This window comes from Variovorax sp. 679 (assembly GCF_003952185.1).
In the GTDB taxonomy this organism is placed as follows: Bacteria; Pseudomonadota; Gammaproteobacteria; order Burkholderiales; family Burkholderiaceae_C; genus Variovorax.
In genome coordinates this window covers 110,656-166,452 of the sequence record NZ_RXFS01000001.1, presented here as the reverse complement: position 1 = coordinate 166,452, position 55,797 = coordinate 110,656, and the positions used below count along the sequence as shown (strand labels likewise).

Sequence of the window (55,797 nt, the reverse complement as noted above, 5' to 3'; positions counted from 1 at the left end):
TGCGGCCGGACTTCGCGATGGCGAAACCGGTTGATCGTGAATTGAAGACCAGCGAGATCCGCGTCTCGCCAGTATTGGGAGGCAGGCAGTGCCATGGAGGACCGGGGTGTGTGCGGAGGTCGGGCGTTTGCCTCGCGCGATGTGCAGCATGCCAGTGCCGCCGGCATCTGTGAAGCCTCGGCCGGGCGCGCACCCTCGCAGGACGCGCGTTGTTCAGGCGAAGGTACTCAGTTGGATGCGCGGGCCGCGGGCCATTGCCGTTCGCCACCCACCCTGGAGCCGGCAAATGCGTTGGAAGCTAAAAATTTACAAGGCGATGACAAGGCCCTTGCGGTACTTTGGCCCAAGTCCGTAGCCCTCTCCGGCATGGCGGTACATCCATCAGGCCTTCCATGATTCTGTCTACCTTGTTTCATCGTGCCTCGCCCGCGTCGTCGTCCGAGGCGCAGGGTTTCGATCCGGTGTCGCGGTCGCAAGCGGAGCAGCAACCCGCCAATCCGGTGCCGCAGTTCTATGACGAAGAACATCTGTACCTGCCGCGAAGCGCACCGCCCCATGCCGGCGGCGTGCCGGCCATAGTCGGCGACCTGCTGGATGCGCCCAGCAACGAAGCCCGCACGGCATTGGTGCGCAGCATGCTCCATGCGCTCGATTTCGACTGGCTGGGCTACGGCACGGTGGCGTACATGCGGGGCCACTGGTGGCCGCTGAGCTTCTTCACCGCCTACGCGAACCCCGAATGGACGAAGCGCTACTTCGCGCACAACCATTGCGGCGTCGACCTCCGGCAGCAGGGCGTGCCCGCGTCGAGCCTTCCGCTGGCGTGGGACGTGGCCCAGCTCGAGGCCCTGGCGGTGGAGACATCGGATGAGCTCAGCGAAGACCGGCAGCGGTTTCTCGATGACCTGTATGCCAGCGGCATCCGCAGCGGGCTGCTGTTTCGCCTGGCATCTCCCACGCACGTGAACCAGCACACGGTGATCAGCCTGCTGTCGCGCAGGCCCGGAAGCGACTGGATCAGCGACAGCGTGATCGGGCAGGGGCTGATCCTGGGCCTGGGCGTGCACGAGTACGTGTCGCGCCATACGCGCATCGTCGGCGCGCCGGGTGCGGGGCGCATCGAGATCTCGGCCACGCAGCAGGACATCCTGCAGCACCTGCTGCAGGGGCGCAGCGACAAGGAAATCGCCAACCGGCTGGACCTGTCGTCCCACACCGTGGACTACCACATGCGCCAGTTGCGCCGCCGCTTCGCCGCGCGCAACCGGGTGCAGCTGGTGAATGCCGTGCAGCAGGGCGACAGTGATTTCGGGGTGCTCAGCGAGATCTAGGTGCGGCGGCGGTGGTTGTTCGATCCGCGGGCCTGATTGATCGGGGCGACGGACCTACCGGGTACTTTCCTGATCACGCACGTGAAGGACGGTGCCGTCCTCCGAGAACTCGAGCAGCAGCGGTGCATCCAGCATCTGATACTTCTGCGCGAGCTGAAACAACGCATCCTTGAAGGATCCGCTGAATTTGCCGGCGCGCGCCTCGGGCGTGATCGTGTAGTCGCGAGTGCTGTCCCAGCGCACCTCGATGCCCACGGCGGAACCCCAATGCATGATCACGAGGCGCAAGGAGTCATCCTCGATGGGCCATTGAGCGCGGACGGCGTTGATTCTTCGCTCGGTGAGCCAGGCGGCTCCTGTGGTGGGCGCGCTGGATGCGGCAGTTGCGGGGAGAACTTCCTCCGGCCCCGGGAGCGCAACGCCTGCGGGCATGTCCCGCGAAATCCTTTCAACTTGCACGCCCGCCGTTGCGCCGGCGAGCGTTGCGGCAAGGCTCATGTGGATGCCTACCCAGATTGAAGGATGGAACAGGGCGTTTCTCATCGGCGAATTTGCGGGGCGGCAGGAGTTGGGCAGGTCGATCGAGAGCCGGCGGCACGCGGTCCAGCGCGGCGTGGCAAAAGTCAGTCCTTTATCTTATCTGGCTCGCTGTCCTCGACGTGGATGGGGGCAGTTCCTGCAGCTGCTTGCCTTCGATAAAAAAACGGACCTCAAGGGTCCGTTCGTGTCTGTCTTCGAGGTCCCGGCGCTGCCAGGAAAAACCTATTCGTCGGCTTCACCGTCCTCTTCGTCTTCCGATTCGGCTTCTTCAGCACGACGGACCGTCACGAAGTTGGTGGCGTCTTCCACGAACCCCATGACCTTTTCGTCGGGCGCCATTCCGCGCACTTCGGTCTGGATGCCATCGCCATTCTTGTAGTCGACTTGCACCAGTGCAAAGCAGGCCAGCGGCTCTTCCATTTCTCCTTCATCGCCGCCGTCGTACACAGCGACCCACCCTTCGGCGGGCATGATCTGAAGGATCTTCACATCTTCCATCGATTCACTCCAAGTTCAAAAAACGCCGCGCAGCATAGCCCATGGAAAGAGCGGTTCCGGAGAGCCGGTGAAGAAATCCCGCTGCTGCATGCGTGCAACGCTCCTGTTGCCGGATCGCGATGGCGGTGTTAGCCTTCGCGCCCCTGAAGATCAACCATCGCACTGCGGCCAGCAACCAGCCGCAGCAGAAACCCATGAAGCAGTTCCTGACCGCGCAAGACGCATCGATGACCCGCACCTTTGCGGCGGCTTCGCTGCGCGCTTTTGGCGCCGAATTGCTTTCCTAGATAGAGCCTTTGCACCCGGAGGCTCGGCCTCCTGAGTTTCACAAGACCCGGTAGGCCCCAAGCCACCGGGTTTTTTGTTTTCCGCCTGCTTCGCTGGAGATATGGACATGAGCACCGAACGAGAACTGCCTTTCGCCGCACGCGCTGCAAGCGCAGTGCTGTCCTTCGACTTCGCGGAGTGGTTCGTGTAGAGCCTCCTGGCCCTTGTGCGCCTGGAGGTCCATCCTTCAGGCAAGAGAAGAAAGCCTGTCGGGTGGTCCACCCGGCAGGCTTTTTTCTTTTGCCCGCATGGCGGGCACCCCGAGTCTGGCGCGCGCGCCGACAACCCGCCGGATGTTTCGCCTGGCCAGCGAATCGGATGGCTTTTCAACTCTCAAACTGGAGAAAACATGATGAACAAGGTTCATGTGAACGTCGGAACCATCGGTCACGTCGACCACGGCAAGACGACGCTGACGGCTGCTCTTACCTTCGTGCAGGCTGCACGCATCGGCGGCCGCGCTCTGTCCTATGGACAGATCGACAACGCGAAGGAAGAGCGCGAGCGCGGCATCACGATCAACACCTCGCACGTCGAGTACGAGTCGGACAGCCGCCACTACGCGCACATCGACTGCCCGGGACATGCCGACTACATCAAGAACATGATCACCGGCGCCTCGCAGATGGACGGCGCGATCCTGCTGGTGGACGGCACCGAAGGCGCGGCGCGGCAGACCATCGAGCATGTGCTGCTGGCGCGCCAGGTGAACGTCGGCCACATGGTGGTGTTCGTGAACAAGATGGACCTCGTCGCGGAAAGCGACCGCGCGGACATCGAGCAGCTGATCGAAATGGAGATAGGCGCGCTGCTGGCTGCGCACGGCTACCGCGATGCCCGCTTCGTCTTCGGCAGCGCGCTGAAGGCCCTGGCCGCCGCCGAACGCGGCGAACTCGAAGGCCCTGACGTGCAATGCATCGTCGAGCTCGTGGGCGCGTTGGACTCGTGCATTCCCGATCCGGTGCGCGACTACGGCGCGCCGTTCATGATGCCTGTCGAAGGCGTGCACACCATCACGGGCCGTGGCACCGTGGTCAGCGGCCGTGTCGAGCGCGGCGTGATCCGCGTCGGTGACAGCCTGGAGATCGTCGGGCTCAGTTCGGACGGCGACGAACAGGTCGTGGTGACCGGCGTGCAGTCCTTCCACAAGGACGTCGCCGAAGCGCGGGCCGGCATGAACGTCGGGCTGCTGCTGCGCGGGGTCAAGCGCGACGATGTCGTGCGAGGCCAGGTTGTGGTGAAGCCCGGTGCGCTGAAGCCGTACAGGACGGGACGCGCACAGATCTTCGTCCTGAGCAAGGACGAAGGTGGTCGCCACACGCCGTTCGGCTCGGGCTACCAGCCGCAGTTCTTCTTCGGCACGACCGACGTGACGGGTGTCATCCGCGTCGACACCGAGACCGGCATGGTCGAGCCGGGCGCACAGGCACAGATCAGCTTCGAGCTGAACAAGCCCGTGGCCATCGAGAACGGCATGCGGTTCGCGATGCGCGAAGGCGGCAGGACCGTCGGCGCCGGCATCGTGACCGAGGTGCTGGGCTGAAAGGCTGATGCAGCCCTTGCCCCTGTCGTCCGCTTGTCGGGCGGCAGGGGCTTTTTCTTGCCCTAGCCGAGCTGCTCGGCAAGCCCGACGATGATGCCTTCGGGCCCGCGAACATAGGCTAGCCGATACGACTCCCCGTACTGCATCCGGCCAATGAGTTCTGCGCCATGGGCTTGTATTCGCGCAACGACGGCATCGATGTTGTCGACGGCGAACATGACGCGACGAAGACCCAAGGCGTTCACTGGCGCATCCACGGGCCCGAACCTGATTGCATCCGGCGTGTGGAACTTGTCCAGCTCTATTCCCTGCCCATCGGGAGTCCGCAGCATTGCGAGTGTGGCCCGGACATCTCCCAGCCCGATGAGGCTTCCGATAGCGGCCCCTTCGACCGTGGTCTGGCCCTCGAGCGTGAGGCCCAGTTCGATGAAGAACGCCTTCACCGCTTCGAGATCGTCGACGACGATCAGCACGTTGTCCATTCGCTTGACTGTCATGTCCTTCGGTCCTTCCTGCAACGGGGATGCCGTTCAATTGCTTTGCATGCTCTGCAAGGGGTGTTCTGAAGGCATATGCCTTCTTGCGTATGCCTTTTCCCATCGAGGTGTTGAATGAACCCGGGAGAAGGGCACGTCCGGCATCGTAGACAGAAATCCGTCGCGAGAGAGGACGACGCTCATGAGCCTTCTCTCCCTCGTGGAGAGGGCGCCGGACCGGTAGCGGGCAATGCGAGATCGCCTCGGTCGTCCATCGGGTCGAGCAGGGCCTGTGCGTCGTCATGGCAGCGGTTGCCCGCAGCAGAACCGCGGATCGCATGACTTTGGTCATTTCAGGTTCGCGACCCTCCGCATCTAAGATGCCCGGACCATGGCCACTGCCACATCGTTGCCGTCGCATCTCGCTCCGCTGCGTAGCGAGGCCAGCGTTGCCATACCGGCGCGGGGCATCCTGGTGGTCGACGACCACGAGCTGGTGCGTCTGGGCCTGCGGGCGCTGCTGCTGGCGGAAACCGGCAGCGTGCCGGTGCACGAGGCCCGCTCTCTGGCCGATGCATTGCGCTTGTACGAGTTTCACCTCACGTCGCATCTCCTGGTGCTGCTCGATCTCGACCTGCCCGACTCCCAGGGGCTGGATACCCTGGTGCGCTTCAAGCGCGCCTTTCCCGCATCGCGTGTGGTCGTGCTCTCGGGCAAGGACAGCCATGCGTTGATGCATGGGGTGATGGCGCTCGGGGCGCAGGCTTTCCTGCCCAAGACCGGGCACCTGGGCGAGGTGCTGCGCTACGTGAGGGACAACGATCTGGTCGCTCTGCCGGCATCGTCGCCGTCCCCGGTTCCGGTCGCTGTCCGCGCCATGCCGGCAACGGCGACCGATGAGTTGCAGCCGCGGCTCAATGCGCGCCAGGTCGAGATCCTCGACTGGCTGCTGGCCGGCAAGTCGAACAAGGAGATCGCGCAGCTGTCGCACCTGACCGAGGGCACGATCAAGAACCATGTGTCCACGCTGTTGTTGCTGTTCGGCATGCGCTCGCGAGCCCAGCTCATCAGCAGCCTGAAGTGACCCCTCCGCGCCATGCGGCCTTCGACGTGGCGATGCCTGCGATGAACGACCTGCATCCGCCCGAGCTGGCCCAGCGGGTGCTGCGCGAGCAGGTGGCCACGGTCCATGCCAACGCGCCGGCAGCCTATCTTGCGGACTTCCTCACTGCGCAGTCGCTGGGCATCGGCCTTTTCCTGGCCACGTGGCGCTGGCAGGTGCTGCTGTGGATGGCGCTGCACCTGGCACTGACATTGCGACGCGCCTATCGGCGCTATCAGCGCAGCCCCGATGCGGCGGCCCATCCCGAGTACTGGGCGCGCTTCAATGCGCGCAACGTGCTGCTGCGCTCGTGCGTCTGGGGCCTTGCGCCCTGGCTGTGCGTTCCCGCGGGGCGGCACCTGGGTCTTTGGGTCATGGTCATCGTGATGATGATGGGCGGTTGCGCCGGCGGTGCGCTGTCGCTGGCCGTTCTCAAGCGCAACATTCCACGCTTCATCGTGCCCAGCATGGCGAGCCTGACATTGGCGCTGGCCTGGCGCGGCGACAGCACGCACCTGTTCCTGGCCAGCGGCTGCCTGCTGTACATGTGCGTGATGATCATGTTCGCGCTGCAGCATCACCGGCTGCTGACCGCCGCACTGACCATGCGTTTCGAGAAGGAAGCACTGGCCGAGCAGCTCAGCCACCAGATTGCCGCCACCCAGCGCGCCAGCGACGAGAAGACGCGCTTTCTCGCAGCCGCAAGCCACGACCTGCGCCAGCCCCTGCATGCCATTGCGTTGTTCGGCGCAGTCATCGAGAAGAAGCTCAAGGGCAGCGAAGACTGGGATCACGCGGCACGGTTGATGGATGCCGTCGGAACGCTCGGCGATTCGCTGGATACCCTGCTGGACATCTCGCGGCTGGATGCCGGCGAGGTGGCGCCGCAGATCCGGCCGGTGGAACTCAATCCGCTGTTCCTCTCGCTCAACAATGTGTTCGCAGCGCCGGCGGCCGATCGCGATCTGCAACTGCGGCTGCTTGCCACGCCTTGCTGGGTGCTGAGCGACCCGCAGCTGTTGCGGCGGCTGCTGTCCAATCTCGTGGACAACGCACTCAAGTACACGCCTCGTGGCGGTGTGGTGGTGGCCGCTCGTGCACGCGGGCCGCAGGTCTGGATCGACGTGTGCGATACCGGCATCGGCATCGCGGACGAGCACCTGAGCCGCATCTTCGACGAGTTCTATCAGATCGGTAATCCTGGGCGCGATCGGGCGAAGGGACTGGGCATCGGCCTGTCCATCGTGCAGCGGCTCTCACGCCTGCTGGCGCATCCGCTGCAGGTGCGTTCGCGCCTGTATCGCGGCAGTCGCTTTCGCCTGGTGCTTCCGGCGGTGACGGCTTCGGGTGTCGCGCCTCTCATTGCACGCCCGGGCGCTGCCTTGCCGTTGCCGCGGCGCGTGCTGGTCATCGATGATGAAGCCGCGATCCGCCAGGCCGTCACCGGGCTGCTGCAGGCCCATGGCGTGACCATCGACGCAGTGGCCAGCGAGGCCGAGGCCGACGCCGTGCTGGTGCAAGCCGCGCTCGAAAGTGTCCCCGTCGAAGTGCTGCTGTGCGACGTGCGGCTGGCCGACGGTGCCGACGGGCTGGCCGTGGCGCAGCGACTGCGCGCACGCTTCGGCCCCGGCCTGCAGGTGCTGCTGATCACCGGGGAGACCGCGCCGCAGCGACAGCAGCAGATGCTCGACTCCGGCTTGCAGGTGCTGCTCAAGCCGGTGGCTGCCGACAGGCTTCTGCAGGCCCTCGCATTGCTGGGAAGACACGATGCGACGCACGCTCGCATGCGCGCCTGAGCATCTTTTTTTCTGCGCTTTGCGATGACCTTCGACACTGGATTGCAGATGTAGCCGACCCTACCGTGGAGCCTTCCCGTTCACTCCACTTGAAACAAGGAAGGCCCATCATGAATACCCGTCGTACCGTTTCCCGTGCATTGCGCACACCCGCAGCGCTGCTGATGATGAACCTCGTGCTGGCGGCCTGTGGCGGCGGTGGAGGCGGAGGCGGGGGCTTCCCCGGCTTCGCTGTCGCTCCCGCACCAGCGCCCGCGCCTGCTTCGCAGGGAACGCCGGCACCAGCGCCCGCGCCGGAAGACACCACGCCCTCCATCACGACGCAGCCATCGGATACCACCATTGGCCAGGGCATGGCCGCCACGTTGAAGGTGCAGGCCGCGCGCGCCAAGACCTACCAGTGGCAGCGCAGCGTCGATGGCGGCGCCAACTGGACCGATGTCTCCGGCGCCACCGGTGACAGCTTCACCACAGGCGCCAGTCAGCTGGCCGACAGCGGGCAGCAGCTGCGCGTGCGAGTGACGGGCTCCGACAGCGGCGTGACCAGCCGTGCTGCCACGCTGACGGTCAAGCCCTGGGTCGCGAATGTGCTGGCGACCACGGGGGTGACCTACGGCAGTCCCTATCAACTCGTTCTGGATGCCAGCGGGGCGAACCTCTACGTGGCAATGGGCGGCAATGGCTCGGTCTACAGGATCGACACGGCCAGCGGCAGCGGCGTGGAAGTAACGCCGGGGACGACCATGAACACGCCGTATGGCCTGGCACTGGCAGCTGACGGCACCCTGTACGTGAGCGACCAGCATCGCATCAACAAGATCGCCGCCAACGCCACGACCTACAGCACCTGGGTGGGCGGCGGCACCAGCGGGTACGCCGACAGCCCGGCCGTTCCGATGTTCAGCAACCCTGCCAGCATTGCGCTCGACGGCGCAGGCAATCTGTTCGTGGCAGACCTGGGAAACAAGCGCGTGCGCAAGGTCGCGGCCGATGGCACCACGAGCACGCTCGCGGGCGACGGCACGCAGGCCAACCTGGACGGGGTCGGCACGGCCGCCCAGTTTGCCCGCCCGCAGGGCCTGGCGATCAGCCGCGATGGCCGCACGCTGTACGACACGGACACCGACAGCTTGTGCCTGCGCAAGATCGACGTGGCCAGCGCCACAGTGAGCACGCTGCTGGGCGATTGCGCCAACGGCGGCGTGATCGACGGAACGGCCGCCACGCCGGCCAAGCTCGGCTACTCCTACGGCGTGACGGTGGATGCGCATGACAACGTGTTCCTGACCCATGCCTGGGACGGCGTGGCGCGCGTGGTCACGCCTGCGGGCGAGATCAACACGTTGAGGGACAGCACCGGCGCGGCGCTGACGTTCAATTTTCCGATCGGCGTGGCGGTGGCCGGCGACGGGACCGTCTACGTGGGCGCATCCAACGGCAACAAGATCTTCAAGCTCACGCTGGCACCCTGAGCGGGGCTGAGGAGTCTTCGGCTCGCAGTACCCGTGCGAGCCGGAGATCCGGAATGCCCATCGGTCTACAGCTTGCAGCCCGAACGCACCCACTCATCGAGGTCTTCGGCCACTTCGACGAAGTCGGCGCGGGACATGCTGCCGTGGCCCACCAGGTACACAGCTGTCGGCCACTTGTCCGGAGTCACCACGATGGCACTGCCTCCGCCGTCATCGCCGATCGTCAACCAGCCGGGACAGTACTCCCGGGTTTCGTAGGTCTGGTTGCGTTCGAGAAGATCGGCGAGGGCGTAGAAATACGCGAGATCGCCGACGGGGGCGTCGTTGATTCTGGACAGCGTTGCCCGCAAGGGAAGTGAGATGGCGCAGCCGCTCCATTTCTCGACTGCCTGGAATATGTCTTCGGATGTCATGGTTACGTGCTTGTCCGGAAGGGGAAGCTTTGGCTGGGCGTTGCCCTAGCTGGGCCAGTAGGCGCAGCACGCACAGCACACCGAAAGCTTCTTCGCACCCCAGCGAGACCAGACAGGGCAAGCCTCGGTGGGAGCTTCCGGCGGCGTTGCGGCGGGCTGGGCTTGCGTGCTTGAGAGTATTCGAGCCGATTCGGCACACGCTTCGAAGCGTCGCATGGTGAGCAGGAGCCCGGTCACCATTCCGAGGCGGGCGATGGCTCTCTTTGCGAACTGCGAACACGAAGCTCTGCCCGTCTGCACCCGATGCGCGCAGCCAAAGCCTTTGTACGGCGAAATGAATCGCTGGTATCCGTCAATGGCAGCTATCGCGAGGAGCTTCATTTGCGAACTCGACCACGCTTGAATCTCAAGAACATTCCCAACGCCAGCGCTGCAGGAATGCCGCCGAGCATCAGTTGACCAACGGCCGCTGCCAATGCGGCCCCGGAAACGAAGAAAAGCCCCTGGGCTCCATCGACGATGTGGAGGAATCCATCGATCGTCCTGCTGGGAAAGAACCTCATCGATGTTCACCTTTCGGGTGGTGTCGGAAGAGCATGCGTCCTCACACGCGCGTCTTGCCGCAACTCAGGCAGCCTGCCGCTTGTCCCGCGCAGCCTTCGGCGCCTCGCTCCGCGCGAGCCACAGCCCGCTCGCCACGATCAACGCCCCGCCACCCAGTGTCCATGCATCGGGCGCAGCCTGCCAGAACACCCAGTCGAACACGAGCGCCCAGGCGAGGGCACTGTATTCGAAGGGGGCGATGGCAGCGGCCTGGCCGTGGCGGAAGGCCTCGGCGATGGCCAGCTGGCCCAGGAAGCCGCTGGCGGCCAAGCCCGCGAGCAGCCACGCGTGCTGGGACTGGACGGGCACCCATTGCGGCGCCGATGCCAGGCTGCCGCCCACAGCCATGCCGACCGTGGTCCAGAAGACCAGCGAAGCGCTCGACTCTGTGCGGCTGATGAGCCGGCCCAGCATGTTCGACAGCGCATAGCAGGCCGCGGCCACCAGGATCGCCAGCGCACCCGTCGAGAGGAATGCGCCTTGCTCTGGCCTCAGTGCGATCACGACGCCGATGAAGCCGAGCCCGATGGCGATCCAGTGCCGCGGCTGGACCGACTCGCCCAGCAGCGGCACGGCGATGAGCACCATCAGCAGCGGAGCGATGAAAGTGAGCGTGTAGGCCTCGGCCAGGCCCAGGGTCTTCAGGCCATGGACGAAGAGCACGAGCATCGTCATGTTCAGCGCGGTGCGCAGCAGGTGCAGTCGCCAACGCAGGCGGCGGTTGAAGACGCCGGCTGTCTCGCGCCGCCAGCCGATGTACAGGCACACCAGGGGCAGGGCGGTGAGGCCGCGCAGTGCCATCACCTGCACCGGCGGGTAATGCCCGGCAAGGGTCTTGAGCACCGCGTCCATGCAGGCGAAGAAGGCGCAGGCCAACAGCATCGCGGCGATGCCGCGCAGGGTTCCGGTCGATTGCATGAGTGGGTTGTCTCGCGGCAGTGGCCAAGAGGCCTTGTTCTTGAGTTCCTGGCTCACGGGCCATGAACGTCTGATCCTCCGCCACATTCTGCCTTCCGTTCGCGCTTACTGCTGCGTGCGCTCCATCGCTGCTCCCCGAGAGGCGGAAACCGGTTGCCCGAGGCCGCGTGTGGTCCCGACGCGATGACTCCGTCCGTTGGTCGGGAGCAGCTCATGAATGGCATCGAGGTCGGCTGCAGCGACGCTGCAAATCCGCATGCCCGCTCCTTTCGCAATTTGCATCGTGTCTGATGCAGTCCTCTGCACTCCCGTTCCAAGGGAGTCCGGCTATCCGGTCTTCAAGGCCCCGGCAAACTTGTACGCATTGAGGGTGATGCCGGACGGCATTGTCCTGGTGCTCACGAGCTCGAGGGAGCGCGGCGGCGTTCCCTCCGCGAAGAGGCGCTTCCCGGTGCCCAGCAGCACCGGATAGACGATCAGCATGACTTCATCCGCAAGCCCGTGTTCGAACAGCGTCGACGTCAGGGTGGAGCTGCCCCACAGGACCAGGTCCGGACCGGCCTGCGACTTGATGCGCCGAATGGACTCGACCACGTCCGGCCCGACACCTTCGAACGGGCCCCACTCGAGGCTTTGCGGACGGTGGGTCACGACATACTTGGTGGCCGCGTTCAAGGCGTCCGCCATCGGGCTGCCCGGCGCCTTGGGCCAGAAGCCCGACCACATGTCGTAGGTGCGACGGCCCAGCAGCAGATCGATGTGCCCGCCGTGCGCGGCAAAGACTGCGTCACGACCTTCGGGAGTCCGGTAGGGCATGGTCCAGTCTGCGTGGGGAAAACCGTCTTCACCGGAGGTCTGGATCACGCCGTCGAGCGACGTGTGCTCCATGATCTTGAGCTTTCTCATACAGGTCTCCGTGCCTGGGGTTGGAGGGGCTGAGGATGCCGGATCGCCAGGCTGCTTTTGCAATGAGCATCCGCAGTCGCGAGCCGGCATCGTATCGGCATTGGCTCAGCGCTCCAAGATGGCCGTCGCCTTCATGGCTCCTGCCTCGCGGCAAGCAGTTTCTCGACCCAGCTCTTCAGCGTATCCACCTCCACAGGCTTGTGCAGCACCGGAATCGAGCGGGCCGCGGCTTCGATCAGCCGCGCCGGGTCGGTGTCGCCGCTGACGAGCAGCGCCGGGATGGTCTCGTCGTTGTATTCCTCGTGCAGGCGGTCGATGGCCTGGATGCCGGTCTCGTGTTCGCGCAGGCGGTAGTCGCTCACGATGAGCTGCGGCTTGCCGGGCACATCGGCGATCCGTTCGACCATCTGGCCCCCGCCCGCGGCGGCCACGACGCGATGGCCCCAACTCTCCAGCAGCAGTTGCAGGCCCTCGCGGTTCTGCGCGTCGTCGTCGATCACCAGTATCAGCTGCCCCTTGGCAGGTTCGGCATCGAGGGCCTGTCGCCGTATTTCCGCTTGGGTCGCCTCAGGTGCGGCAGGGGACGGCGCGACGGACACGCGATGCGCCTCGACGTCCAGCAGGAAGACGGTGCCCCGTCCTTCGATCGATCGGAGCGCGAGCGAATGCCCCAGCAGCGCCACCGTGCGGCGCACGATGGACAGGCCGAGCCCGAGACCCTTGCTGCGGTCCCGCTCTGGGTTCTGCAGTTGATGGAACTCCCAGAAGATGCGCTCGTGCTCGCGCTGCGGAATCCCCGGGCCGGTGTCCCAGACCTCGACGCGGATGGCGCCGTTGCGCCTGCGGCATCCCACCAGCACGCGTCCGCTCGACGTGTGGGCGATGGCATTGCTGACGAGGTTGCGCAGGATGCGGTCCAGCAGCACGGGGTCCGAGTGAACGAGCGCCGCGCTGCGGCGCACCTTCAGGGCCAGGCCTTTCTGACGGGCCTGCGGCGTGTATTCCGCGCGGATCTGGTCCAGCAGGCGTTCGAGCTGGATGTTCTCGAGACGCGGATGTATCACTCCCGCGTCCAGCCGGGAGATGTTGAGCAGGGCATCGAACAGGTGGCCCATCGCCGCGCTCGCCCTGGTGATGTTCTCGACCAGATAGCGTCCATGCGTCGAGAGCCTCTCGTTCGCCAGCAGCCCGAGGAACAGGCTCATCGCATGGACCGGTTGCCGCAGGTCGTGGCTCGCCGCCGCGAGAAAGCGCGACTTCTCGAGGTCGCTGCGCTCGGCGGCTTCTTTCTCGCGGCGCACCTGCTTCAGCAGCGCGAGGTTTTCGTAGCTCAGCCGCAGTGCGTTCAGATGCGTCCTGTTCATCCGGTGGATGAAGGCGACGGTGGCCACCACATACGCGATGCCGCCCGTCACCAGCGCCAGGTTGACGGCCGAGGGTTGCACTGCCAGCGCGATGAAGGGAGGCGCGAATGTCGGCATCACGAATCCATAGACGGCCGACAGCACCATGTAGTTCGAATAGATGGCGCCGGTGCCGAGCCCGAACAGGACCACGATGAAGAAGAGCTGGTACTCGAGCGGGACGAAGAATGTCCAGTAGGCGAAGGGCAGGCCCCACAGCGTGCCCGAGGCGATGTTGCCGGTCACCATCTGCCGCAGCCATCGCGCGCCCGTGCCGGGGCGGTTGCGCACGCGGCGGTAGTGCAGCATGGCGGCGAGGCGGAAGGTCGCGACGAGCAGGGTGACCGCGAGCCATGCGATCACCTGCGTTCTCGGAACGACGGCAAGCATTGCATAGGAGACCACGCAGGCGGCAATGACCGAGCCGGCCAGGGCGAACGGAAAGCTGCGCAGCAGAACGCCGAGCTGCACGTCGAAGATCTGCTGGCTTTCGAGCGAGGACGACGGGTAGGAGGAGGGGTTGGCCATGCGTGGAGGTGGGGCCGGCTGGCGCCTATCTGGGGCGGCCCATCAACCCCGCGCGACGTGCCGCGATCACGGCCTGGGTGCGGCTGTCGACGTCCAGGGCTCCGAAGATGGCCGAGATGTGCGCCTTGACGGTTCGCTCGGTGGTGCTCAGGCGCGCCGCGATGTCCGCGTTGCGCAGCCCTTCGCACAGGAGATGCAGCACTTCGGTCTGGCGTGCGGACAGGCGGGACAGCGGCTCCACCCGGCCCGACAGCGCGGGCATGGCCGCAGCTCCGGCCGGAGAGGCGAGAACGACGCCGCGCTGCCCTTGCATCACGCGGCGCAATGCGTCCATGAGTTGCCTGCTGTCGGCCGACTTGTGCACGAAGCCGTGTGCGCCTTCGGCGAGCGCGGTTTCCATGTCCTGCGGATCTTCCGAGGCCGACAGCACGAGGATGCGCAGTCCGGCGCGGCTGCGCCGCAATGGCCCAAGGAGCGCGGCGCCCGCCAGATCCGGCAGATAGAAGTCCGTCATCACGACCTCCGGCGCCGACGGCATGGCCGCAAGCAAGGCCAATGCTTCCGCGCCGGTACCGGCCGTCTCGATCACCAGGCTGGCGTCTTCCTGACGCAGTGTGAGCGCCAGGCCCTCGCGGAACATCGCGTGATCGTCGATCAGCAGAACGGTGGGCATGGAGCGATCCGGGTTTGTTTTTCTGGAGCATTGGACTTTAGTTCAATGCGCGCCGTGGTCATGCTCCATAGGGTCGCCGCCCGTCCGGACTCTCCATGGCAAGGTCTTCATGTCGCGGCGGCAAGTGCGCCGACTTTCATCGCCTTCGTGAAGTAGCCAGCAGCCGGCACACCAAGCCGGACGAGCTAGCTGCAGATGTCGACCCATTGCGCCCCGGCCAGGTCGGCCAGGCGCGAGGGAGCGATTCGAAAGGCGTGGGTCGTGGAGCCCGCGCCTGGCACCACCTCCGGGTAGAGCTTCAGGCGCACGTCGAAATACACCGCGAGCGGCGTGCGCAACCCGAGGGGGCACACGCCTCCGACGGGATGCCCCGTCACCGCCTCTGCGTCATCGGGTCCGGCCATCCTGGTCTTGCCTCCGAAAACGTCCTTGCACTTGCGGTTGTCGAGCCGGGCATCGCCGCAGGTCACAGCAATGATCCACTCGTCGCCCCGGCGCAGCAGCAGCGTCTTCGCGACCTGTGCGGGAAGCACGCCCCACTCCTGCGAGATGACCGACGTGGTGTGCTCCCGCCCGAGCTCGACGATCGGGATGTCGGGGGCGTGTTCCTGAAGGAAGGTGCGAACGGATTCCAGGCTCATGGCGCGAATCGGAGAGTGGGACTTGCCGCGAGTCTCCCGGCGCGATGCGCACGCGTCTAGAACGATCGTGGCTGGCGTCAGCGGCGGTACAGCTTGGCGAACTCGCGCGGCGTCATGCCCAGTGCGGCGCGAAAGACGCGGCCCATGTGCGACTGGTCCGCAAACCCCGTCTGCAATGCGGCCTGCGCGGGATCGATGCCGGCGCGAAGGGCGTGGCGGACAAGGTCGAGCCTGCGCATCAGGAGGTAGCGGTAGGGCGAGGTGCCGAATCTGCGCCTGAACTGCGTGGCGAGTTCGAAGCGCGTGAGGCTCGTGATCGCCTCGAGTTCGCGGGAATGAACCACCCGGTCGGCATTGCTGCGAAGGAACTCGGCTGCGCGGTCGAGCGCCACGACATCGAGGCGCCCTTGAACCGTCTCGAGCCGGATGCCGAAGGCCAGACCGGAAAGGTGGTTGGCGAGCGAGGCGATCAGCGAGTCGGCGAACAGCGGCTCCAGCTCGGCTTCGAACGCACAAAGCAGATCGCGCGCCAGGCCCGGGTGGTAGACCACGGGCTCCCTGACGAAAGGCAGCGCCGCCTTGCGCGCGCCGGTGGCGGCGATCGCGTCCTGGACAGCCGCAGGACTCAGGTGCACGCATCTGTAGCTGAGGGGAACGTCCGAGCCGGGCCGGCCGTCGTGCGTTTCGTCCGGATGCAGGATAGAGACCTGCCCGGGCGCGCAACGATGAACGGAGCGCCGGTAGCTGAACTCCTGCACGCCCCCTTCCACGAGCGAGAGGGTGTAGGTGTCGTGGCTGTGGGCGCGATAGCCCGTCTCGTGCAATTGCGCGCGCATGCGGCCCACGCCCGCGACATGCTGTTCGTCGCGAATCCATCCGCATTCGCGTGCGTGAGGCTGCCTCGAAGATTGGAGGAGAGCAGCGGCCATGCCCGGTTATTGATCTGCCAGGGAGTCCGGCTTGCTGCTGCGTGCCACCTGCGGCGTATCGAAACGGTCGGGGGTCTGGGGCGAGCCAGTCAGGTCCGCGCGGGCGAACTGGAAGCAGTCCGTTCCGGCGGGAAGCACCACGCCCGTCTGCGCCGAACTGGTCCAGATGTGCGAGCCGATCGATACGGAGTCCGGGTCGTCGAATGCGCCCCGGGAGATCGCGCGGTACTCGGGCCAGCGCTCGAACGTGAGGGAGAGCGTGGAGCCGCACCTGGGGCAGAAGTGGACGTGCACCTGCTTCGAACTGCTTTCCGACCGGTGCGAGTACTGCGCCATCGGCTCGCCCGAGAACCGGACCGCGTCCATCGGATACATCGATTCAGCGTACGAGGTCGAACCCGTCATCCGCTGGCAGAACCTGCAGTGGCATTGCAGGGTGCGCATGGGTTCGCCCAGGGCGACGAAGCGCACCGAACCGCAGAGGCAGCCTCCATCACGTCGAATGGTCATCTTGAACTCCCATGAAATCGACCACGGCTCCCGAGCGTCACGTAGATCGCATCGCATTGCGGCCATCGTGGCTCGGTCATTTCGTGAAGTGGCGGGCGAACCCGTACGCAAGGAGCCCGGCCAGCACGGCCATGAAAATCTTGAAAGGGCGACTTGCGGGTTTATAGGCGCCAGCGCTCTTGAGAAACTGTTGCCAAAGACTGTCGGAAATTCTCATAGGCATGCTTCGTTGCGTTGAGCGGCCAGTAATGGCCGACCGATGCGGCCGTCCGGAGGATGCCACAGCACATCGCGATGGGGAAAGCCCGACAACTCCGATGCAACCGGCATGAGTTACGTCGTCCGGGAATGCCCCCGAAACCGGGTGCGGACGTCCAAAATGGCGAAGGCTCATCCAAAACCCATCCCGCCGCGTACACGCACCCACGGCACGCACATTCGACGTGCCCCCAAACGAGGAAACACGGACATGCCGCAGGACATCGCATTCGCCATCCGCTGGGTAGAAAAGGGCCTGGTGCCCGACACCGTGGTCCGCCAGGGCATCCGCCGTCTGCTCAAAGACCGCCTCGCCGAGCTGCACGCCGGCAACGCCCTGGCTGTGGCCGAGCTGACGCAGTCCTTCGTCTCCCGCATGGGCGCGGCCAACCTGGCGCCGCTGCCCGAGAAGGCCAACGAGCAGCACTACGAGGTTCCGGCCGCCTTCTTCGCCGAGGTGCTGGGCAACCATCGCAAGTACAGCAGCTGCTACTGGCCCGAGGGCACCCGCACGCTGGAAGAGGCCGAGTCCGCCGCGCTGGCCGCCACCTGCGAGCGCGCCGGGCTGGCCAACGGGCAGGACGTGCTGGAGCTGGGTTGCGGCTGGGGCTCGCTCACGCTGTGGATGGCCGAGCACTATCCGGGCATGCGGATCACGGCGCTGTCGAACTCGAACTCCCAGCGCGAGTACATCGAGGCGCAGGCGGCGCGGCGGGGGCTGGGCAATGTGCGGGTGCTGACGCGCGACATCAACGTCTTCGACACCGGCGAGCGCTTCGACCGCGTTGTGTCGGTCGAGATGTTCGAGCACCTGCGCAACTGGCCGCAGGCCTTCGCCAACGTGGCGCGCTGGCTCAAGCCCGGCGGGCGCTTCTTCATGCATGTGTTCGCGCATCGCGAGGCGCCGTACCCCTTCGAGGTGCGCGACCCCAGCGACTGGATGAGCAAGTATTTCTTCTCCGGCGGCATGATGCCCAGCGACGACCTGGCGCTGCACTGCCAGGATGACCTTCGCCTGCTGCGCCGCTGGCGCTGGGAGGGCATTCACTACCAGCGCACGGCCGAGGCCTGGCTGCGCAACATGGACGAGCGCCGCGACGCGCTGCGCCCGCTGTTCCAGGCCACCTACGGCGCCGATGCCAAGGTCTGGTGGACGCGCTGGCGGTTGTTCTTCATGTCGGTGGCCGAGCTGTTCGGCTTCGACGGCGGGCAGCGCTGGTGGGTGAGCCACTATCTCTTCGAGCGCCGCGCATGAGCGGCATGACGACGGTGGCGCTTGCCGGGCTGGGATGGACCATGTCGCTGGCGCTGCTGACGTGGGTGGCGAGCCTCGCGCGGCATGACGCGAGCCTGGTCGACCGCATGTGGTCGGCCTTCATCGCGGGCGCGGGCCTCGTGTATTTCGTGCTGCTGCCGGTGCAGACGACGCGCGGGCTGTGGATGGCCGTGCTCGGCACGGCGTGGGCGGTGCGGCTGTGCCTGTACGTCACCTGGCGCAACTGGGGCCATGGCGAAGATCGCCGCTACCAGGCGATCCGCGCGCGCAACCAGCCGAACTACGGCTTCAGGAGCCTGTATCTCGTGTTCGCGCTGCAGGCGGTGCTGGCATGGATCGTTTCGGCGCCCTTTCTCGCCGGCATGGCGGCGGCGCGCCCGCTGGGCCCGCTCGACGTGCCTGGCGCGGCGCTGGCGCTGTTCGGCATCTTCTTCGAGGCGATCGGCGACGCGCAGATGGCGCGCTTCAAGGCCGACCCGAAGAGCAAGGGCCAGGTGATGGACCGCGGCCTGTGGCGCTACACGCGGCACCCGAACTACTTCGGCGAGTGCTGTGCCTGGTGGGGCATCTGGCTCATGGCCATGGGCGGCGCGGGGTGGGGCGGTGCATGGAGCATCGTGTCGCCGCTGCTCATGACGGTGCTGCTGCTCAAGGTCTCGGGCGTGCGCATGCTCGAAGCCGACATCGGCGAGCGGCGGCCCGCTTATCGCGACTACATCGCACGCACCAACGCCTTTCTTCCGGGGCCGGTGAAAGGCAACCGCCGCGAGGCGTCGTGAAAAGACGCGGTCGGTGGCACCATCCGGGGCAGTGAAGCCTTCGTTGAAACCCCTGGTGATGCGCATCGTCCTCTGGAGCTCGGCAATCGTCGCGCTGGCCGTCCTCGCGGGCGTGCTGTACGAGCAGTTCGGCCGCTACCGCGCGGCGCGCGACTTTCCCGCGCCGGGGAAGATGGTCGACATCGGCGGCGGGCGACGGATCCAGCTCGACTGCCGGGGCTCGGGCTCGCCCACGGTCGTGTTCGAGTCGGGGCTGGGCATCGACGGCTCGCTGGGCTGGGCCGCGGTGCAGCCGGCCGTCGCGCAGCGCACGCGCGCCTGCTCGTACAGCCGCGCGGGGCTGATGTGGAGCGATGCTTCCGATGCGCCCCGCAGCGCGAAGCAGGTGGCGCAGGATCTTCACGAGGCGCTGGTCCGCGCCGGCGAGCGGGGGCCTTTCGTGCTGGTCGGCCAGTCGCTGGGTGGCCTCTACGCGACGACCTTCACGAGGTACTTCGGACCGGAGGTCGCGGGGCTTGTTCTTGTCGATCCCTCGCATCCGGACCAGGTCGCGCGCGTCGCGGCCTTCATGACGGAAACACGCTCGCTGCGCTCACGCATCGCCGTGTGGCTCGCGTGGTCGGGTCTGCTGCGCGCGGCGGTTCCGTCGCTGCCGCCGCAGGCGCCGAACCAGACGGCGCACGATGCGCAGGCGGTTCGCGCCTTCGCGCCGAAGTCGATGGTCACGCAGATGGCCGAGGGCGACGCGACCGACGCCGCGCTCGCCGAGGCCGGCGCCTTCCGCGACCTGGGCAGCCGCCCGCTGGTGGTGCTCACGGCGATGGCGCCGTACACCGGGGCGGAGCTGCGGGGAATGCAGATCACGCCGCAGCAGGGCGTCCAGGTGCAGGACATCTGGGAAAAGATGCACGAGGAGATGGCGGCGTGGTCGTCGCGAAGCAGCCATCGCCTGCTGCCCAAGGCCGGGCACGACATCCAGTTCGACGATCCGCAGGCGGTGATCGACGCCGTGCTGTCGGTCGTCGATGCGGTGCGCGCGGACGGCGGCGCCGGCCCGCGCTGAGCGCACCGTCCTGCCTGCCTGCCTGGCCTACCAGCGGATCCTCACGCCCACGCTGCCCTCGATGCCGTTGCTACGGGTGCGCACGTTGCCGCCCGATGACCACAGCTTGCCCAGCTCCGCGTAGATGCTCGCGCCCTGCGTGAGCTGCAGCGTGGCGCCCGCCGCCAGCTCGGTGCTCGTGCCGCCTGTGCGGGTGGCAATGTCGGAGTACCCCGCAGGGCCGATGAAGCGGGCGGTGTCGGTGCCGCTGCCGCTGCGGTAGACGTTGAAGCGCACGTACGGCTGCAGCAGCCCGGCGGAGGTGGCGATCTCGCCCTTCACGCGCACGCCCGCACGGGCCAGCCAGCCACTGTGGCTGTTCTGCCGCACCAGGGCGCCGGCGATGCTGCCGTCGTCGAGGCTGATGTGCTGGTGCACCAGCTGCAGCTGAGGCTCGATGGTCCAGCCCGGGGCGATGCCGAAGGACTGGCCCACCTCGATGGAGGCCAGCAGGCTGCTGCCCTTGCCGGAACTGCCGAAGCTCAGGGTGGGCGATGCCGTGTAGCGGTGGCGCCCGGCCTGCAGCACGCCGTCTACATACAGGCCGCTGTCGTTCTTCCAGGTGGCGTAGGCGCCGAGGTACTGGCTGCGCAGGTTGTTGGTGCCGGCCCCGTAGTTCACGATGCCGCGGGCGAAGCCGCTCACGCTCATGTCGCCTTCGAGTTCGCCGACGTAGATGCCGGCACGCCAGTGGGCATCGGCCCAGAGGTCGGTGCCGGCCTGGAAGCCCGTGAGGCGGCCCGTGCTGTTGGGGCTGACGGTGCCGGCCTGCGAGATGGTGCGGCTGGTGCTGAGGATGCGGGCCCAGGCCTGGCGGTAGCCTGGGTCGGTGACAGCAGGGCCAGCATCGTTGGTGCCCGGACGGCCGTCGTCACCCATGCGCGTGCGCAGGCTGCCCAGCATCGTGAGGTTGGCCTGGCGGAACTGCTCGGGCAGCGCGGCGTAGAGCGGCACTTCGGCGCGGTACGTGGGGATGGTCACGACGGCTCCACCGCTGCCACCGCCGCCGCTACTGCTGCTGCCTCCGCTGCCTCCGCTGCTGCCGCCGCCTGTCGCAGGGGGAACGACGACGGTGGCGGTCGAGCGCAGATACCAGTTCTCGCCCGCGCCGCTGGCGTCGGCTGCGTACAGCCGGTACTCGTAGGCGCCGGCGTCGACATGGCCGCCGGCCAGCGCGAAGGCGCTCTTCGTGGTCTGGGCGGTGGTCGTCGCGCCGTTGATCGCGCTGATGACCTCGATGCCGTTGCCGCTGGTCAGTGCGCCCAAGCCGCCGAGGTTGGTGACTTGCACGTTGGTCGTGCCGCTGGCGATGGCTGTGCTGCCGCTGAGCACCAGCCGGTCGCTCGCGCTGCTGCTGTTGCCGAGCGCCGTGCCCAGGCGCAGCGTGCCGCCGTTGCCCACCCACGGGCCGGTGACGGTGAGGGGGGTGCCGGGCGCGCTGCCCACCAGCGAGACGGTGCCGCCGTTGGTCATCGACGCGAGGGTCTGGTTGTTGCCGGCGAGGTCGAGCGTGGCGCCGGACGCGACGGTGAAGGCGCTGGCGCTGCTCAGGGTATTGGCCGCGCCCGCACGCAAGGTGCCCGTCGCGACGTTGGTGGCGCCTGTGTAGACGTTGGCGCCCGACAGCGTCAGCGTGCCCGCGCCGCTCTTCACCAGGCCGCCGACGCCCGAGATGGGGCCCGACCAGCCCATGTCGTGGCCGTTGGTGTCGAAGGTGCCGGTGCCGCCCAGCAGCAGGGCGTTGCCCGGGTTCAGGCCGCTGGCGCCCGCGATGATGCTGGCGGTGGCGCCGCTGTCGATGGCAACGGCGCCCGTCAGCACCGAGCCGGTGTTCAGCGTCAGGCTGTTGCTGCCGCCGGTGAACTCGACGGCCGAGGCGCGGGTGCTGCCGTCGCCGCCCAGTCCGCCCGAGATGCCGCCGCTGTTGGTGATGGCGAGATTGGCGCCCGTCACGCCGACGCCGCCGACCCCATTGGCGCCGCTCGCGCCCCCGTTGCTGCTGGCGCCGCCCGCGCCGCCGTTGCCGCCGGCGATGGAGCCGCTGTTGGTGAGCGTCGTGCCGGCGCCCGTCGCCTGCAGGCCGATGCCGCCGTCGCCGCCTGACCCTGGCGTGCCGGTGCCTCCCGCACCGCCGCCGGCCGCTCCGCCCGCGCCACCTGCGCCGGCCGTGACCGTGCCGGAGTTGATGACCGACACGGCGCTGCCCGTCAGCACGATGCCGTTGCCGCCGCCGCCACCGCCGCCGCCCGATGCGTTGCTGCGCGCCGGCAGCAGCTCGGAGCCGCCCGCGCCGCCGGCCCCGCCCGTGATGACGCCGCTGTTGGTGAAGGTGATGCCCGACGTCGTTGTATTCAGGAAGAACCCGACGCCGCCGCTGCCGCCGCCACCGCCCTGCGAGAAAGCATCGCCGCCCTTGCCGCCAGCGCCGCCGGCGGAAATCCCGGAGGCCGAGTAGTTGCCCGTCGGCCCGATGAGGATGGAGCCGTAGCCGCCGGCTCCGCCGCCGCCGGCCGCCCAGTAGCCATTGCCGCCCGCGCCGCCGGCGCCGCCCGTGTAGCTGGTGGAAGAGGAGGAGACGCCGCTGCCGATGGTCGAGCCCTGGAAGCCGCCTCCGCCCCCGCCGCCGTAGCCGTTTCCGTTGGTGAAGTCGCCGGTCTGCGACTGGCCCGCGCCGCCGCTGTCGCCCTGCATCGTGCCGGGGCCGACGAGGTTGGTGCCGGCCCCCGCTGCGCCGCCCGTGCCGGCGGTGGCGCCGCCGAAGGTGCCGATGTTGGCGTTGGCGCCAGCGGTGGGGCCGGCGTCGGTCGACGATCCGCCGGCGCCCCCGCTCGCATTCACCGACGTGTCGTTGAACCCGCCGGCGCCGCCGCTGCCGTTGCTGCCACCCGAGCCCGCATTCAGCGACGTGTCGCCGACGGGCTGGCCGCCGGCACCGCCCGCCGCGACTGCCGGCCCCGCGCCCAACAGCAGCACCGCGACGGCGAGAGCCCCGAGATCACCCGACCTTGCCGATCGCGCGTGGCCGCGCGATGTTTCGGGGGCGGCGACCCAGGTGCCGCGTGCTGGATTCCAGAGGGTCCGAAAAATCTTGTTCATGGCTTCAAGTTGTTCGTTCGTCACCTGAACGGGCAGGCTCCCGCGCGCGGACGCACTCTTTCCTGCGCCAGCGCATGCCGTCGTTTTCGATTTACAAGTCAAAAATGTAAGTACGCGTAGCGGCCGGCGATATGCCCGGAAGCGGGTACCTTGGTGGGGAGCGAATGGTGGGCAGGCAGGCGCGCGCAGCCCCTCCCGGGGCTGGCAAACGAGGCCCAAGGCGCTACAGGCTCGGCGCCTTCTCGCGCGGGCATACCCTGAACTGCGTCAGGAAGTAACCGGTGTTTCGCGCGAAATACAAAGACGGGGACCGGGCCGGCAGTGGAACTGCCTGGCCGGCCTTTGCGAGACGGCCTGGGAGACCACCGCGCCAGCGAAGACCGCCGGCCCGGTCATGGAGACCATGGCAGCCTTCGCGTGGAAGAAGACCCGACGATGCGCAGCACCGCGGGGCTCGTGCCGTCGCTCTGAATCACGATCGGGCCGTCGTGGTGCAGCAGCAGCGATTCGCCGCCGGCCACGAAGTGGTCGTCGAGGTCGCCGGGCTCGGTGAGCCACACGCGGCCGCTCGCCACCTCTAGGCGCGCGCCGGCGCGGTGGCGCAGCGTGTGCGCCGCGCCGACCGGCAGCGTCATCTGTGAAAGGGCGGATGCGCCTTGCCGCGCTCCGGGCGAAGAGGGGGTTGGGATGTGCGTGTTCATGGCCTCCAAGGTAGAGACCCGGCGTCATCGCGAACAGCCACAGGAAGGCGTCATCTGGTGTGGTACAGCTTGCGCCCGGGCTCATCTGTGCCAGTCGCCGCGGCGGTCATCTGTACCTGTCGGTTCGCGGTGCAGCGGTACAGAATGCAACATGCCCGAGCACGACCACGCCGAGATGCTGTACCTGCAGATCGCGGAGTCGATCGCCGTGCCGATCCGTGCCGGCACGCTCGCGCGGGGCGAGCGCGTTCCGTCGGTGCGCGAACTGGCGCGGCACCACAGCGTTTCGCTGGGCACGGTGGTGCAGGCCTACCGCATGCTGGAGGACGCGCGCCTGATCGTGGCCCGGCCGCGCTCGGGCTACTTCGTCGCGGCGCGCCCGCCGAGGCCGCCGGAGCCCGAAGCCTCCAACCCGCCCCCGGACTCGATGGCGGTGGACGTCAGTTCGCTCGCCGCGCGCGTGATGCAGCTGGCGCACGATCCGGGTTACGTCTCCTTCGGCGCCGTGTGCCCGAGCCCGGACCTGTTCGCCGAGGATCGCGTGCGCCGCGCCGCCAGCCGCGCCGTGCAGCGCCACCGCGCGACGCTCACCCAGTACATCATCGGCTCCGGTGACGAGAGCCTGCGCCGCGCGATCGCGCGTCACGCGCTGCGCATGGGCTGCCAGCTCGACGCGCGCGACGTCATCGTGACGAACAGTTGCCTCGAATCGATCGCGCTCTGCCTGCGGGCCGTGACGACGCCCGGCGACGTGGTCGCGCTCGAATCGCCGACGCTCTTCAGCTTTCTGGAGATCCTCGAGGACCTGCACCTGCGCGCGCTCGAGATACCGACGCATCCGCGCACCGGCATCTCGCTCGACGCGCTGCGGCTGGCCTTCGACACCCAGCCGGTGAAGGCCGTGCTCGCCGTGCCCACGCTCTCCAACCCGATGGGCGCGAGCATGCCCACGGCGGAGCGCAGGCGCCTCGCGCAGATGGTTGCCGAGCGCGGCATTCCGCTGATCGAGGACGTGATCTACAACGACCTCGCCGAGCAGGACGAGCAGCGCCGCGCCGTGCGCTCGTTCGACACGACGGGGCACGTGATGCTGTGCGGCTCCTTCTCCAAGACCATTGCGCCCGGGCTGCGGCTGGGCTGGGTCGACGCGGGGCGCTGGGGCACGAGGGTCGCGCGCATGAAGCAGGTGACCAGCGGCAGCCAGTCGGCGATGCTCGAGCGCGCGATGGCCGACCTGATGACGCAGCCGGGCATCGAGGCCAACTACCGGCAGATGCGCGCGACCATCGCGGCGCGCGTCGACGAGGTGCGGGGGCTGATCGCGCAGCACTTTCCGAAGGGCACGCGCGTCACCGATCCGCCGGGCGGGTTCATCCTGTGGGTCGAGTTGCCGCAACGCGTCGATTCGCTCGCGCTGTTCCAGGCCTGCCTTGCCGAGGGCATCGTCATTTCGCCGGGCACGATGTTCAGTGCCACGAACCACTTCCGCAATTGCATCCGGCTGGCGCTCGCCGGTCTCTGGGACGACGCGCACCGCCACGCGCTGCGGCGCGTGGGTGCACTGGCCGCGGCGATGGCGCGGGATTCAGCGGCGGGCTGAACTGCGCGCCGGGCGCTTCTTCTGCCCGTGCCCGAGGCTCTGCAGATAGGCGCAGAACATGTCGGCCATGGCATCTGAATAGGCTGCGATTTCCGCATCGGTCCGCGGGCTTTCCGAGAACTGCTTTCCCACCGAGCTGAAGGTGGTCGTGACCAGGTCGCCGGCCAGCTCGCGCGTGGTTTCGGAGGCGTCGGGCAGGGCCTCCTGCATGAAGGCCTGGATGGTGCGGCTGCCGGCGGCCCGTGCCTCGTGCGCCTCGGGCGCGTCGCGGTAGAGCGGGGCGGCGTCGCTGAGCGCCACGCGCATGCCGGCTTCCTCGCACTCCGAGCGGATGAAGGCGTGCACCAGCATGCGCAGCCGCTCCAGCGGCGGCCGCTGCGCGTCTTCGAGGATGTTGCACAGCATGTCGGTCGTCTGCCGCCACTCGTCGCTCTGCAGGCGAAAGAGGATCGACGCCTTGTTCGGAAAGTACTGGTAGACCGAGCCGACGCTGACGCCGGCCCTCTCGGCCACCCGCGTGGTGGTGAAGCGCTGCGCGCCTTCCTTCTCCAGAACCTGAAGGGCCGCTTCGAGGATGGTGGCGACGAGCCCGTTCGAGCGGGCCTGCTTGGGCTTTCTTCTAGAGGAGATTGGTGCGCTCTTTCGTTCGGCCATGGACGGGGTTCGCAACGCGAATAGGAAATGTGAATGTTTCTTCATATTATGAGCGCACCCTCACTCCAACACGAAGACCTCCTGTGACAACACTCACCACCACACCGCTGGCGCCCCTGCTGGAGCGCCTGTTCGACGAAGCCGCCGAAGCATCGCCCGCGATGAGCGCCGCGATCGCCGGCCTCTCCGGCGAAGAGCGCTCGCGCCTGATGCGCAGCAAGACCGGCTATCTCGATCTCTACGCACGGCTGAAGGACGTTCCGCTCCCCGTCTCGCGCGAGACCGGCGTGCTGCTCTACATGCTGGCGCGCGGCAGCGGCGCACGAACCGTCGTCGAGTTCGGAACCTCGTTCGGCATCTCGACCCTGCATCTGGCCGCGGCCCTGCGGGACAACGGCGGCGGCCGCCTCGTCACCACCGAGTTCGAGCCCTCCAAGGTGGCACGGGCCCGCCGCAACCTGACGGCCGGCGGCCTTGCCGACCTGGTCGAGATCCGCGAGGGAGATGCGCTGCAGACGCTCGGCGCCGAGCTCCCCGAATCCATCGACCTGCTGCTGCTCGACGGTGCCAAGGCGCTCTATCCCGAGATCCTCGCGCTGGTCGAGAGCCGTCTCAGGCCGGGGGCGTTCGTCGTCGCCGACAACGCTGACGACAGCCCGGAGTACCTGGCGCACGTGCGCTCGCCCGGCTCAGGCTACATGTCCGTGCCGTTCGGCGCGGATGTCGAGCTGTCCATGCGAATCGGCTGAAACCGGCCGCCGTGCCAGTCGCACTGGCCGTAAGCGTCTGACGTCAATCAACGCACTCAACGACCCTCGCCGGTCGGAGTGCGCTCGCCTGCGCGCTCCGGTCGACGGGGAACAGGAAACCTGGACGACACCATGACTCTTCGATCGACACAGTCGACAACCTCATCATCGACGCGCGATCCCGCGCAAGGCCGCCTGCTGCTGCTGACGGCCATCCTCTTCATTTCATATCTCTGCGTCGGCATGTCCCTGCCCGTCGTTCCGATCTTCGTGACCGGACAGCTCGGGCTGGGCAACGTGTGGGCCGGGCTCGGCGTCGGCATCGCCTTTCTCTCCACCGTCCTGAGCCGGGCGCATGCCGGCGCTCTTTCCGACCGCAACGGGGCGAAGTCCGCGGTGACGCGCGGGCTGGTCTTCTACGTGGCGGGTGCGTTGATCTCGCTGGTCGCGGGCCTCGCGTCGCAGTCGCCATGGACGGCCTTCCTCGTCCTGCTCGCGGGCCGGCTGCTGGTGGGCATCGGCGAAAGCCTGGTGGGGGTCGGCATCATCGGCTGGGGCATCGGCCTGGTCGGTCCCGTGCGCTCGGGGAAGGTCCTGGCGCTGGTGGGCGCCGCGATCTACGGCGCGCTGGCGGTCGGCGGGCCGATCGGCCTCGTGCTGCAGCAGCGCTTCGGATATGCCGGCGTCATGGGCGTCGGCGTGATCCTGCCCTGCCTCGGCATGCTGGCGATCTGGCGCATGGCAGGCGTGCCCGCGCACCCCGGCGCCGAGCGTCCGCCGTTCTGGCGCGTGATCGGGCAGGTCTGGCCGCACGGGACCATCGTCTGCCTGCAGGGCATCGGCTTCGCGGCGATCGGCGCGTTCTTCACCCTGCATTTCCTCGACCAGCACTGGCGCTACGCCGGACTCGGCCTGACGGCCTTCGGCGGCGGCTTCGTGCTGGTCCGCGTGCTCCTCGGCCATCTGCCGGACCGCGTGGGCGGTCTGCCCGTGGCCATCGGCTCGCTCGCCGTCGAGACCGTCGGCCAGGTGCTGATCTGGAGCGCTTCGGATCCGCTCGTCGCCCTTGTCGGCGCGTTCCTCACCGGGCTCGGCTGCTCGATGATCTTTCCGTCCATGGGGCGCGAGGTCGTGCATCTGGTGGAGCCGCATCTGCGCGGCACGGCACTGGGAGGGTTCTCGGCCTTCCAGGACGTCGCCTATGGCCTGACGGGCCCGCTGGCCGGGCTGCTCGCCGACAGGGCCGGGTACAGCGGCGTGTTCCTCGCCGGCGCGTGCGCGGCGGCGGCGGGGCTGGCGGTCGCGATCAGTCTTCGCCGGGCGCAGAAAGCTGCAGCGGGGCAGGTTCGGGCCGAGGGGTGATGCCGCCCGTCTCCGCGTCGAAGGCTGCCTGCAACGCGGCCGCCACCGTTTCGGGCTGCTGGCGCAGTTCCGCGATGTCGCGCTCCCCGACGCAGAGGCCGTCGAGCCGCACGTAGATGCGCGAGAAGTCGCCGCCCAGGGCACGCGCCACATCGCTCAGGCAGTCGGCGAGCGTGGCAAAGCCGCCGTCACGGTACGAACTGGGTGGTATCACCCCCCTGGACCGCGGCGCGCGCACGGAGTAGGCGTACGACGTCGCCTCCTGCCGAAGCTCCACCACAGGCTGCAGGCAGCGCTGGACTTCCCCTGTTCTCTTCATGGCCGCAGTCTAGGGCCTGTTCACACTATTTCCGGGGGCACCAACCCTGCGGGAAGAACAGCCAGGGCAGGTCACTCGGCGTTGCACTCCTGGCGTGTGCGCATGCACACGCGTCGTCGCGCGCCTTGATTGGCCCGCCCTGGCTATCCTTCGCGACCCCGGAAATAGTGTGAACAGGCCCTGGATGCGGCGCTGCCTCGTATCTAGCGGGTGCGCTGCTTGGCGACGAACTCCGGCGTCACCGTGCCCTGCTTGTTGCCGAACTGCGCGATGACGTAGTTGGCCAGTGCCGCGACCTCGGTGTCGGTGTAGGCCTTGCCGAAGGCCGGCATGTAGATCTCCCTGTCGTGCACGTGCATGCGCACGCCCTGCAGGATCATCTGCGTGACGTTGGAGCCGTCCGGATCGTTCACGCCGCGCGCTCCCAGCAGCGAGGCGTTGGCGGTCTGCTGGCCCTGTCCGTTCCATTGGTGGCAGCTCGCGCATGCGGCCGCGAAGAGCCGCAGGCCCTGTTCGTGGCCCTCGGCTGTGTTGGCCGCCGGCGCCGCCGCGCTCGCTGCCAGGGCCCATGGGGGCTTCGCATCGACCTCGATCGGGTCCTTGCCGGCCTTCGCGGGCACGGTGCGCAAATAGCTCACGAGCGCAGCGGCGTCCTCCGGCTTCAGGTACTGCAGGCTGTGCTCCACGGCCTCGCCCATCGGGCCCGAGGCGGAGCCGCGGCCATCGGCATGGCCGGTCGTCAGGTACGAGGCGATCTCGGCATCGCTCCACGCGCCGATGCCGTTCTTCGCGTCCGGCGTGATGTTGTAGGCGCGCCAGCCCTGCACGGTCTCTCCGGCGAGTTCGTTGCCCTTTTCCATCGCGAAGGCGAAGTTGCGCGGTGTGTGGCATTCGGCGCAGTGGCCCAGCGCGGTCGCGAGGTACTTGCCCTGGTTCCAGGCGAGCGGCTTCGACGCGTCGGCCTCGAAGCGGCTGCTCTTGAAGAAGGCCGCGTTCCAGAAGCCCATGGCCCAGCGCTGGTTGAACGGAAAGCCCAGCTCGGCCTCCCGGTTCGGCTGGATCACCTTGGGCAGGCTGAACAGGTACGCCTTGATCGCCAGCACGTCGTTGCGGCTCAGCGCGGTGTACGAGGTGTACGGGAAGGCCGGGTACAGGCGCTTGCCGTCGGCGCGCACGCCGTCGTGCAGCGCACGCACGAACTGGTCGTCGGTCCACTTGCCGATGCCCGTCTCGGGGTCGGCCGTGATGTTCGACGAGTAGATCGTGCCGAAGGGCAGCACGAAGGGCAGGCCGCCCGCGAAGGGCTGTCCCTTGCCGCCGGGCACCGTGTGGCATGCGATGCAGTCGGCCGTCTTGGCGAGGTATTCGCCGCGTACGAGCAATGCCGCATCGTTGGGCGCACCGGCCAGCGCCGGCGCTTCGCCTGCGGAGCCGTCGGTGCGGTTCAGGAAGAAGTAGAGCGCGGCGCCGATGACGACCAGCACCGCCAGGGTCTTGAAGAGCCGCTTCATGCCGTCCTCCCTTCATCGAGCCCTGCATCGGCGATCTTCTTCTTCAGAGCCTCCTTGTCCTGCGCCAGCAGCGCGCGGTTCACCGGCAGCGCGCGCAGGCGCACGCCCGTCGCGGCGAAGATCGCGTTGGCCAGCGCCGGTGCCGCAATGGCGGTACCGACCTCGCCGAGCCCGCCGGGCGCCTCGCCGCTCTTCACCATGTGCACTTCGATCGGCGGCGACTCGTTGATGCGCAGCGTGCGGTAGTCGTGGAAGTTGCTCTGCTCGATGGTGCCGTCGCGCAGCGTGATCTCGCTGTAGAGCGCTGCGCTCAGCCCGAACAGCAGCCCGCCCTGGATCTGCGCCTCGATGGAGCCGGCGTTCACCGCAATGCCGCAATCGAGCGCGACCACCGCGCGCCGCATGCGCACCTCGCCCTGCGGCGTGACCTCGGCCTCGACGATCGCGCACACGCGGCTGCCGAAGGCATCGCCCACGGCCACGCCGCGCCCCACGCGCGCCGGCAGCGAGCCCTGGCCCCAGCCGGCCTTGCTGGCTGCGAGGTCGAGCACGGCGAGCGTGCGCGGGTTCTTCTGCAGCATGGCGCGGCGGTAGGCCACCGGGTCTTTCTTCGCGCGGTGCGCCAGCTCGTCGATGAAGCTCTCCATCACGAAGAGGTTGTGCGTCGGGCCCACGCCGCGCCACCAGCCGACGTTGAGGCCCGGCGGCATGTCGTGTCGGACCCATTCGACCTTGAGATTCGGCAGGTCGTAGCAGGGCTCGGCCACGCACTCGATCAGGTCGCCGTCCATGCCGTCCTTGCCCATGAAGGCGGGCGCCCAGCGGCCCAGCACCGTGCCGCCCGAGATGCGGTCGCCGAACCACTGGATGCGGCCTTCGCCGTCGACCACGGCCGAGATCTCGTCGTGGTACATCGGGCGCACGATGTCGTGGCGGATGTCCTCCTCGCGCGTCCACACCACCTTGAGGGGGTAGGGCACCTGCTTCGCGAAGGCCACTGCCTGCTCGACCGAGTCGGTCTCCAGCCGCCGGCCGAAGCCGCCGCCCAGGTACTGGTTGTGCACCGTCACCTTGTCTTCGGCGAGGCCGGTGATCTTCGCGGCCACGCTAACGCAGCGCGCCGGCACCTGCGTGCCGACCCAGACGTCGCAGCCGTCGGGCCGCACGTGCACCGTGGTGTTGAGCGGCTCCATGGTCGCGTGGGCCAGCATCGGCAGGTCGTAGGTGGACTGCACCAGCGTGCCCTCGGGCCGCTTGCCGGCTTCCTTGCCGACGATGGCCTTGCCTTTCGCCAGCGCATCGGCGAGCCCTTCGCGCAACTGCTGCGTGGTGAGCGTGGCGTTGCGCCCCGGCGTCCATTGCACCTTCAGCGCATCGAGGCCGCGCTTCGCAGCCCAGAAATGCTCGCCGACCACGGCCACCGCGTCCTTGATGCGCAGCACGTCGATCACGCCGGGAATCGCCCGCGCGGCCTTGTCGTCCACCGAGGCCAGCACGCCGCCCAGCGTGGGGCTCGCCTTGACCGTCGCGACCTTCATGCCGGGCACGCGCACGTCGATGCCGAACTGCGTCGTGCCGTTGACCTTGGCGGCCGAATCGACGCGCCGCAGCGGCTGGCCGATGAGCCTGAAGTCCTTCGGCTCCTTCAGCGCCACCTTGGCCGGCATCGGCAGCTTCGCGGCGGCGCCCGCGAGCGGGCCGAAGCCGAGCTGCCGGCCCGAAGGCGAGTGGCTCACCACGCCGCGCGCGACCGTGCAGCTTTCCGGTTCTACCTTCCACTGCGCGGCGGCGGCACTCACCAGCAGCGTGCGCGCCACGGCGCCTGCTTCGCGCAGCACGCCGTAGGTGCCGCGCGTGCTGGTCGAGCCGCCGGTGATCTGGCCGCCGAGCAGCGGCATGCCGTAGAGCGCTTCGTTCGCCGGCGAGTGCTCCACGCGCACCTGGTCGAGATCGACGCCGAGCTCCTCGGCCAGCAGCATCGCGGAGCCGGTGTAGATCGCCTGGCCCATCTCGGCCATCGGCATCACCAGGCGCACGCCGCCGTCGGCGTCGATGCGGATGAAGGCATTCGGCGCGAAGGCCGGGTTGCCGTCGGCGAGCGCGGCGGCCGCGTCGCCGGGCTGCTGCCTGGGGCTGATCGCGGCGAAGGCCTTGCCGCCGCCGATCCAGGTGAAGGCCAGCGCGAGGCCGCCCGCCTGCAGGGCCGCGCGGCGGCTGATGGTGCCTGCGGCCGCGCTCACGATGCGCTCCTTGCCGGCATCACCGCCACCGACTGCAGCACCTCGGCCTTGCCCGTGGCTGCCTGCTTGATGGCCGCGCGGATGCGCGAGTAGGTGCAGCACCTGCAGACGTTGCCCGACATGGCCAGGTCGATGTCCGCGTCGCTGGGGTTGGGCGTGCGCTGTATCAGCGCCGCGGCCGACATGATCTGGCCCGACTGGCAGTAGCCGCACTGCACCACGTCGACGTCGAGCCATGCCTTCTGGATGCTCTTGCCGGCCGGTGTCTGTTCGATGGCTTCGATGGTGGTGACGGCCTTCTTGCCGATGGAGCCCACCGGCAGCACGCACGATCGAACGGGCTGGCCGTCGAGGTGAACGGTGCACGCGCCGCACTGCGCGATGCCGCAGCCGAACTTGGTGCCTGTGAGTCCGACGATGTCGCGCAATGCCCAGAGCAGGGGCATGTCGTCGGGCGCGTCGAGGGCAACGGACTTGCCGTTGATGTTGATGTCGATCATGGCCCCGCCTTCTTTGTATGTTTCGCCGTGGGTGGCAGCGAACCATAGCGCGACTTCGCGAAGCGCGCTTGGCGGGCAGGGAAGCGTTCAACCGGCGTGCGCGGTCTTCGCCGCAGGGCGCACGCCTGCGTTCAGCCGAAGGTATTCATCGCCGCCCATGCGGCGGCGGTCATTGCCGCGAAGGGCTCGTCAGGCGGGCGTCTTCTGCGCGGGCGCCTGCAGCGGTGGCGTGCCGGTCTTGAAAAGGCCCGCCAGCTGCTTGCGCAGCTCGGGCGTGTCGGTGTGGCCGTGGACGGTCACGGCGTGCTGCACGGCGGCATCGAGCAGTTCGCTCTCGCTGTCGGCGCTGAGCGCGACGCTGCAGTTCGTCGTGCTCGGGTACTCGCGGCAATCGATGTATTGGCGTGACATGGCGGCGTCTCCTGGAATGTCCTCATGGACGTGCTTCGAAGATCAGGTTGAAGGGCGTTTCGCTGGCGCGGCGGAAGTGCGAGAAGCCGCCTTGCTCGGCCACGTCGCGAAGGCGCGCCTCGCCGGCCTGCGCACCCAGGCACAGGCCCACTTCCTGCGAACGCGAGGCCGGCGTGCAGATGAAGTTCGACGCCGAATAGAACACGCGCCCGACGGGATTCATGTTGTCCTGCAGCCGGTCGTTGGCGAAGGGCTCCACGAGCATCCATGTGCCCTGCGGCTTCAGGCTGTCGCGCACGTGCGCCGCCGCGCCGACGGGGTCTCCCATGTCGTGCAGGCAGTCGAAGAATGCGACGAGGTCGTAGTCCTTGCCCGGAAAGTCCTTCGCGCTCGCGACCTCGAAGCTCAGGCGCTTCGGATCGTCGATGCCGGCCTTGCGCGCCGTCTCGCGCGCATGCTCGATCGAAGGCAGGTGATAGTCGAAGCCGACGAAGCTGGACTGGGGATAGGCCTGCGCCATCAGCAGCGTCGACGCGCCGTGCCCGCAACCCACGTCCGCCACGCGCGCGCCGCGATCGAGCCGGGCCGACACGCCTTCGAGCGCCGGGATCCACTGGCTCACCAGGTTGGCCGCATAGCCGGGCCGGAAGAAGCGCTCGGTGCCGTGGAAGAGGGCGGGGTCATGCTCGTGCCATCCGATGCCCAGGCCGGTGCGCATCGCCTGGACCATCTTGGGAATGGCCTTGAACTGCGCCACGGCGATCTGGAAGGCGCCGGGCACGAAGGCCGGGCTGCCTTCCTCGGCGAGGGCGAAGGCCTGTTCTTCCGTGAGCGAGAACAGTTCGCCCTGGGGCTCGTACTGCACGTAGCCACTGGCTGCCTGGGCCGAGAGCCATTCGCGCAGGTAGCGCGGATCGGTCTCGGTGCGTTTTGCCAGTTGCTCCACGGTGCCGGGGCCCTTGGCCATCTCCTTGTACAGGCCGAGCTGGTCGCCCACGACGATGGTTGCCGCATGCATCACGGCGCCTATGTCATGGACGAAGTTACCCATGAACGCGTTAAGCCTTGTTTCGTCGATAGCCATGTGTATCCCCTTCGCCGGCGGACGGCTCGCGTGCCCCCGGCCTGCCTATACTGGGCCGCGGCAGAGGGAGCAACGGCCATCCTGCGTCCCGGCGCAGGCAGGCGCCATACGCAGCAATGCGTATGCGGCACGATGAAAGGGGCACGCCATGGCGCATCTCACGCGCGGCGATTGCGCGAGCGCGCTTCGCCTGCTGGAGCAACTCGAATCCGGGCAATCGCCCGTGCGGCACCGCGGCCTGCATGCAATCCGCCGCGCCGCGTCGAAGGCGCCGGGCCGGCGCGAGTTTCGCCGTGCCTCGATGCAGGCCGACCACTACCGCCGAGCGGGGCTGGAACACGCGGTGGCGGTGGCCCTGCTGTACCGGCTGACCTGCCGTGCCGAGGCGCCAGCGACTCCCGCCGCTTCACCGCCGGCCGGCCTCACGCCCCGCGAGGGCGACGTCATGCACTGGCTCTCGCGCGGCAAGACCGATGCGGAGATCGCCGCCTTGCTACAGATCAGCCCGCGCACCGTGCACAAGCACCTGGAGCATGTCTACGTGAAGCTCGGCGTGGAGACGCGCACGGCGGCCGTGATGCGCGCGCTCGGCATGGGCAGCGCTCCCTGAGGGAGCGCGGGAGGTGCCGTCCTCAGCGCGAGGCCACCGCCACCGGCGCATCGGCCGGCGACGCGCTGCGCCCGATCATCCACGCGCACACCGCCGACACCACGCCCGCGAACAGCACATAGAGGCAGATCTGCCACGGCTCGCCCCCACCAGACTTCAGCAGCGCCGTCGCGATGATCGGCGTGATGCCCGAAGCGAAGATGCCCGAGAACTGGTAGACGAAACTGATGCCCGTGTAGCGCACCTTCGCATCGAACAGGTCGCAGAAGAGGGCCGCTTCGGGCCCGTACACCGAGGCATACAGGATGCCGAAGGGCACGATGATCGACAGCCACACCAGCAGCACGTTGCCTCCGCTGTGCGTCATCAGCCAGAAGCCCGGAAACGCCGACACGGCCGTGATGAGCGAACCCCACATGTACACGCGCGGCCGCCCCAGCCGGTCGGACATGCGCCCGAAGAAGGGGATGGCGAAGCACATCACCACCGCCGCGGCCATCACGCCCAGCAGCGCCTCGGTGCGGCTGATCTTGATGGTGGTCGTGAGGTAGTTGATGGAGAACACGCCGAAGATGTTGAAGAACACCCCGTCGATGTAGCGCGCGCCCATGCCCTTCAGCACATTGCCCGGATAGCGCCGCAGCATGTCCATGAAGGGAATGCGCAGCTCGGCGTTGCGTGCCTTCACCGCCGCGAACTCCGGCGTTTCCTTCACGTGCAGGCGGATGTACATGCCCACCATCACCATCGCGCCCGAGATCAGGAAGGCGATGCGCCAGCCCCACGAGAGGAACTGTTCGTCGGTGAGCAGCCACGACAGCAGCGCCACCACGCCCGAAGCCATGCACAGGCCGATGGCCAGCCCGATCTGCGGCAGCGAGGCATAGAAGCCGCGCTTTTCCTTCGGCGCGTATTCGTAGGCCATGAGCACCGCGCCGCCCCATTCGCCGCCCAGCCCGATGCCCTGCGCCACGCGCAGCAGCAACAGCAGCAGCGGTGCCGCGATGCCGATCTGCGCGTAGGTGGGCACCAGCCCGATGAGGAAGGTGGCCACGCCCATGATCATCAGCGTGATGATCAGCATGCTCTTGCGGCCGATCTTGTCGCCGAAGTGGCCGAAGATCACGCCGCCCAGCGGCCGCGTGACGAAGCCCACCGCGAAGGTCGTGTAGGCCAGCAGGGTCGACACCACCGGGTCGCTGCCCGGGAAGTAGAGCTTGTTGAAGACGATGCCGGCCACCACGCCGTACAGGAAGAAGTCGTACCACTCGATGGTGGCGCCCACCAGCGCCGACACCACCACCCTGCGAATCGCTTTCTCGTCGCTTGCACTCATGTTTGTCTCCGATGAGGTTTGTCGTGGCGGCCTCTGTGGGCCCTGGTCTGCAGAAAATCAATGTGCGGCGGCTGCCGCTCTCGCGTCCTCTCTGATCAGGTCGACGGCCTTCTCGGCCATCATCACGGCGGGTGCGTTGGTGTTGCCCGACACCAGCGTCGGCATCGCCGAGCAGTCGATCACGCGCAGCCCCGCCACGCCGTGCACGCGCAGGCGCGCGTCGACGACCGCGAGCGCGTCGGCGCCCATGCGGCAGGTGCCGGTGGGGTGGAAGATGGTGGCGCCGTTGTTGCGACAGAACTCCAGCAGCTCGGCGTCGCTCGAGGCATCGGGGCCGGGCTTCACCTCGCGCTTCACATAGAGCCGCATCGCGGGAGATTCGGCGATTGCGCGCGCTGCCTTCACGCCGGCCACGGTGGTCGCGCGGTCGAGTTCGGTGGCAAGGTAGTTGGGCTGCATCTCGGGCGGCTCGGCCGCGTCCAGCGAACGGATGCGCACATGGCCGCGCGACTCCGGCCGCAGCTGGCATACCGACATCGTGAAGCCCGAGTACGGATGCACCTTGCCGCCCGCCATGTCGGCCGAGAGCGTGGCCACGTGGAACTGGATGTCGGGTGTGGCCGCCACCGGCCGGCCGTCGGTGTCCTTCAGCGCGCGCATGAAGCAGCCGCCCTGGTTGATGCCCACCGCCAGCGGGCCGGTGCGATGCAGCAGCCATTCGAGGCCCATGCCCACCTGGCCGAACCAGGAGTTGAGCTGGTCGTTGGTGGTGATGGGCTTGGTGCACTCGTAGCCCAGGCGGATCTGCAGGTGGTCCTGCAGGTTCTCGCCAACGCCGGGCAGCTCGTTCACGAGCGGAATGCCGAAGCGGTCGAGCAACGCGCGCGGGCCGATGCCGGAGAGCTGCAGCAGCTGCGGCGATTGCAGCGAGCCGGCCGACAGGAGCACCTCGGCGCGGCAGCGCGCGGTCTTCAGCTCGCCGCCTTGCCGGTAGGTGACGCCGGCAGCGCGCCGACCGTCGAACACGAGCTTCTGGGCCATCGCCCCGGTTTCGATGCGCAGGTTGGGCCGTCGCTTCACGGCTGGCGTCAGGTAGGCCTTGGCCGTGCTGCAGCGCCAGCCCCTGTGCGTGGTCAGCTGGTAGTAGCCGGCGCCTTCCTGCACGGCGCCATTGAAGTCGCCGGTGCGCGGCACACCGGTCTGGCCGGCGCCGTCGATGAAGGCCTCGATCAGCTCGTGCCTCGCGGCGATGTCCGAGACCTTCAGCGGCCCCTCGCCGCCGTGGAAGGCGTCGCCGCCGCGCTGGTTGCCTTCCGACCGGATGAAGTAGGGCAGCACCTCGTCGTAGCTCCAGCCGGGGTTGCCGAGCGCGGCCCAGTGGTCGTAGTCCTCGCGCTGGCCGCGGATGTAGATCAGGCCGTTGATCGAGCTCGACCCGCCCAGCGTCTTGCCGCGCGGCCAGTAGATGCGCCGGCCGTTCATGTTCGGATCGGGGTCGGTCTCGAAGCGCCAGTTGTAGGTGGGGCTCCACATCGTCTTGCCGTAGCCGATGGGCAGGTGGATCCACAGCGACCGGTCGGCCGGCCCCGCCTCCAGCAGTAGCACGCGCGTGGCCGGGTCCTCGCTGAGGCGGCCGGCGAGCACGCAGCCGGCGGAGCCTGCTCCGACGACGATGTAGTCGAACTCTTCTTCAGGCATGCAAGGAGGTCCCGGGAAATGCTGGAGGGGCTTGTGGGGCTGGGCGACGGAACAGCCGCTTCGCTCGATCGAATCCTAGGCTATTGATTTTTGGAACGCAATGTTCCATTTTTAGGGTTTTACCCGCATAACGTGCGCCGCCCGGACACCTGCCGGTCACAGGGCGGGGAGCCTCCTCGACGTCTATGCCGGGACGCCTTCCGCCGAGATTCGAAGCACCGGCGTGGAAGCTCGCGCAGGAGAGGCGTCGGCGCGGGCGGCCTTGATCTGGAAGACCGAGATCGCTTGCACCAGTTGGTCGGCCTGAGAGTTCATGCTTTCGGCGGCGGCTGCACTTTCCTCGACCAGCGCGGCGTTCTGCTGTGTCGCCTGGTCCAGTTGCGTCACCGCCTCGCTGACCTGCGCGACCCCGACGCTTTGCTCGGAACTGGCTGCGCTGATTTCACCGACGATGTTCGCGACCCGCCTGATGGCGTCGACCACCTCCGACATGGTGGCGCCGGCGCGATCGACCAGCGCCGAACCGACTTCGACGCGGTCGACACTGGCGTTGATCAGGGCCTTGATCTCCTTGGCGGCATCGGCCGATCGGCTGGCGAGGTTGCGCACTTCGGACGCCACGACCGCGAAGCCCCGCCCTTGTTCGCCCGCACGCGCAGCCTCGACGGCCGCATTCAGCGCAAGGATGTTGGTCTGGAAGGCGATGCCGTCGATCACGCCGATGATGTCGGCGATCTTCTTGCTGCTGTCGTTGATGCTCCTCATCGTCTCGACCACCTGCACCACGACCTCGCCGCCGCGAATCGCCACGGTGCTTGCGCTGTCGGCGAGCATGTTCGCTTCGGTGGCGTTGTGGGCGTTTTGCTTGACGGTGGAGTTGAGCTCTTCCATGGAGGCCGCGGTTTCCTCGATTGAAGACGCCTGGGACTCCGTTCGGCGGGAAAGGTCGCTGTTGCCTTGAGCAATCTCGGCGCTCGCGACAGCGATGCTGTCGGCGGAAGAGCGGACCTGGCTGATGAGACCCACCAACTGGCGCTGCATGGCGACCATGGATGCCAGCACGCTGCCCTCCGGCGCCTTGTGCGCGCCTTCGATTTCGCTCAGGTCGCCTTGCGCGACCCTGTGGGCCGCCACGCTCAGCCTGGCAGGTTCGTCGCCAAGGGCCGAGAAAAGACGATGCGCGATGAAGATGCCGAGCGCCACCGCCGCAATCACGGCAAGGATGCTCAGGGCCAGCAGGAGGGTCCGCTGCTTCGAATAGGCCGCTGCGGAAGCCTCGATGTTTCTCTGGGACATCTCCGCGAGGTAGTCCGTGTACTCCTTCGAGGCGGCGAGAAGTTGCACGAGCAACGGCCTGCATGCGACGTTCATTCTCTCGATGGCCTCGTCGCGCTTGCCCGCGCCGCCGAGTTCGACGATGGACAGCGCGATGGGCAGGTACTCCTTTTCGATCTTCTCGATCCTCGCGAAGATGGCCTGCTCGCGCTGCGTGACGTCCCGTCCTGCGTCGAGTGCTGCCCTGAGCTCCTTCAAGCCGGATTCGAGTTGCTCGTGGCTGCCGACCGCCATCGTCTTCGCCACGTCGCGGTCGGCACGGGAGCCCACGAGCACCATGTCGCGCACGCCGATCGCTCGCCGGCTGGCCGCGACACTGATGTCGGTCGCCAGTGCCTGGCGGTGTGCGATGCCGGCGATGTAACCGGAGAACCGATCGTTGGCTGCACCCAGCGAACGCAGGGCCAGGAGGCTCACGAGCAGCACCAGCAGCGCAAGTGCCGCGAAGGCTCCGGCGAGGAGTTTTCGGGTCGAGAGATTTTTCATGAATCCGATTCCAGGGAGGGGGAGGGCAAAAACGCAAGACGCATTACCGGGAGTGCCGCGCTGTGCGTCGGCCGATCTCCGTGCCTTCCTTTTCGGTCGTGAATGCAGGTTTTTAAGTCCTTCTTTTTCTTTTTCTGCTTTGATAACAAATGATCTGTTTTGTTTACAAGGCAACTTCTCTCATCATTCTTCTTTTTCATCTTCTTTGACGGGCCGTAGCCAGCGCCAGTCTTTCCGTGCCGCAAGCGTGGTTCGGACGGCCGCAAGAAGGTTCGGGGAGGTTCCGGAAGGGCGTGTGCCGGGCGGTGGAACAATCGCTTCGATCGGCCGTGTCCCAGGTCATTGCTCCTCCGAGCGATTTTTCTTTTTCGAGGTTTACCGCATGCCCCGTACCGCGCGCGCGCCAGCCGCAGCGTCTTCCCCGGAAGAACCCGAATCCGCTTCCGCCTCCGGCTCTTCCGCCGAGCGCAGCCTGCGCCTGCTGGCGCTGCTCGCCAGCGAAGGCCGCGCCCTCACGCTCGCCGAACTGGCCGCGCAGCTCGGCCTGCCCAAGGGCACCGCGCACCGCATCTGCACCCAGCTGCTGGCCATCGGATTCCTGGCGCGCGACGTGGACGAGCGCTCCTTCACCACCGGCCCCGCGTTGCGCAGGCTGGCCATCGACACGCTGAACCACGGCGTGGTGCGCGGCCTGCGGCACGAGGTGCTGTCGGCGCTGGTGCGCCAGGTGGGCGAGACCTGCAACCTCACCACGCTCGACGGAGCGCAGGTGCTCTACCTCGACCGGGTGGAAGCGCAATGGCCGCTGCGGCTGACGCTCGACGTGGGCTCGCACGTGCCGCTGCACTGCACGGCCAGCGGCAAGCTGTTCCTGTCGCAGATGCCGGCGAAGGCGCGCGATGCATTCATCGGCGGGCTTCCGCTGGAGCGCATGACGCCCAACACCATCACCAGCGCCGACGCGCTGCGCGCCGAGTGCGAGACGATCGCGGCGCAGGGCTATTCGCGCGACAACGAGGAGTTCATCGCCGGGCTGGTGGCGGTGGCCGTGCCGGTGCGCGACGCGTCGGGCGCGGTGCGCGCCGCGCTGGCGGTGCATGCGCCTACGGCGCGCATGTCGATGGACGATGCGATAGGTCGCATCGACGCGCTGAAGGCCGCGGCGGAGAAGATGGCCGCGCTGCTCTGAAGAAGCTCTAGGCGCTTGCCTCGGTGAGCGCCGCCGAGACGCAGTCCAGCGCAAGCTCCAGATCCTCCGGGGTCGGCAGCCCGAAGCCGAGCCTGAACACCCCCGCCTCGTCGCCGAACCATGCACCGGGCGCGACGCGGGTGCCGCGCCTTGCCAGCGCAGAGTGAAAGCGCTCGACGGCCGCCGCATCGAAGCGCTCGCGCTTCAGGCGCACGCAGCACAGCGCGCCGGCATCGGGCCGCACCCATTCGACGAAAGCGGCGTGACGTGCGACCCACTCTGCCGTGATGCGCAGGTTCCGCGCAAGGTGCGCGCGCCGCTCGCCGACGATGCGCTCGCCTTGCCGGAACACGGCGAGCGCCAGCGCCTCGTCCACTTGGGAGCAGGCGATCACGGTGCTGAACTTCGCGGTCGTCAGCTGGCGGCGCAGCGCGGCGTCGCGCGTGATGGCCCAGCCGATGCGCAGGCCCGCCGCGCCGTGGCACTTGGACAGCGAAGCCACGCAGATGACCCTGGGCCCCAGGCCGGCGCCGCTCGGCGCCGCGGCGTCGTCGCCATGGGCAGCCTCGCGGTATGTCTCGTCGAGCACGAGCCAGGCCTGCGGCGCGTGCTCGGCCATCATCGCCACGATCTCGCGCAGCGTCCGCGCGGGAATTGCGACGCCCGAGGGGTTCTGTGGCGACGCCAGGCTCACCAGCCTCGTCTTTGGCGAGAGCAGTTTTCGCAGCGCGCCGAGGTCGACCCGGTAGCCCGTGTCGAAGCCCAGCGGCAGCGTCAGCGTGCGCGCGCCCACGGCGGTCAGCGCGTTGCGCGCCAGCGGAAACACCGGTTCCGCGACGATGACTTCGTCGCCCGGCTCGCACAGCGTGAACGCGATGAGGAAGAGGGCGTGCATGCCACCCACCGTGACCACCACGTCTTCCGCGTCCACGCCATGCGCCTGTGCGATGGCCTGTCGCAGCTCGGGGCTGCCGGCCGCGCTGCCGTAGCCCAGCTGCATGTCGTCGCCGCCGCCCGGCGCGGTGGACAGCAGCTCCGAAAGGCGCAGGCTCGGCCCCACGCTTTCGGCGAGATCGAAGCGCGGCGCCTCGCCGACGAGGGAGATCATTTCGTTGTCCGGAAAGCGTGCCATGCGTGCCTGCTCCATGCGTTGGTGTCGATGGCGACGATGTTGCGCGGCGGCAGCCTTCGATAACAGCCACAGTTTTCCGAAATTCGCAGCAGTACAGTTGAGGTCGTCCCACCCGGCAGAACAGGAGCGCACCGTGCCGACCCAGCCCCGCTTTCGCTACGAGGAAGTCGCCGATTTCGTCGCCGGCCTGGCCGCCAGGGGCGCGTTGCGGCCCGGTACACGCGCCCCTTCGCTGCGCGACATCAGCACGCAGCAGCGCACCAGCCTGAGCACGGCGGTACAGGCCTATCGCCTGCTCGAGGACCGGGGCATCCTCGAAGCGCGGCCGCAGTCGGGCTACTACGTCGCGAAGGCGGCGCCCGTGCTGCCGGTGCCGGCGGCCACGCGGCCTTCTTCCCGGCCCGCGAAGGTCGAACTCTCGGGGCTCATGCTCGACCTGCTGGCGCATGCGTCGGACGAGACCTTCGTGCCGCTGGGTTGCGCCATTCCGAGCCCGCGACTGCTGTCGTCGTCGAAGCTCGACCGCATCCTTGCGCGCACCGCCCGGGTGAAGGGCGGGCACTGCAACACCTACTCGCCGCCGCGCGGCGAAATCTCGCTGCGGCTGGAAATCGCGCGGCGCATGCTGCGCTTCGGGAAGGCGCTGTCGCCCGAGGACATCGCCATCACCTGCGGCTGCACCGAGGCGCTCGCGCTGGCGCTCGACGCAGTCACCGAGCCCGGCGACGCGGTCGCCATCGAGTCGCCGAGCTACTTCGGGCTGCTGCAGGTGCTGCGCGCGAAGAACCTGAAGGTGGTCGAGCTGCCGACGGATGCGGTCACCGGCATTTCGGTCGATGCCTTGCAGGAGGTGCTGGCCGCTGGCAAGGTGCGCGCCTGCGTGCTGGCGTCGAGCTTCTGCAACCCGCTGGGCTGCACCATGCCCGAGGAGGAGAAGCGCGCGGTGCTGCGCCTGCTGGCGAGGCACCGCGTGCCGCTGATCGAGGACGACGTGTACGGCGACATTCACTTCGGCGAAGAGCGGCCGCTGCCTTTCAGCGCACTGGACACGCACGACAACGTCATCCATTGCGGCTCGTTCTCCAAGACGCTCGCGCCCGGCTACCGCATCGGCTGGATCACCACGGGCCGCCACATGGGGCGCGTGCTCGAAAGCAAGTTCGCCACCACGCTGGCCACGCCCGTGCTCACGCAGGTGGCGCTGGCCGGCTTCCTGCAGAACGGCGACTACGACCGCCACCTGCGCCGCCTGAGGCGTTCGTTCTCAGACACGCTGGAGCGCATGGCGCGCGTGATCGAGCAGGCCTTTCCGCCGGGCACCAGGGTGTCGCGGCCCGAGGGCGGATTCGTTCTGTGGCTCGAACTGCCGAGGCAGGTCGACACCAGGGAGCTGTTTTCGCTGGCGCTGCGAAAGGGTGTCTGCTTCGCGCCCGGCGTCGTGTTTTCCGGCAGCGGAAAGTACGGCCACTGCATGCGCCTGAGCGGCGGCCACGGCTGGGACGCGCGCATCGAGAAGGGCCTGCGCACGCTGGGTGCGATGGTCTGCAGGGCGGCAGCGGGCCGGTGAATATTTTTCTCCCGCTGCGCCTGTTGCCCGAGAATCCGCCACTCATCAAGCGGGAGCCAACAGCATGCCGAATGTCGTGAAAACCATCCGCAACTTCAATGCCAGCCGCGACCCCGAGCGGCTGGCGATGAAATACACCAACCTGCGCTCCAGCCCGTTCGTCTTCCTGCGCGGCACCTGCCACCTGTTCTATGACCGCCTGCCTTCGGGATCGCTATTCACCAAGGCGCCGGCGGCCTGGCTGTGCGGCGACGCCCACCTGGAGAACTTCGGCAGCTACAAGGGCGACAACCGGCTCGTGTACTTCGATCTCAACGACTTCGACGAATCGGCGCTCGCGCCGGTGACGTGGGAGCTGGTGCGATTCCTCACGAGCATCCTGGTGGCCGGCGACGGCCTGTGCAAGACCACCGACGACGCCGATGCGCTGTGCAAGGTCTTCCTCGATTCGTATGCGGGTGCGCTTTCGCTCGGCAAGGCCCGCTGGGTGGAGCGCGACACCGCCGGCGGGCTGGTCAAGGAACTGCTCGACACGCTCAAGGAGAGAACCCGCCCGGTCTTCCTCGACCGGCGCAGCGAACGCAAAGGGCGCAAGCGCCTCATCCGCTGCGACGGCAAGCACGCGCTGGAGGTCACCGACGCGCAGCGCAAGCGGGTCACGAAGCTGGTCGACGGCTTCGCCGCGTCGCAGGCCAACCCGGACTTCTTCAGGGTGCTCGACGTGGCGCGGCGCATCGCCGGCACCGGCAGCCTGGGCGTGGACCGCTACATCATCCTGGTCGAAGGCAAGGGTTCGCCCGACGGCAACTTCCTGCTCGACCTGAAGCAGGCGCTGCCGTCCTCGCTCGCGCCGCACCTGAAGACGAAGCAGCCTGCATGGCCTTCAGAGGCGCATCGCGTGGTCGGACTGCAGCGGCGCATGCAGGCCGTGTCGATGGCCTTCCTGCATCCCATCGTGGGGCCCAAGGCTTCCTATGTGCTGCGCGGCCTGCAGCCCAGCGAAGACCGGGTGATGCTGGACGTGCACCGCACGCGGCTCGGCGACATCAGCGGCGTGATCGCCGAGATGGGGCAGCTCATGGCCTGGGCGCAGCTGCGCAGCTCGGGCAGGCAGGGTTCGGCCATCGCGGACGCGCTGATCGACTTCGGCACCTCGCCCAAGCCGTGGCGCAGGGATCTGCTCGACGCCGCGCACCAGTGCGCTGCGCAGGTGGTGAAGGACTGGGACGTCTACAGCGAGGCCTACGACGCGGGCGTCTTCAAGTCAACTGCCTAGGGCCTGTTCACACTATTTCCAGGGTCGCGTTGGTGCTCCAAGGGGCTGGCTGCAAGGCGCCCGTGCGCAGCAAGGCTGGCGCCTTGCAAGCGCGGGCAACGCCGCAGACGGCCCCTTGGAGCACCAACCCTGGCTGTCCTTCGCGACCCTGGAAATAGTGTGAACAGGCCCTAGGCCTCACCAGACCAGCCCGACCACCGACCGCACCACGCTCACCGTCGCCAACGCAATCAGCAGATTCAGCACCTGCCGCCGGAACTGCTCCGGCGACACGCCCTTGAACGAGCGCTGTCCCCACCAGATGCCCGCGAGCATCGCCGGCGCCAGCCACAGCGCCCACTTGAGCGTGTCGGGCCCCAGCAGGTTGCCCGAGGCGTGCGCCGACGAAGGCATCAGTGCGGCACTGATGAGCGACACCACGTCGCTGAAGAGCAGCAGCGCGATCAGCGTGGCGCGCAATGCCGCAGGCGCCATCTTCGCGGTGCTCAGCAGCACCGCGACCGCGATGCCGCCGATGGCCGCAACGCCGTTGATGAAGCCCGAAGCCAGTCCGGCAACCAGCCGCAGGCCGCGCGTGGATTCCAGCGCGACATGCGCGCCGCCGCGCAGCAGCAGGGCAGCGGCCATCAGCAGCACGCCGATCAAGAGGCGCAGCGGCGTCTCCGGCAGCCATGCGAGCAGCGCCACGCCGATGGGAATGCAGATCAGGTTGCCGAGCATCAGCCAGCCCAGCCACGGCATATCGACGTCGCGCGCGATGCCGCGCAGCTGGCTCAGGCTGGCGAGGATCTCCAGCATGAAGATCGCGGGCACCACCAGCGCGGGCGAGACCACCAGCGACATGCCCGCCACGGTGATGGCCGAGAAGCCGAAGCCCGCGAAGCCGCGCACGATGCCGGCCGCGAACACCACGCACAGGCTGTAGGCCAGCGTCGCCGGCGCCAGCGGCGGCACCAGCAGTTCGGCCGCCGTCATGCCCCGAAGAGCGGCGTCAGCTTCAGTCGCTGCACCTTTCCGGAGGGGCCGCGCGGCAGGTCCTGCACGAAGCGGTAGTGGCCGGGCGCCTTGTAGCGGCCGAGCACGGTGGCGGCGAAGTCGCGCAGCTCTTCCTCGGTGCAGGCGCTGCCTTCGCGCAGCACGATGCACACGCCGATCTCCTGGCCGTAGTGGCGGTCGGGCACGCCCACCGCGGCGGCTTCGAGCACGGCAGGGTGCTTCAGCAGGGCCTCGTCGATCTCGCGCGGCGCGATGTTCTCCCCGCCCTTGATGATTAGTTCCTTGATGCGGCCGGTGACGAAGAAGAAGCCGTCTTCATCGCGGTGGCCCAGGTCGCCGGTGCGCAGCCAGCCGTCGGGCGTGAAGCTGGCGCGGGTGGCTTCCTCGTTCTTGTAGTAGCCGAGCATCACGTTGGGCCCGCGGATCACGATCTCGCCGGTAACGCCGTTGGGCACGGCTGCGAGCTTGTCGTCGACCACGCCGGCCATGCAGCCCGAGGCGCGGCCCACCGAACCGAGCTTGCGCGCGGCCGGGTCCATCGGGTTGGAGAACGAAGGCGCCGCCGTCTCGGTGAGGCCCATGGTCTCGACGATGCCGATGCCGAACATCTGCTCGAAGGCGCGCAGGTGCTCCGGCGGCAGCGCGGCCGAGGCCGAGCGGCAGAAGCGGATGGCGAGCGTCTGCGAAAGCGGCGGCCTGTCGCCTTCGAGCAGGTACGAGATCATGGTGGGCACCACGTTGATCCAGCTGCATTGCGTCTGCGTGGCCTGCTCCCAGAAGCGGCCTGCCGAGAACTTCGGCGGCATCGCGAGGCTGCCGCCATGCGCCAGCGGCGCGAGCATGGTCACTGCGAAGGCGTTGATGTGATAGAGCGGCAGCACTGCGAGCACACGGTCGGAGGGGCGCAGCTCGTGCTCCGCGCTGATGGCGTGCGCGTTGGCAGCGAGGCTGCGGTGCGTGAGCATCACGCCCTTGGGGTTGCCGGTGGTGCCTGAGGTGTACATCAGCAGCGCGACGGCATCGGGCGAGGGCGGCGGCACGTCGTCGGCCGCTTCTTCCTCGCCGGGCAGCGCATCGCCCTCGGGGTCGACCACGATCAGCTTCACGGGCCGGTCGAAGGTGTCGACGATGCCGCGCACGCGTGCTTCCCATTCGGGCGCGACGCAGACCATGCGGCAGTCGGAGTGCGAGAGCACGTAGTGCATCTGCTCGGGCTGCGACAGCAGGTTGACGGGGTTCACGCGGAACCCGCCATACATCGCGCCCAGCAGCAGGCGCAGGGTCTGCAGGCCGTTGGGCATGACGACGGACACGGTATCGCCCGGCTGCATGCCGAGTCCGCGCAGCACGGCCGCAACGCGGCGGCATCCGCGCGCGAGCTCGCCGTAGGCGATGTGCTGTTCCGATTCGGTGGCGCGCGCGTACACCGCGTGCGGCTGCTGCTGTGCCTGGCGCTCGATCAGCGCATGCACCGTGGTGGCGGCCGCCGTCATGGTCACTTCGCGCCGTGGCTGGCGAAGAAGGCGCCGAAGATGTCTTCCTCGCTAGGCACCACCTCGGGAATCGGCCGCGACACGCGCGTGATGTTCAGGTAGTGCCGGTAGTTCATGTTGTCGGAGAAGTTGTTCTTGCCCCAGGTGCCGCAGCCCATCGACAGCGAGAAAGGCAGCCCGTTGTCGAAGCTGCCGCCGGTGGCGATGCAGTGCGCCTGGTCGACGATCACGCGCGACACCGGCAGGGTGAGGCCCAGCGCGAGCGCGCGTTCGGGCACGGCGCTGTGCAGGCCCACCGAGTGGCCCGCACCTTCGTACGAGTAGATGCGCGCCACCGTGGCGGCGGCCTCGTCGAAGTCGCGCGCCGCGTACACCGCGAGCACGGGGCTCAGCTTCTCGCCGGAGAACGGGTGGTCGTGGCCCACGCCGTCCTCGGCCACCATGAGGATGCGCGGGTCGGCCTCGGCAATCGCCTGCCACGCGGCCCGGTTGGCGCCATCGACCTCGGCCGCGCGCTCGGCGATGACGCGTGCCGACTGCCCGATGACGGCGGCCGAGAGCTTGCCCTCGGGCCACATCAGCTTCTGCAGCGTCGCCTTCTGCGCGTCGGCCAGCATCACGGCACCACGGTCCTTCAGCGCCGAGAGCATCTTGGCGCGCACCGCGTCGACGATGACGAGGCTGTTCTCCGACGAGCAGCTCGTCGCGTTGTCGAAGGTCTTCGAGCGCACGATGCGATCGGCTGCGGCTTCCACATCCGCCGTCTCGTCGACGATGCCCGCCACGTTGCCCGCGCCCACGCCGAAGGCCGGCGTGCCGCTCGCGTAGGCCGCGCGCACGTTGGCCTGCGAGCCGGTGGCCACCACCAGGTCGCACAGGCGCATCAGCTCGGCGGTCGACTGCTTGTTGACGGGTGCCGGCAGCAGCTGCACAAGGTCGCGCGGCGCGCCGATGCGGTCGAACTGCTGGTGGATGAATTCGATGAGTCGCACTGCTGTCGACCAGCCCTTGGGCGAGGGCGCGACGATGACCGCGTTGCGTCCCTTGAGCGCATTGATGATCTTGTTGGCCGGTGTCGCGCCAGGGTTGGTCGATGGCGTGATGGCGCACACCACACCCACGGGCCGCGCGATCTCGACGATGCCGCGCGCCGGGTCTTCCGTGATCACGCCGACCGAGCGCGCGCCGTGCAGGTCGCGCAGCAGGCCGAAGGTCTTGCGGTGGTTCTTGCGCACCTTGTCCTCGACGTTGCCTACGCCGGTGTCCTTCACGGCCAGCTCGGCCAGCTCGCGGTTGTGCGCCGGCTCGATGATGGCCCAGCCAGCCGCTACCACGGCGGTGTCGACCTGCGCCTGCGACCAGGTCTCGTAGATGCGCTGCGCGGCGCGGGCGCGCGCCACCAGTTCGGCGATGGGAGAAGAGGGGGTGTTCGGATGTTCCATGGGGACCTGTGCGTCTCAATCGACTTTGATGCTTGCTTCCTTGGCGAGCTTCTGCCAGCGCACGAGCTCGGTGGTCACCACCTTGCCAAGCTGCTCGGGCGTACCGCCCACGCCTTCGCTGCCTTGTGCGAGCAGCTTGTCGCGGATCTCCGGCTCCTTGACGACCGTGTTGATCACGCGGTTGAGCCTGTCGACGGCGGGCTTCGGTGTCTTCGCGGGCACGAACACGGCGTACCAGGAGTCCACGTCGAAATCTGGCACGCCGGCTTCCTGCATCGTCGGGACGTCGGGGAAGGCCGCGCTGCGCTTGGTTGTCGACACAGCGAGCGCCTTGAGCTTGCCTGCCTTCACGAACTGCGCGGCGGCGGGAATGGACACCCACAGCAGCGGCACTTGCCCGCCCATCACGTCGGTCACTGCCGGGCCGCCGCCGCGATACGGCACGTGCGTCATCTGCGTGCCGGTGCGCAGCTTCAGCAGCTCGCCCGCGAGGTGCCCGGGAGAGCCGTTGCCCACCGAGGCGAAGGAGATGCTGTCGGGCTTGGCCTTGGCCAGCGCGACCAGCTCGGCCACCGTGTTCGCCGGAAACTGCGTGTTCGCCACCAGGATCTGCGGCAGCGAGGCGACCATGCCTACGGGCGCGAAGTCCTTCGCGGTGTCGAAGCCCAGCTTGGCGTAGATGGCCGGGTTGATGGTGTGCGAAGACAGAGTGAACAGCACCGTGTAGCCGTCGGGCGCCGACTTGGCCACCAGCTCGGTGCCGATGGAGCCGGCCGCGCCGCCCCGGTTGTCGATCAGCACCGGCTGGCCCAGCAGCGTCGCGAAGCGCTCCTGCACGATGCGCGCGATCACGTCCGTGCCGCCGCCGGGCGGGTAGGGCACGACGAGGCGGATCGGCTTCGTCGGGTAGTCGCCGTTGTCCGCATGCGCCGCGAAGGGCGATGCGAAAGCGGCGAGGGCCAGCAACCCGGCGTGCAGCCAGGGGGCGAGGAACAGCTTCATTCAGGTCTCCTTCTCTTTGCGATGGACATCGGCGACGGCCCGGCCGGTGCGGCGCCCACGCGATAGCCCAGCGTGACGCTGGCATCGCGCGCGCAGGCCATCAGGTGGTCGGCCAGCCCGCGCGCCTGCGTGCGCGCGAAGCGGATCGAGGGCACGCTCATGCCGACGGCCGCCACGGCCTCGCCGCGCGCGTTGAGCACGGGCACGCCGAGGCCGCAGACGCCGATGCGCCATTCCTCGCGGTTCTCCGCGTAGCCGCGGGCGCGCGAGCGTTCCAGTTCGTTGAAGAGGGCGTCGAAGTCGGTGATGCTGTTCTTCGTGTGTGCCACCAGCGTGCCGAGGCACTCCTGCAGCGCGGGCACGCCGAGCCCGGCCGCCGCGAGCAGCGCCTTGCCCGATGCCACGCAGTACGCGGCCGCACGGCCGCCGATGCGCGAGTACGCGGCAACCGGCAGCGGACTGTCGAACTTGTCGAGGTAGACGATCTCGGCGCCGTCGAGCACCGCGAGGTGGATGGTCTCGCCCGTGGCCTGTGCGAGCCGCGAGAGATGGGGCCGCAGCAGCGTGCCGATGTCCGATGCGTCGGACACCATGGACCCCAGTTCGAAGAGGCGCAGGCTGGGTCGGTAGGTGCTCGTGTCCGGGTCCTGCACGGCCCAGCCGCATTCGACCAGCGTCTGCAGCGTGCGGTGCGCGTTGCTGCGCGCCATGCCGAAGGCCTGTGCCAGTTCGGTGACGCGGCATTCGCGCTGCTGGCGCACCATCCATTCGATGGCGGCGAGGCCCTTGGCAAGCGTGGAGTCCATGAAGCTTTGGCGTTCCTTGTTGTTCCATATATTGGAACAACGTTCTTGAATTTGAAACGCAATGTATGAACCCGACGCGCCCTTTGTCAATCGGGGACTTGGATGTAGTTCCAAAGGCCTCAGCGGCTCAGCGCCGATGACGTCCAGCCATGAGCTCGATCACTTCGCGGAAGATGCTGTTGCCGCTGGAGGTCGCGAGGTCGAGCACATGGCTGCGGCTGTAGTAGGGGCTCAGGTCGAGGCCCACGCCGATGCCCGCGATGGCGATGTCGCCGCGTTGTTCCTGGCGCGCCACCACGTCGCGCAGGTGGTGGTCGAGGTAGTGCTCGTCGTTGGCCAGGTGCGTGGCGCTGTCCATCGGCGAGCCGTCGGAAATCACCAGCAGCAGCTTGCGTGCTTCGCCGCGCTGGCGCAGCCGCATGCAGGCCCAGTCGACGGCCTCGCCGTCGATGCCTTCGCGGAACAGGTCGGCCTTGAGCAGCGCCGCCATTGCCGGGCGCGCACGGCGCCATGGCGTCGCAGCGGCCTTGAAGACGATGTGGCAACGCTCGTTGAGCCGGCCCGGATGCGCTGGCCTTCCGGCGCGCACCCATTCGCGCTGCGGGCGCCCGCCGTTCCATGCACCCGTCGTGAAGCCCAGCACCTCGCTGGCCGCGCCTGCCTGTTCGAGCGCGCGCGCGAACACGTCGACCATCATCGCCACCGACTCGGCGTGCTCCTTCATCGAGCCCGAGCAGTCGATGAGAAAGGTGACGATGCAGTCGGCCGCCGGCTCCATGCGCTCGGTGCGGAAAAGGCGGCGCTCGGTGGGCGAGGCCACGAGCTGCGCGAGGCGGCGGCCGTCGACCAGGCCTTCTTCCTGTGCACCGTCCCAGCCGTCGCGCTCGGGCTCGGCCAGCAGCGCACGCAGTTCGCGGGCGAGGCGGGCGATGTTCACGCCTTGCGCGGCGATGCGGCGGTCGAGCTTCTCGCGATGGCCTGCGAGCACCTCCTTGCGCGCGAGCGTGGCGGCGTCGTGCTCGCGGTCGTAGGCATCGGAGAAGACGCGGTAGGCGCCGCCCGCGCCATCTAGCACGGCGCTGCGGCCCGACTCGGCGGTAGTGAAGCGCTCGACGATCTCCTGGTCCATGTCGGCCACGAGACTGAACACGCTGCGCTTGTCGTCCACATGCGGATCGCGCGCGGCATCGCTGCCTTCTTCTCCAGCCTCGTGCAGCATGGTTGCGACGGTGCGCGCGATGGCACGGGCGTGCGCGGCGTAGGCGGCCTGGTCGGTGCGATCCTTTCGCAGGCCAGCCAGGGCATGGCCGATCAACGGCGCGAGCGCGAAGCGCGTGGCTTCAAGCATGTCTTCGGTTTCTTCGACGACCTGTTCGCCGCTGACGCGCGCACGGCAGATCTGCGCCACGGCGTACAGCAGCAGGCCACGCGCCGTGTCGGTCAGGCCCGAGTGATGGAAGGCGAGCGACCACTGTTCGTGCCGGTGCCGAAGGTTGTGGCGCATGCCGGCCATGAGCTCGGGCGCGAGCGCTTCCACGCGGAACTGCTCGAGCATCTCGAACAGCATGCGCTCGACCGGCTCCTCGGGGCGCAGGCGCTCGTGCAGCGCGGCATCCGACTGGGTGAGCCGCAGCGCGAGCCCGTCGGCCACGCCGCGAAACGATGCGAAGTCGTCGGTGTCCGGCGAAGGATGCAGGTGCGGCGCGAACCATGGAAGCGCCAGGCGGCCGCGATGCAGCCGCCGCCCGCGAAAGTGCAGGTCGGGTTCGCCGCTGAAGGCGCGCACCACGCCGGCGCAAAGCTCCGCGACCTGTTCCTCCTGCCGCACGCGGCGCTGCATCGCGCTCGCGGGTCCGGCAGTCATTCGCGCGTGCCTGCGGAGAGCTGGTGCGACTCCTTCAGTTCGCGGTCGAAGCAGCGCTGGAAGTACTCGGCCACCAGCGGCCGCTCGGCGTCGTCGCACTTGTTGACGAAGGAAAGGCGGAATGCCAGCGCCGGGTCCTTGAAGATCTCGACGTTCTCGGCCCAGGTGATGACGGTGCGCGGCGACATCAGCGTCGACAGGTCACCCGCCGCGAAGCCCTTGCGCGTGAGGTCGGCCACGGCAACCATCGACGCGACGAGCTTCGTGCCCGCTTCGTCGGCCAGCGAAGGCACGCGCGCCTGCACGATGGCGATTTCTTCCGCGGCCGGCAGGTAGTCGAGCGAGGCCACGATGTTCCAGCGGTCGATCTGCGCGTGGTTGAGCCGCTGCGCGCCGTGGTACAGCCCGTTGAGATTGCCCAGGCCCACCGTGTTGGCCGTGGCGAACAGGCGGAAGAAGGGATGCGGGCGCAGCACCCGGTTCTGGTCCATCAGCGTGAACTTGCCGTCGCGCTCCAGGATGCGCTGGATGACGAACATCACGTCGGGCCGGCCCGCGTCGTACTCGTCGAAGATCAGCGCCACCGGCCGCTGCAGCGACCACGGCACGATGCCTTCCTGGAACTCGGTGACCTGCCGGCCCTCGCGCAGCACCACCGCGTCCTTGCCGACGAGGTCGAGCCGGCTGATGTGGCCGTCGAGGTTCAGGCGCACGCACGGCCAGTTCAGCCGCGCCGCCACCTGCTCGATGTGGGTCGACTTGCCGGTGCCGTGCAGGCCCTGAACCATCACGCGCCGGTCGCGCGTGAAGCCCGCGAGGATGGCGAGCGTCACGTCGGGATTGAAGCGGTAGACCGCGTCGATCTCGGGCACGTGGTCGTCGCGCTCGCTGAAGGCGGGCACGCGCAGGTCGGTGTCGATGCCGAATACCTCGCGCACGCTGAGCATCCGGTCGGGTCGAAGGTCGGCGGTGTCGGTCATGGCGGTTCCCGGAGATGTGTGGTGGTCAGGCCTGCGCGCGATCGGAGGCGGCGTCGGCGTCGATGCGGCTGAGCGCCTGCGCCGCGCGCTGCAGCGCGGGCAGCAGCGTCTTCGCCTTGGCGGCATCGAGCCGCATCACCGGCGCCTGCACCGCGATGCAGAGGTTGGAGGGCGCGTCGTCGCCAGAGGGCACCAGCGTGGCGATGCACAGCAGGCCCGGCAGGAACTCTTCGTGGTCGATGGCGTAGCCGTCCTTGCGCACGCGCTGCACTTCCTTCTCCAGCGCCTCGGGGTCGGTCAGCGTTCTTTGCGTGTACGGTTCCAGCGGCGCGTGCGAGAGCAGCCGGCGGCGCTGCGCAGCGCTCATCTGCGAGAGAAAGATCTTGCCGCTGGCCGAGCAATGCACCGGCACGCGCGAGCCCGAGTGCAGGTAGAAGCGCAGCGGCGCGGCGGTTTCCACGCGGTCGAGGTAGACGACCTCGCTGCCCGAAAGCGCGGTGAGGTTGCAGCTCTCGCCGATCTCTTCCACCAGCTGGCGCAGCACCGTGTGGCGCGCACCGTGCAGGCTGTCGTTGAGCAGCAGGTTCTCGGCCAGCCGCCGAAGCCGCGTGCCGATGCCGTAGTGCCTGCCGTCGCCCTCGCGCTGCAGCAGGCCCGCGCCTTCGAGCTGCTGGAGCATGCGGTGCAGCGTGGGCTTGGGCAGGCCGGTTTCTTCGACGAGGCCCTGCAGCGAGTAGCGCTGGTCCTTCGCTGCCATGACTTCGAGCAGCGCGAACAGGCGCATGGTGGGCGAGTCTCCACCCGGGCCCGCCGGCTCCTGTTGCGCTTCCGGCGTGAGGCCTTTGACGATTTTCATGGCGCGGATCATATGCGTTTTACAAAAAAAGAGACGATTCGTTCCGTTTTTTGTAAATTGTTTGACGCAAGGCGGATGGCGTCCTATATTCCGCCGAAACGAATTCCGGAACAAGAAGTTCCGACTTTTCGCGCTTCAACCCACTGCCCCCATCCCTTCAGGAGACGCCTTCCATGAGCCAGAAGCAACCCGCCGCACCCACCCGCGAAGCCGTCAAGGGCGTGCAGAAGATGACGCCCTCCGAGGCCTTCGTCGAGACCATGGTCGCCAACGGCGTGACCGACATCTTCGGCATCATGGGCTCGGCCTTCATGGACGCGATGGACATCTTCGCGCCCGCCGGCATCCGCCTGATCCCGGTGGTGCACGAGCAGGGCGGCGCCCACATGGCCGACGGCTATGCGCGCGTGTCGGGCCGCCACGGCCTCGTGATCGGCCAGAACGGCCCCGGCATCAGCAACTGCGTGACGGCCGTCGCGGCCGCCTACTGGGCGCACAGCCCTGTCGTGATGATCACGCCCGAGACCGGCACCATGGGCATGGGCCTCGGCGGCTTCCAGGAGGCCAACCAGCTGCCGATGTTCCAGGAGTTCACCAAGTACCAGGGCCACGTGAACAACCCCAAGCGCATGGCCGAGTACACGGCGCGCTGCTTCGACCGGGCCATCTCCGAGATGGGGCCCACGCAGCTGAACATTCCGCGCGACTACTTCTATGGCGAGATCCAGTGCGAGATCCCGAAGCCGATGCGCGTGGAGCGCGGCGCGGGCGGCGAGAACAGCCTGAACGCGGCCGTCGAGCTGCTGGCCTCGGCCAAGTTCCCGGTGATCCTCTCGGGCGGCGGCGTGGTCATGGGCGACGCGGTGGAAGAGTGCAAGGCACTCGCCGAGCGCCTGGGCGCGCCGGTGGCCAACGGCTACCTGCGCAACGACTCCTTCCCCGCGAGCCACCCGCTGTGGGCTGGCCCGCTGGGCTACCAGGGTTCCAAGGCCGCGATGAAGCTGATCGCGCAGGCCGACGTGGTGCTCGCGCTCGGCTCGCGCATGGGCCCCTTCGGCACGCTGCCGCAGCACGGCATGGACTACTGGCCGAAGGAGGCCAAGATCATCCAGGTCGAGGCCGACCACACCAACCTCGGCCTGGTGAAGAAGATCACCGTGGGCATCCACGGCGATGCCAAGGCCACGGCCAAGGAACTGCTCAAGCGCCTGCAGGGCAAGACGCTGGCCTGCGATGCCAGCAAGGCCGAACGCGCCGACAAGATCAAGGCCGAGAAGGCCGCGTGGGAAAAAGAGCTCGACGAGTGGACCCACGAGCGCGACCAGTTCAGCCTCGACGTCATCGAGGAAGCCAAGGGCGAGAAGACGCCCACCGGCGGCAGCTACCTGCACCCGCGCCAGGTGCTGCGCGAACTCGAGAAGGCCATGCCGCCGCGCGTGATGGTCTCCACCGACATCGGCAACATCAACGCCATCGCC

Annotated in this window: 49 protein-coding genes and 1 pseudogene (2 of these 50 cut by a window edge); 16 read left to right on the top strand and 34 right to left on the bottom strand. The window is 68.0% G+C overall.

Features of this window, described 5'->3' with window-relative positions:
- Positions 1–95, bottom strand: the 5' portion of a protein-coding gene (locus EJO71_RS00845; protein WP_164546733.1) for an AraC family transcriptional regulator. Its footprint begins 805 nt before the window's first position; the window shows 95 of its 900 coding nt (coding positions 1–95); its start codon is at positions 93–95; its stop codon lies beyond the left edge, outside the window.
- A gap of 297 nt (positions 96–392) precedes the next feature.
- On the opposite strand from EJO71_RS00845, the gene EJO71_RS00840 reads away from it, so the two are divergent.
- Positions 393–1,331 (top strand): LuxR family transcriptional regulator, encoded by a 939-nt coding sequence (locus tag EJO71_RS00840; protein WP_125947245.1) that lies wholly within the window; start codon positions 393–395, stop codon positions 1,329–1,331.
- A 54-nt stretch (positions 1,332–1,385) separates the two neighbouring features.
- Here EJO71_RS00840 and EJO71_RS00835 read toward each other — a convergent pair whose 3' ends face one another.
- The gene (locus EJO71_RS00835; protein ID WP_125947246.1) at positions 1,386–1,874 is read right to left on the bottom strand and encodes a TcpQ domain-containing protein; all 489 of its coding nucleotides are present in this window, start codon (positions 1,872–1,874) and stop codon (positions 1,386–1,388) included.
- A gap of 219 nt (positions 1,875–2,093) precedes the next feature.
- On the bottom strand, positions 2,094–2,369 hold the full coding sequence (locus EJO71_RS00830; protein WP_125947247.1) for a hypothetical protein: 276 nt from the start codon (positions 2,367–2,369) through the stop codon (positions 2,094–2,096).
- A 679-nt stretch (positions 2,370–3,048) separates the two neighbouring features.
- Between EJO71_RS00830 and tuf the strand changes: the two genes are divergently transcribed.
- Complete coding sequence (gene tuf, locus EJO71_RS00825) at positions 3,049–4,239, top strand: elongation factor Tu (RefSeq protein WP_125947436.1); 1,191 nt, start codon at positions 3,049–3,051, stop codon at positions 4,237–4,239.
- A gap of 62 nt (positions 4,240–4,301) precedes the next feature.
- Here tuf and EJO71_RS00820 read toward each other — a convergent pair whose 3' ends face one another.
- Positions 4,302–4,736, bottom strand: a complete 435-nt coding sequence (locus EJO71_RS00820) for a VOC family protein (RefSeq protein ID WP_125947248.1) — start codon at positions 4,734–4,736, stop codon at positions 4,302–4,304.
- A 370-nt stretch (positions 4,737–5,106) separates the two neighbouring features.
- On the opposite strand from EJO71_RS00820, the gene EJO71_RS00815 reads away from it, so the two are divergent.
- The 3 genes from EJO71_RS00815 to EJO71_RS00805 all read left to right on the top strand — a co-directional run bounded on the left by EJO71_RS00815 (position 5,107) and on the right by EJO71_RS00805 (position 9,085).
- The gene (locus EJO71_RS00815) at positions 5,107–5,799 is read left to right on the top strand and encodes a response regulator transcription factor (RefSeq protein WP_125947249.1); all 693 of its coding nucleotides are present in this window, start codon (positions 5,107–5,109) and stop codon (positions 5,797–5,799) included.
- On the top strand, positions 5,796–7,613 hold the full coding sequence (locus EJO71_RS00810; RefSeq protein ID WP_240651266.1) for a hybrid sensor histidine kinase/response regulator: 1,818 nt from the start codon (positions 5,796–5,798) through the stop codon (positions 7,611–7,613). Before EJO71_RS00815 ends, EJO71_RS00810 begins: the two co-directional genes overlap by 4 nt.
- A 110-nt stretch (positions 7,614–7,723) precedes the next feature.
- The gene (locus EJO71_RS00805) at positions 7,724–9,085 is read left to right on the top strand and encodes a hypothetical protein (RefSeq protein WP_125947250.1); all 1,362 of its coding nucleotides are present in this window, start codon (positions 7,724–7,726) and stop codon (positions 9,083–9,085) included.
- 65 nt (positions 9,086–9,150) lie between these two features.
- Here the strand turns inward: EJO71_RS00805 and EJO71_RS00800 are convergent, their stop codons facing one another.
- The 9 genes from EJO71_RS00800 to EJO71_RS00755 form a co-directional block, all read right to left on the bottom strand.
- On the bottom strand, positions 9,151–9,498 hold the full coding sequence (locus EJO71_RS00800) for an SMI1/KNR4 family protein (protein WP_125947251.1): 348 nt from the start codon (positions 9,496–9,498) through the stop codon (positions 9,151–9,153).
- A gap of 377 nt (positions 9,499–9,875) precedes the next feature.
- The gene (locus tag EJO71_RS00790; RefSeq protein WP_125947253.1) at positions 9,876–10,061 is read right to left on the bottom strand and encodes a hypothetical protein; all 186 of its coding nucleotides are present in this window, start codon (positions 10,059–10,061) and stop codon (positions 9,876–9,878) included.
- Positions 10,062–10,125: 64 nt separating this feature from the next.
- Complete coding sequence (locus tag EJO71_RS00785; protein WP_125947254.1) at positions 10,126–11,019, bottom strand: DMT family transporter; 894 nt, start codon at positions 11,017–11,019, stop codon at positions 10,126–10,128.
- Positions 11,020–11,346: 327 nt separating this feature from the next.
- On the bottom strand, positions 11,347–11,925 hold the full coding sequence (locus tag EJO71_RS00780; protein ID WP_125947255.1) for a dihydrofolate reductase family protein: 579 nt from the start codon (positions 11,923–11,925) through the stop codon (positions 11,347–11,349).
- 131 nt (positions 11,926–12,056) lie between these two features.
- Positions 12,057–13,856 carry a hybrid sensor histidine kinase/response regulator gene (locus EJO71_RS00775; RefSeq protein ID WP_125947256.1) on the bottom strand — a complete coding sequence of 600 codons (1,800 nt, stop codon included), beginning with the start codon at positions 13,854–13,856 and terminating at the stop codon, positions 12,057–12,059.
- A 25-nt stretch (positions 13,857–13,881) separates the two neighbouring features.
- Positions 13,882–14,529, bottom strand: coding sequence for a response regulator transcription factor (locus EJO71_RS00770; RefSeq protein ID WP_125947257.1), 648 nt, complete (start codon positions 14,527–14,529; stop codon positions 13,882–13,884).
- 185 nt (positions 14,530–14,714) lie between these two features.
- On the bottom strand, positions 14,715–15,170 hold the full coding sequence (locus tag EJO71_RS00765; RefSeq protein ID WP_125947258.1) for a YbaK/EbsC family protein: 456 nt from the start codon (positions 15,168–15,170) through the stop codon (positions 14,715–14,717).
- Positions 15,171–15,247: 77 nt separating this feature from the next.
- Positions 15,248–16,006 (bottom strand): AraC family transcriptional regulator, encoded by a 759-nt coding sequence (locus tag EJO71_RS00760; RefSeq protein WP_164546734.1) that lies wholly within the window; start codon positions 16,004–16,006, stop codon positions 15,248–15,250.
- Between the two features lie 99 nt (positions 16,007–16,105).
- A complete protein-coding gene (locus EJO71_RS00755; RefSeq protein ID WP_125947260.1) occupies positions 16,106–16,609 on the bottom strand; it encodes a GFA family protein in 504 nt (167 codons plus the stop codon).
- Positions 16,610–17,078: 469 nt separating this feature from the next.
- On the opposite strand from EJO71_RS00755, the gene EJO71_RS00750 reads away from it, so the two are divergent.
- The 3 genes from EJO71_RS00750 to EJO71_RS00740 are packed head-to-tail and all read left to right on the top strand — an operon-like array spanning position 17,079 to position 19,985.
- Complete coding sequence (locus EJO71_RS00750) at positions 17,079–18,122, top strand: cyclopropane-fatty-acyl-phospholipid synthase family protein (RefSeq protein WP_125947261.1); 1,044 nt, start codon at positions 17,079–17,081, stop codon at positions 18,120–18,122.
- Positions 18,119–18,922, top strand: coding sequence for a DUF1295 domain-containing protein (locus tag EJO71_RS00745; protein WP_125947262.1), 804 nt, complete (start codon positions 18,119–18,121; stop codon positions 18,920–18,922). Before EJO71_RS00750 ends, EJO71_RS00745 begins: the two co-directional genes overlap by 4 nt.
- A 58-nt stretch (positions 18,923–18,980) precedes the next feature.
- Positions 18,981–19,985, top strand: a complete 1,005-nt coding sequence (locus tag EJO71_RS00740; RefSeq protein WP_125947263.1) for an alpha/beta hydrolase — start codon at positions 18,981–18,983, stop codon at positions 19,983–19,985.
- Positions 19,986–20,012: 27 nt separating this feature from the next.
- Here the strand turns inward: EJO71_RS00740 and EJO71_RS00735 are convergent, their stop codons facing one another.
- Positions 20,013–23,120, bottom strand: coding sequence for an autotransporter outer membrane beta-barrel domain-containing protein (locus tag EJO71_RS00735; RefSeq protein ID WP_125947264.1), 3,108 nt, complete (start codon positions 23,118–23,120; stop codon positions 20,013–20,015).
- Positions 23,121–23,512: 392 nt separating this feature from the next.
- On the bottom strand, positions 23,513–23,755 hold the full coding sequence (locus EJO71_RS00730) for a DUF2917 domain-containing protein (RefSeq protein WP_164546735.1): 243 nt from the start codon (positions 23,753–23,755) through the stop codon (positions 23,513–23,515).
- 217 nt (positions 23,756–23,972) lie between these two features.
- Between EJO71_RS00730 and EJO71_RS00725 the strand changes: the two genes are divergently transcribed.
- A complete protein-coding gene (locus tag EJO71_RS00725) occupies positions 23,973–25,421 on the top strand; it encodes a PLP-dependent aminotransferase family protein (RefSeq protein ID WP_125947266.1) in 1,449 nt (482 codons plus the stop codon).
- Here EJO71_RS00725 and EJO71_RS00720 read toward each other — a convergent pair.
- Complete coding sequence (locus EJO71_RS00720) at positions 25,407–26,075, bottom strand: TetR family transcriptional regulator (protein WP_125947267.1); 669 nt, start codon at positions 26,073–26,075, stop codon at positions 25,407–25,409. The genes EJO71_RS00725 and EJO71_RS00720 overlap by 15 nt on opposite strands.
- An 83-nt stretch (positions 26,076–26,158) precedes the next feature.
- Between EJO71_RS00720 and EJO71_RS00715 the strand changes: the two genes are divergently transcribed.
- Together EJO71_RS00715 and EJO71_RS00710 are read left to right on the top strand one after the other, a co-directional pair.
- Entirely contained in the window at positions 26,159–26,824 is a 666-nt protein-coding gene (locus tag EJO71_RS00715) for an O-methyltransferase (RefSeq protein WP_125947268.1), read from the top strand.
- Positions 26,825–26,956: 132 nt separating this feature from the next.
- Positions 26,957–28,186, top strand: coding sequence for an arabinose transporter (locus EJO71_RS00710; protein ID WP_125947269.1), 1,230 nt, complete (start codon positions 26,957–26,959; stop codon positions 28,184–28,186).
- On the opposite strand, the gene EJO71_RS00705 is transcribed toward EJO71_RS00710, so the two are convergent.
- The 6 genes from EJO71_RS00705 to EJO71_RS00680 all read right to left on the bottom strand — a co-directional run bounded on the left by EJO71_RS00705 (position 28,131) and on the right by EJO71_RS00680 (position 34,251).
- A complete protein-coding gene (locus EJO71_RS00705; protein ID WP_125947270.1) occupies positions 28,131–28,505 on the bottom strand; it encodes a hypothetical protein in 375 nt (124 codons plus the stop codon). The two genes, EJO71_RS00710 and EJO71_RS00705, sit on opposite strands and share 56 nt — an antisense overlap.
- A 203-nt stretch (positions 28,506–28,708) precedes the next feature.
- Entirely contained in the window at positions 28,709–30,016 is a 1,308-nt protein-coding gene (locus EJO71_RS00700) for a cytochrome c (RefSeq protein ID WP_125947271.1), read from the bottom strand.
- The gene (locus EJO71_RS00695; RefSeq protein ID WP_125947272.1) at positions 30,013–32,256 is read right to left on the bottom strand and encodes a molybdopterin cofactor-binding domain-containing protein; all 2,244 of its coding nucleotides are present in this window, start codon (positions 32,254–32,256) and stop codon (positions 30,013–30,015) included. The genes EJO71_RS00700 and EJO71_RS00695 overlap by 4 nt, the downstream gene beginning before the upstream one ends.
- Positions 32,253–32,756 (bottom strand): (2Fe-2S)-binding protein, encoded by a 504-nt coding sequence (locus EJO71_RS00690; protein ID WP_093200117.1) that lies wholly within the window; start codon positions 32,754–32,756, stop codon positions 32,253–32,255. The genes EJO71_RS00695 and EJO71_RS00690 overlap by 4 nt, the downstream gene beginning before the upstream one ends.
- A gap of 189 nt (positions 32,757–32,945) precedes the next feature.
- Positions 32,946–33,167 (bottom strand): DUF1059 domain-containing protein, encoded by a 222-nt coding sequence (locus EJO71_RS00685; RefSeq protein WP_125947273.1) that lies wholly within the window; start codon positions 33,165–33,167, stop codon positions 32,946–32,948.
- A 22-nt stretch (positions 33,168–33,189) separates the two neighbouring features.
- Complete coding sequence (locus EJO71_RS00680; RefSeq protein WP_125947274.1) at positions 33,190–34,251, bottom strand: class I SAM-dependent methyltransferase; 1,062 nt, start codon at positions 34,249–34,251, stop codon at positions 33,190–33,192.
- A gap of 421 nt (positions 34,252–34,672) precedes the next feature.
- Here EJO71_RS00680 and EJO71_RS34665 point away from each other — a divergent pair.
- Positions 34,673–34,861: pseudogene (locus EJO71_RS34665) on the top strand (helix-turn-helix transcriptional regulator); the annotation flags it as partial.
- Positions 34,862–34,883: 22 nt separating this feature from the next.
- Here the strand turns inward: EJO71_RS34665 and EJO71_RS00670 are convergent.
- From EJO71_RS00670 to EJO71_RS34910, 3 genes are all read right to left on the bottom strand, one after another.
- A complete protein-coding gene (locus EJO71_RS00670) occupies positions 34,884–36,197 on the bottom strand; it encodes an MFS transporter (RefSeq protein ID WP_125947276.1) in 1,314 nt (437 codons plus the stop codon).
- A gap of 57 nt (positions 36,198–36,254) precedes the next feature.
- Positions 36,255–37,895, bottom strand: a complete 1,641-nt coding sequence (locus EJO71_RS00665) for a choline dehydrogenase (RefSeq protein ID WP_125947277.1) — start codon at positions 37,893–37,895, stop codon at positions 36,255–36,257.
- 183 nt (positions 37,896–38,078) lie between these two features.
- Entirely contained in the window at positions 38,079–39,716 is a 1,638-nt protein-coding gene (locus EJO71_RS34910) for a methyl-accepting chemotaxis protein (RefSeq protein ID WP_125947278.1), read from the bottom strand.
- Positions 39,717–40,098: 382 nt separating this feature from the next.
- Here EJO71_RS34910 and EJO71_RS00655 point away from each other — a divergent pair, with 382 nt between their 5' ends.
- Positions 40,099–40,905 carry an IclR family transcriptional regulator gene (locus EJO71_RS00655; RefSeq protein ID WP_125947279.1) on the top strand — a complete coding sequence of 269 codons (807 nt, stop codon included), beginning with the start codon at positions 40,099–40,101 and terminating at the stop codon, positions 40,903–40,905.
- Between the two features lie 7 nt (positions 40,906–40,912).
- Here EJO71_RS00655 and EJO71_RS00650 read toward each other — a convergent pair whose 3' ends face one another.
- Positions 40,913–42,037 (bottom strand): pyridoxal phosphate-dependent aminotransferase, encoded by a 1,125-nt coding sequence (locus EJO71_RS00650; RefSeq protein ID WP_125947280.1) that lies wholly within the window; start codon positions 42,035–42,037, stop codon positions 40,913–40,915.
- Between the two features lie 133 nt (positions 42,038–42,170).
- Here EJO71_RS00650 and EJO71_RS00645 point away from each other — a divergent pair, with 133 nt between their 5' ends.
- Both EJO71_RS00645 and EJO71_RS00640 read left to right on the top strand, forming a co-directional pair.
- Positions 42,171–43,604, top strand: a complete 1,434-nt coding sequence (locus EJO71_RS00645; RefSeq protein ID WP_125947281.1) for a PLP-dependent aminotransferase family protein — start codon at positions 42,171–42,173, stop codon at positions 43,602–43,604.
- Between the two features lie 64 nt (positions 43,605–43,668).
- Positions 43,669–44,880: a DUF2252 domain-containing protein gene (locus tag EJO71_RS00640; RefSeq protein WP_125947282.1), complete on the top strand. Its 1,212-nt coding sequence runs from the start codon at positions 43,669–43,671 to the stop codon at positions 44,878–44,880.
- A 177-nt stretch (positions 44,881–45,057) separates the two neighbouring features.
- On the opposite strand, the gene EJO71_RS00635 is transcribed toward EJO71_RS00640, so the two are convergent.
- The 8 genes from EJO71_RS00635 to EJO71_RS00600 all read right to left on the bottom strand — a co-directional run bounded on the left by EJO71_RS00635 (position 45,058) and on the right by EJO71_RS00600 (position 54,331).
- Complete coding sequence (locus EJO71_RS00635; RefSeq protein ID WP_125947283.1) at positions 45,058–45,855, bottom strand: sulfite exporter TauE/SafE family protein; 798 nt, start codon at positions 45,853–45,855, stop codon at positions 45,058–45,060.
- Positions 45,852–47,369 (bottom strand): AMP-binding protein, encoded by a 1,518-nt coding sequence (locus tag EJO71_RS00630; protein WP_125947284.1) that lies wholly within the window; start codon positions 47,367–47,369, stop codon positions 45,852–45,854. Before EJO71_RS00630 ends, EJO71_RS00635 begins: the two co-directional genes overlap by 4 nt.
- A 2-nt stretch (positions 47,370–47,371) precedes the next feature.
- The gene (locus EJO71_RS00625; protein WP_125947285.1) at positions 47,372–48,811 is read right to left on the bottom strand and encodes an aldehyde dehydrogenase family protein; all 1,440 of its coding nucleotides are present in this window, start codon (positions 48,809–48,811) and stop codon (positions 47,372–47,374) included.
- A 15-nt stretch (positions 48,812–48,826) separates the two neighbouring features.
- Complete coding sequence (locus EJO71_RS00620; RefSeq protein WP_125947286.1) at positions 48,827–49,813, bottom strand: tripartite tricarboxylate transporter substrate binding protein; 987 nt, start codon at positions 49,811–49,813, stop codon at positions 48,827–48,829.
- Positions 49,810–50,619, bottom strand: a complete 810-nt coding sequence (locus EJO71_RS00615) for an IclR family transcriptional regulator (RefSeq protein ID WP_125947287.1) — start codon at positions 50,617–50,619, stop codon at positions 49,810–49,812. The genes EJO71_RS00620 and EJO71_RS00615 overlap by 4 nt, the downstream gene beginning before the upstream one ends.
- Positions 50,620–50,746: 127 nt before the next feature.
- Complete coding sequence (locus EJO71_RS00610) at positions 50,747–52,483, bottom strand: cobalt chelatase (RefSeq protein WP_125947288.1); 1,737 nt, start codon at positions 52,481–52,483, stop codon at positions 50,747–50,749.
- Positions 52,480–53,463: an AAA family ATPase gene (locus tag EJO71_RS00605; RefSeq protein ID WP_125947289.1), complete on the bottom strand. Its 984-nt coding sequence runs from the start codon at positions 53,461–53,463 to the stop codon at positions 52,480–52,482. Before EJO71_RS00605 ends, EJO71_RS00610 begins: the two co-directional genes overlap by 4 nt.
- 25 nt (positions 53,464–53,488) lie before the next feature.
- Positions 53,489–54,331 carry an IclR family transcriptional regulator gene (locus tag EJO71_RS00600; protein ID WP_125947290.1) on the bottom strand — a complete coding sequence of 281 codons (843 nt, stop codon included), beginning with the start codon at positions 54,329–54,331 and terminating at the stop codon, positions 53,489–53,491.
- Between the two features lie 161 nt (positions 54,332–54,492).
- Between EJO71_RS00600 and xsc the strand changes: the two genes are divergently transcribed.
- Positions 54,493–55,797: the 5' portion of a sulfoacetaldehyde acetyltransferase gene (gene xsc, locus EJO71_RS00595; protein ID WP_125947291.1), read on the top strand. Its footprint extends 519 nt past the window's final position; 1,305 of the gene's 1,824 nt are visible here — the first part of the coding sequence; it begins with the start codon at positions 54,493–54,495; the stop codon falls past the right edge of the window.

What these genes read in the sequence shown, in the direction of transcription:
- EJO71_RS00755 (WP_125947260.1), bottom strand. Translation starts at nt 16,609, where the DNA reads ATGACCATTCGACGTGATGGAGGCTGCCTCTGCGGTTCGGTGCGCTTC.
- EJO71_RS00780 (WP_125947255.1), bottom strand. Translation starts at nt 11,925, where the DNA reads ATGAGAAAGCTCAAGATCATGGAGCACACGTCGCTCGACGGCGTGATC.
- EJO71_RS00720 (WP_125947267.1), bottom strand. Translation starts at nt 26,075, where the DNA reads ATGGCCGAACGAAAGAGCGCACCAATCTCCTCTAGAAGAAAGCCCAAG.
- EJO71_RS00685 (WP_125947273.1), bottom strand. Translation starts at nt 33,167, where the DNA reads ATGTCACGCCAATACATCGATTGCCGCGAGTACCCGAGCACGACGAAC.
- EJO71_RS00750 (WP_125947261.1), top strand. Translation starts at nt 17,079, where the DNA reads ATGCCGCAGGACATCGCATTCGCCATCCGCTGGGTAGAAAAGGGCCTG.
- EJO71_RS00710 (WP_125947269.1), top strand. Translation starts at nt 26,957, where the DNA reads ATGACTCTTCGATCGACACAGTCGACAACCTCATCATCGACGCGCGAT.
- EJO71_RS00790 (WP_125947253.1), bottom strand. Translation starts at nt 10,061, where the DNA reads ATGAGGTTCTTTCCCAGCAGGACGATCGATGGATTCCTCCACATCGTC.
- EJO71_RS00635 (WP_125947283.1), bottom strand. Translation starts at nt 45,855, where the DNA reads ATGACGGCGGCCGAACTGCTGGTGCCGCCGCTGGCGCCGGCGACGCTG.
- EJO71_RS00700 (WP_125947271.1), bottom strand. Translation starts at nt 30,016, where the DNA reads ATGAAGCGGCTCTTCAAGACCCTGGCGGTGCTGGTCGTCATCGGCGCC.
- EJO71_RS00665 (WP_125947277.1), bottom strand. Translation starts at nt 37,895, where the DNA reads ATGCCTGAAGAAGAGTTCGACTACATCGTCGTCGGAGCAGGCTCCGCC.
- EJO71_RS00805 (WP_125947250.1), top strand. Translation starts at nt 7,724, where the DNA reads ATGAATACCCGTCGTACCGTTTCCCGTGCATTGCGCACACCCGCAGCG.
- tuf (WP_125947436.1), top strand. Translation starts at nt 3,049, where the DNA reads ATGAACAAGGTTCATGTGAACGTCGGAACCATCGGTCACGTCGACCAC.
- EJO71_RS00840 (WP_125947245.1), top strand. Translation starts at nt 393, where the DNA reads ATGATTCTGTCTACCTTGTTTCATCGTGCCTCGCCCGCGTCGTCGTCC.
- EJO71_RS00605 (WP_125947289.1), bottom strand. Translation starts at nt 53,463, where the DNA reads ATGACCGACACCGCCGACCTTCGACCCGACCGGATGCTCAGCGTGCGC.
- EJO71_RS00680 (WP_125947274.1), bottom strand. Translation starts at nt 34,251, where the DNA reads ATGGCTATCGACGAAACAAGGCTTAACGCGTTCATGGGTAACTTCGTC.
- EJO71_RS00655 (WP_125947279.1), top strand. Translation starts at nt 40,099, where the DNA reads ATGCCCCGTACCGCGCGCGCGCCAGCCGCAGCGTCTTCCCCGGAAGAA.
- EJO71_RS00600 (WP_125947290.1), bottom strand. Translation starts at nt 54,331, where the DNA reads ATGATCCGCGCCATGAAAATCGTCAAAGGCCTCACGCCGGAAGCGCAA.
- EJO71_RS00690 (WP_093200117.1), bottom strand. Translation starts at nt 32,756, where the DNA reads ATGATCGACATCAACATCAACGGCAAGTCCGTTGCCCTCGACGCGCCC.
- EJO71_RS00615 (WP_125947287.1), bottom strand. Translation starts at nt 50,619, where the DNA reads ATGGACTCCACGCTTGCCAAGGGCCTCGCCGCCATCGAATGGATGGTG.
- EJO71_RS00630 (WP_125947284.1), bottom strand. Translation starts at nt 47,369, where the DNA reads ATGACGGCGGCCGCCACCACGGTGCATGCGCTGATCGAGCGCCAGGCA.
- EJO71_RS00725 (WP_125947266.1), top strand. Translation starts at nt 23,973, where the DNA reads ATGCCCGAGCACGACCACGCCGAGATGCTGTACCTGCAGATCGCGGAG.
- EJO71_RS00670 (WP_125947276.1), bottom strand. Translation starts at nt 36,197, where the DNA reads ATGAGTGCAAGCGACGAGAAAGCGATTCGCAGGGTGGTGGTGTCGGCG.
- EJO71_RS00625 (WP_125947285.1), bottom strand. Translation starts at nt 48,811, where the DNA reads ATGGAACATCCGAACACCCCCTCTTCTCCCATCGCCGAACTGGTGGCG.
- EJO71_RS00770 (WP_125947257.1), bottom strand. Translation starts at nt 14,529, where the DNA reads ATGCCCACCGTTCTGCTGATCGACGATCACGCGATGTTCCGCGAGGGC.
- EJO71_RS00820 (WP_125947248.1), bottom strand. Translation starts at nt 4,736, where the DNA reads ATGACAGTCAAGCGAATGGACAACGTGCTGATCGTCGTCGACGATCTC.
- EJO71_RS00815 (WP_125947249.1), top strand. Translation starts at nt 5,107, where the DNA reads ATGGCCACTGCCACATCGTTGCCGTCGCATCTCGCTCCGCTGCGTAGC.
- EJO71_RS00735 (WP_125947264.1), bottom strand. Translation starts at nt 23,120, where the DNA reads ATGAACAAGATTTTTCGGACCCTCTGGAATCCAGCACGCGGCACCTGG.
- EJO71_RS00620 (WP_125947286.1), bottom strand. Translation starts at nt 49,813, where the DNA reads ATGAAGCTGTTCCTCGCCCCCTGGCTGCACGCCGGGTTGCTGGCCCTC.
- EJO71_RS00800 (WP_125947251.1), bottom strand. Translation starts at nt 9,498, where the DNA reads ATGACATCCGAAGACATATTCCAGGCAGTCGAGAAATGGAGCGGCTGC.
- EJO71_RS00610 (WP_125947288.1), bottom strand. Translation starts at nt 52,483, where the DNA reads ATGACTGCCGGACCCGCGAGCGCGATGCAGCGCCGCGTGCGGCAGGAG.
- EJO71_RS00785 (WP_125947254.1), bottom strand. Translation starts at nt 11,019, where the DNA reads ATGCAATCGACCGGAACCCTGCGCGGCATCGCCGCGATGCTGTTGGCC.
- EJO71_RS00830 (WP_125947247.1), bottom strand. Translation starts at nt 2,369, where the DNA reads ATGGAAGATGTGAAGATCCTTCAGATCATGCCCGCCGAAGGGTGGGTC.
- EJO71_RS00640 (WP_125947282.1), top strand. Translation starts at nt 43,669, where the DNA reads ATGCCGAATGTCGTGAAAACCATCCGCAACTTCAATGCCAGCCGCGAC.
- EJO71_RS00760 (WP_164546734.1), bottom strand. Translation starts at nt 16,006, where the DNA reads ATGCGCGCGCAATTGCACGAGACGGGCTATCGCGCCCACAGCCACGAC.
- EJO71_RS00775 (WP_125947256.1), bottom strand. Translation starts at nt 13,856, where the DNA reads ATGGCCAACCCCTCCTCCTACCCGTCGTCCTCGCTCGAAAGCCAGCAG.
- EJO71_RS00745 (WP_125947262.1), top strand. Translation starts at nt 18,119, where the DNA reads ATGAGCGGCATGACGACGGTGGCGCTTGCCGGGCTGGGATGGACCATG.
- EJO71_RS34910 (WP_125947278.1), bottom strand. Translation starts at nt 39,716, where the DNA reads ATGAAAAATCTCTCGACCCGAAAACTCCTCGCCGGAGCCTTCGCGGCA.
- EJO71_RS00650 (WP_125947280.1), bottom strand. Translation starts at nt 42,037, where the DNA reads ATGGCACGCTTTCCGGACAACGAAATGATCTCCCTCGTCGGCGAGGCG.
- EJO71_RS00835 (WP_125947246.1), bottom strand. Translation starts at nt 1,874, where the DNA reads ATGAGAAACGCCCTGTTCCATCCTTCAATCTGGGTAGGCATCCACATG.
- EJO71_RS00740 (WP_125947263.1), top strand. Translation starts at nt 18,981, where the DNA reads ATGCGCATCGTCCTCTGGAGCTCGGCAATCGTCGCGCTGGCCGTCCTC.
- EJO71_RS00730 (WP_164546735.1), bottom strand. Translation starts at nt 23,755, where the DNA reads ATGACGCTGCCGGTCGGCGCGGCGCACACGCTGCGCCACCGCGCCGGC.
- EJO71_RS00705 (WP_125947270.1), bottom strand. Translation starts at nt 28,505, where the DNA reads ATGAAGAGAACAGGGGAAGTCCAGCGCTGCCTGCAGCCTGTGGTGGAG.
- EJO71_RS00765 (WP_125947258.1), bottom strand. Translation starts at nt 15,170, where the DNA reads ATGAGCCTGGAATCCGTTCGCACCTTCCTTCAGGAACACGCCCCCGAC.